Annotated in this window: 66 protein-coding genes, 4 tRNA genes, 1 rRNA gene and 1 riboswitch (1 of these 72 only partly in view); of the genes, 9 read left to right on the top strand and 62 right to left on the bottom strand. The window is 62.3% G+C overall.

The genetic code is table 11. From position 1 onward, the window contains the following. From JQX08_RS18800 to nrdR, 8 genes are all read right to left on the bottom strand, one after another. A protein-coding gene (locus JQX08_RS18800) for a phosphatidylglycerophosphatase A family protein (protein WP_205349950.1) crosses the window boundary here: on the bottom strand, nucleotides 1–14 show its 5' portion. The gene continues 505 nt to the left of window position 1, outside the view; the window shows 14 of its 519 coding nt (coding positions 1–14); it begins with the start codon at nucleotides 12–14; its stop codon lies off the left edge, out of view. A 16-nt stretch (nucleotides 15–30) separates the two neighbouring features. After that, nucleotides 31–990: a thiamine-phosphate kinase gene (gene thiL / locus JQX08_RS18795; protein WP_205349949.1), complete on the bottom strand. Its 960-nt coding sequence runs from the start codon at nucleotides 988–990 to the stop codon at nucleotides 31–33. Nucleotides 991–1,072: 82 nt separating this feature from the next. Beyond that, nucleotides 1,073–1,570 carry a transcription antitermination factor NusB gene (gene nusB / locus JQX08_RS18790; protein ID WP_205349948.1) on the bottom strand — a complete coding sequence of 166 codons (498 nt, stop codon included), beginning with the start codon at nucleotides 1,568–1,570 and terminating at the stop codon, nucleotides 1,073–1,075. Beyond that, a complete protein-coding gene (gene ribH, locus JQX08_RS18785) occupies nucleotides 1,567–2,043 on the bottom strand; it encodes a 6,7-dimethyl-8-ribityllumazine synthase (RefSeq protein ID WP_205349947.1) in 477 nt (158 codons plus the stop codon). Before ribH ends, nusB begins: the two co-directional genes overlap by 4 nt. Before the next feature lie 92 nt (nucleotides 2,044–2,135). Then, on the bottom strand, nucleotides 2,136–3,215 hold the full coding sequence (gene ribBA, locus JQX08_RS18780) for a bifunctional 3,4-dihydroxy-2-butanone-4-phosphate synthase/GTP cyclohydrolase II (RefSeq protein WP_205349946.1): 1,080 nt from the start codon (nucleotides 3,213–3,215) through the stop codon (nucleotides 2,136–2,138). A gap of 11 nt (nucleotides 3,216–3,226) precedes the next feature. Next, nucleotides 3,227–3,889 carry a riboflavin synthase gene (locus tag JQX08_RS18775; protein WP_205349945.1) on the bottom strand — a complete coding sequence of 221 codons (663 nt, stop codon included), beginning with the start codon at nucleotides 3,887–3,889 and terminating at the stop codon, nucleotides 3,227–3,229. 118 nt (nucleotides 3,890–4,007) lie between these two features. After that, nucleotides 4,008–4,154, bottom strand: a riboswitch (FMN riboswitch). Nucleotides 4,155–4,235: 81 nt separating this feature from the next. Beyond that, the gene (gene ribD, locus JQX08_RS18770) at nucleotides 4,236–5,369 is read right to left on the bottom strand and encodes a bifunctional diaminohydroxyphosphoribosylaminopyrimidine deaminase/5-amino-6-(5-phosphoribosylamino)uracil reductase RibD (protein WP_205349944.1); all 1,134 of its coding nucleotides are present in this window, start codon (nucleotides 5,367–5,369) and stop codon (nucleotides 4,236–4,238) included. Then, nucleotides 5,366–5,830 (bottom strand): transcriptional regulator NrdR, encoded by a 465-nt coding sequence (gene nrdR, locus JQX08_RS18765; RefSeq protein ID WP_205349943.1) that lies wholly within the window; start codon nucleotides 5,828–5,830, stop codon nucleotides 5,366–5,368. Before nrdR ends, ribD begins: the two co-directional genes overlap by 4 nt. 115 nt (nucleotides 5,831–5,945) lie before the next feature. On the opposite strand from nrdR, the gene JQX08_RS18760 reads away from it, so the two are divergent. The 3 genes from JQX08_RS18760 to trxA all read left to right on the top strand — a co-directional run bounded on the left by JQX08_RS18760 (nucleotide 5,946) and on the right by trxA (nucleotide 7,980). Continuing rightward, nucleotides 5,946–6,386, top strand: a complete 441-nt coding sequence (locus JQX08_RS18760) for a YbaY family lipoprotein (protein WP_205349942.1) — start codon at nucleotides 5,946–5,948, stop codon at nucleotides 6,384–6,386. Continuing rightward, nucleotides 6,383–7,039, top strand: a complete 657-nt coding sequence (locus tag JQX08_RS18755; RefSeq protein ID WP_205349941.1) for a 50S ribosomal protein L11 methyltransferase — start codon at nucleotides 6,383–6,385, stop codon at nucleotides 7,037–7,039. The genes JQX08_RS18760 and JQX08_RS18755 overlap by 4 nt, the downstream gene beginning before the upstream one ends. Nucleotides 7,040–7,107: 68 nt before the next feature. Then, entirely contained in the window at nucleotides 7,108–7,980 is an 873-nt protein-coding gene (gene trxA, locus JQX08_RS18750; protein ID WP_205349940.1) for a thioredoxin, read from the top strand. Here the strand turns inward: trxA and JQX08_RS18745 are convergent. Next, nucleotides 7,977–8,315, bottom strand: coding sequence for a hypothetical protein (locus tag JQX08_RS18745; protein WP_205349939.1), 339 nt, complete (start codon nucleotides 8,313–8,315; stop codon nucleotides 7,977–7,979). The genes trxA and JQX08_RS18745 overlap by 4 nt on opposite strands. 114 nt (nucleotides 8,316–8,429) lie before the next feature. Between JQX08_RS18745 and JQX08_RS18740 the strand changes: the two genes are divergently transcribed. From JQX08_RS18740 to JQX08_RS18720, 5 genes are all read left to right on the top strand, one after another. After that, a complete protein-coding gene (locus tag JQX08_RS18740; protein ID WP_205349938.1) occupies nucleotides 8,430–8,981 on the top strand; it encodes a DUF2796 domain-containing protein in 552 nt (183 codons plus the stop codon). A gap of 55 nt (nucleotides 8,982–9,036) precedes the next feature. Then, nucleotides 9,037–9,744 (top strand): ABC transporter ATP-binding protein, encoded by a 708-nt coding sequence (locus JQX08_RS18735; protein ID WP_205349937.1) that lies wholly within the window; start codon nucleotides 9,037–9,039, stop codon nucleotides 9,742–9,744. Between the two features lie 2 nt (nucleotides 9,745–9,746). Then, entirely contained in the window at nucleotides 9,747–11,012 is a 1,266-nt protein-coding gene (locus tag JQX08_RS18730) for an ABC transporter permease (RefSeq protein ID WP_205349936.1), read from the top strand. A gap of 11 nt (nucleotides 11,013–11,023) precedes the next feature. Beyond that, entirely contained in the window at nucleotides 11,024–11,542 is a 519-nt protein-coding gene (locus JQX08_RS18725) for a DUF3299 domain-containing protein (protein ID WP_205349935.1), read from the top strand. A 129-nt stretch (nucleotides 11,543–11,671) separates the two neighbouring features. After that, nucleotides 11,672–12,334 carry an OmpW family outer membrane protein gene (locus JQX08_RS18720; RefSeq protein ID WP_205349934.1) on the top strand — a complete coding sequence of 221 codons (663 nt, stop codon included), beginning with the start codon at nucleotides 11,672–11,674 and terminating at the stop codon, nucleotides 12,332–12,334. Between the two features lie 43 nt (nucleotides 12,335–12,377). Here JQX08_RS18720 and JQX08_RS18715 read toward each other — a convergent pair whose 3' ends face one another. Genes JQX08_RS18715 through JQX08_RS18700 form a run of 4 tightly spaced genes read right to left on the bottom strand, consistent with a single transcriptional unit; the run spans nucleotide 12,378 to nucleotide 16,087 of the window. Continuing rightward, complete coding sequence (locus tag JQX08_RS18715) at nucleotides 12,378–13,307, bottom strand: NAD-dependent epimerase/dehydratase family protein (RefSeq protein ID WP_205349933.1); 930 nt, start codon at nucleotides 13,305–13,307, stop codon at nucleotides 12,378–12,380. Continuing rightward, nucleotides 13,300–14,184, bottom strand: a complete 885-nt coding sequence (locus tag JQX08_RS18710) for a sugar nucleotide-binding protein (RefSeq protein WP_205349932.1) — start codon at nucleotides 14,182–14,184, stop codon at nucleotides 13,300–13,302. The genes JQX08_RS18715 and JQX08_RS18710 overlap by 8 nt, the downstream gene beginning before the upstream one ends. 15 nt (nucleotides 14,185–14,199) lie before the next feature. Beyond that, nucleotides 14,200–14,685 (bottom strand): single-stranded DNA-binding protein, encoded by a 486-nt coding sequence (locus tag JQX08_RS18705; RefSeq protein ID WP_205349931.1) that lies wholly within the window; start codon nucleotides 14,683–14,685, stop codon nucleotides 14,200–14,202. A 16-nt stretch (nucleotides 14,686–14,701) separates the two neighbouring features. Further along, nucleotides 14,702–16,087: an MFS transporter gene (locus tag JQX08_RS18700; RefSeq protein WP_205349930.1), complete on the bottom strand. Its 1,386-nt coding sequence runs from the start codon at nucleotides 16,085–16,087 to the stop codon at nucleotides 14,702–14,704. 132 nt (nucleotides 16,088–16,219) lie between these two features. Here JQX08_RS18700 and uvrA point away from each other — a divergent pair, with 132 nt between their 5' ends. Further along, nucleotides 16,220–19,054: an excinuclease ABC subunit UvrA gene (gene uvrA / locus JQX08_RS18695; RefSeq protein ID WP_205349929.1), complete on the top strand. Its 2,835-nt coding sequence runs from the start codon at nucleotides 16,220–16,222 to the stop codon at nucleotides 19,052–19,054. Between the two features lie 65 nt (nucleotides 19,055–19,119). Here uvrA and bfr read toward each other — a convergent pair whose 3' ends face one another. The 49 genes from bfr to rrf all read right to left on the bottom strand — a co-directional run. Further along, on the bottom strand, nucleotides 19,120–19,587 hold the full coding sequence (bfr, locus tag JQX08_RS18690; RefSeq protein WP_205349928.1) for a bacterioferritin: 468 nt from the start codon (nucleotides 19,585–19,587) through the stop codon (nucleotides 19,120–19,122). Nucleotides 19,588–19,780: 193 nt separating this feature from the next. Beyond that, the gene (gene rplQ / locus JQX08_RS18685) at nucleotides 19,781–20,167 is read right to left on the bottom strand and encodes a 50S ribosomal protein L17 (protein ID WP_205349927.1); all 387 of its coding nucleotides are present in this window, start codon (nucleotides 20,165–20,167) and stop codon (nucleotides 19,781–19,783) included. A 42-nt stretch (nucleotides 20,168–20,209) separates the two neighbouring features. Beyond that, complete coding sequence (locus JQX08_RS18680; protein ID WP_205349926.1) at nucleotides 20,210–21,211, bottom strand: DNA-directed RNA polymerase subunit alpha; 1,002 nt, start codon at nucleotides 21,209–21,211, stop codon at nucleotides 20,210–20,212. A gap of 22 nt (nucleotides 21,212–21,233) precedes the next feature. Continuing rightward, complete coding sequence (rpsD, locus tag JQX08_RS18675) at nucleotides 21,234–21,854, bottom strand: 30S ribosomal protein S4 (RefSeq protein WP_205349925.1); 621 nt, start codon at nucleotides 21,852–21,854, stop codon at nucleotides 21,234–21,236. A gap of 17 nt (nucleotides 21,855–21,871) precedes the next feature. After that, complete coding sequence (gene rpsK / locus JQX08_RS18670) at nucleotides 21,872–22,261, bottom strand: 30S ribosomal protein S11 (RefSeq protein ID WP_039806105.1); 390 nt, start codon at nucleotides 22,259–22,261, stop codon at nucleotides 21,872–21,874. A gap of 30 nt (nucleotides 22,262–22,291) precedes the next feature. Further along, nucleotides 22,292–22,648, bottom strand: coding sequence for a 30S ribosomal protein S13 (gene rpsM / locus JQX08_RS18665; protein WP_205349924.1), 357 nt, complete (start codon nucleotides 22,646–22,648; stop codon nucleotides 22,292–22,294). Nucleotides 22,649–22,778: 130 nt separating this feature from the next. Continuing rightward, entirely contained in the window at nucleotides 22,779–22,895 is a 117-nt protein-coding gene (gene rpmJ, locus JQX08_RS18660; RefSeq protein ID WP_002555468.1) for a 50S ribosomal protein L36, read from the bottom strand. A gap of 28 nt (nucleotides 22,896–22,923) precedes the next feature. Then, nucleotides 22,924–24,252, bottom strand: coding sequence for a preprotein translocase subunit SecY (gene secY / locus JQX08_RS18655; RefSeq protein WP_205349923.1), 1,329 nt, complete (start codon nucleotides 24,250–24,252; stop codon nucleotides 22,924–22,926). Continuing rightward, nucleotides 24,253–24,687 carry a 50S ribosomal protein L15 gene (gene rplO / locus JQX08_RS18650; protein ID WP_205349922.1) on the bottom strand — a complete coding sequence of 145 codons (435 nt, stop codon included), beginning with the start codon at nucleotides 24,685–24,687 and terminating at the stop codon, nucleotides 24,253–24,255. A 3-nt stretch (nucleotides 24,688–24,690) separates the two neighbouring features. Further along, the gene (gene rpmD / locus JQX08_RS18645) at nucleotides 24,691–24,873 is read right to left on the bottom strand and encodes a 50S ribosomal protein L30 (RefSeq protein ID WP_205349921.1); all 183 of its coding nucleotides are present in this window, start codon (nucleotides 24,871–24,873) and stop codon (nucleotides 24,691–24,693) included. A gap of 2 nt (nucleotides 24,874–24,875) precedes the next feature. Then, complete coding sequence (rpsE, locus tag JQX08_RS18640) at nucleotides 24,876–25,376, bottom strand: 30S ribosomal protein S5 (RefSeq protein ID WP_205349920.1); 501 nt, start codon at nucleotides 25,374–25,376, stop codon at nucleotides 24,876–24,878. A 3-nt stretch (nucleotides 25,377–25,379) separates the two neighbouring features. After that, a complete protein-coding gene (rplR, locus tag JQX08_RS18635) occupies nucleotides 25,380–25,730 on the bottom strand; it encodes a 50S ribosomal protein L18 (RefSeq protein ID WP_205349919.1) in 351 nt (116 codons plus the stop codon). A 10-nt stretch (nucleotides 25,731–25,740) separates the two neighbouring features. Then, nucleotides 25,741–26,274 (bottom strand): 50S ribosomal protein L6, encoded by a 534-nt coding sequence (gene rplF / locus JQX08_RS18630; RefSeq protein WP_205349918.1) that lies wholly within the window; start codon nucleotides 26,272–26,274, stop codon nucleotides 25,741–25,743. A 12-nt stretch (nucleotides 26,275–26,286) separates the two neighbouring features. Further along, a complete protein-coding gene (gene rpsH, locus JQX08_RS18625) occupies nucleotides 26,287–26,679 on the bottom strand; it encodes a 30S ribosomal protein S8 (RefSeq protein WP_205349917.1) in 393 nt (130 codons plus the stop codon). A gap of 189 nt (nucleotides 26,680–26,868) precedes the next feature. Continuing rightward, on the bottom strand, nucleotides 26,869–27,174 hold the full coding sequence (gene rpsN / locus JQX08_RS18620; protein WP_205349916.1) for a 30S ribosomal protein S14: 306 nt from the start codon (nucleotides 27,172–27,174) through the stop codon (nucleotides 26,869–26,871). A 13-nt stretch (nucleotides 27,175–27,187) separates the two neighbouring features. After that, nucleotides 27,188–27,727, bottom strand: a complete 540-nt coding sequence (gene rplE, locus JQX08_RS18615) for a 50S ribosomal protein L5 (protein WP_205349915.1) — start codon at nucleotides 27,725–27,727, stop codon at nucleotides 27,188–27,190. A 19-nt stretch (nucleotides 27,728–27,746) separates the two neighbouring features. Further along, nucleotides 27,747–28,061, bottom strand: coding sequence for a 50S ribosomal protein L24 (gene rplX / locus JQX08_RS18610; protein ID WP_205349914.1), 315 nt, complete (start codon nucleotides 28,059–28,061; stop codon nucleotides 27,747–27,749). A gap of 11 nt (nucleotides 28,062–28,072) precedes the next feature. Next, nucleotides 28,073–28,441: a 50S ribosomal protein L14 gene (rplN, locus tag JQX08_RS18605; RefSeq protein WP_003289207.1), complete on the bottom strand. Its 369-nt coding sequence runs from the start codon at nucleotides 28,439–28,441 to the stop codon at nucleotides 28,073–28,075. A gap of 23 nt (nucleotides 28,442–28,464) precedes the next feature. Then, a complete protein-coding gene (rpsQ, locus tag JQX08_RS18600) occupies nucleotides 28,465–28,731 on the bottom strand; it encodes a 30S ribosomal protein S17 (RefSeq protein ID WP_205349913.1) in 267 nt (88 codons plus the stop codon). A gap of 2 nt (nucleotides 28,732–28,733) precedes the next feature. Further along, nucleotides 28,734–28,925: a 50S ribosomal protein L29 gene (rpmC, locus tag JQX08_RS18595; protein WP_205349912.1), complete on the bottom strand. Its 192-nt coding sequence runs from the start codon at nucleotides 28,923–28,925 to the stop codon at nucleotides 28,734–28,736. Continuing rightward, nucleotides 28,925–29,338 carry a 50S ribosomal protein L16 gene (gene rplP, locus JQX08_RS18590; RefSeq protein ID WP_205349911.1) on the bottom strand — a complete coding sequence of 138 codons (414 nt, stop codon included), beginning with the start codon at nucleotides 29,336–29,338 and terminating at the stop codon, nucleotides 28,925–28,927. The genes rpmC and rplP overlap by 1 nt, the downstream gene beginning before the upstream one ends. A gap of 12 nt (nucleotides 29,339–29,350) precedes the next feature. Beyond that, nucleotides 29,351–30,037, bottom strand: coding sequence for a 30S ribosomal protein S3 (gene rpsC, locus JQX08_RS18585; protein ID WP_205349910.1), 687 nt, complete (start codon nucleotides 30,035–30,037; stop codon nucleotides 29,351–29,353). A gap of 13 nt (nucleotides 30,038–30,050) precedes the next feature. Next, the gene (gene rplV / locus JQX08_RS18580) at nucleotides 30,051–30,383 is read right to left on the bottom strand and encodes a 50S ribosomal protein L22 (RefSeq protein ID WP_003103908.1); all 333 of its coding nucleotides are present in this window, start codon (nucleotides 30,381–30,383) and stop codon (nucleotides 30,051–30,053) included. Nucleotides 30,384–30,396: 13 nt separating this feature from the next. Beyond that, nucleotides 30,397–30,672, bottom strand: coding sequence for a 30S ribosomal protein S19 (rpsS, locus tag JQX08_RS18575; protein ID WP_190422803.1), 276 nt, complete (start codon nucleotides 30,670–30,672; stop codon nucleotides 30,397–30,399). A gap of 16 nt (nucleotides 30,673–30,688) precedes the next feature. Further along, nucleotides 30,689–31,510 (bottom strand): 50S ribosomal protein L2, encoded by an 822-nt coding sequence (rplB, locus tag JQX08_RS18570; protein ID WP_205349909.1) that lies wholly within the window; start codon nucleotides 31,508–31,510, stop codon nucleotides 30,689–30,691. Nucleotides 31,511–31,524: 14 nt separating this feature from the next. After that, nucleotides 31,525–31,824, bottom strand: a complete 300-nt coding sequence (gene rplW, locus JQX08_RS18565; protein WP_205349908.1) for a 50S ribosomal protein L23 — start codon at nucleotides 31,822–31,824, stop codon at nucleotides 31,525–31,527. Further along, nucleotides 31,821–32,423 carry a 50S ribosomal protein L4 gene (rplD, locus tag JQX08_RS18560; protein WP_205349907.1) on the bottom strand — a complete coding sequence of 201 codons (603 nt, stop codon included), beginning with the start codon at nucleotides 32,421–32,423 and terminating at the stop codon, nucleotides 31,821–31,823. Before rplD ends, rplW begins: the two co-directional genes overlap by 4 nt. 12 nt (nucleotides 32,424–32,435) lie before the next feature. Next, entirely contained in the window at nucleotides 32,436–33,071 is a 636-nt protein-coding gene (gene rplC / locus JQX08_RS18555) for a 50S ribosomal protein L3 (RefSeq protein WP_205349906.1), read from the bottom strand. Nucleotides 33,072–33,154: 83 nt separating this feature from the next. Beyond that, nucleotides 33,155–33,466: a 30S ribosomal protein S10 gene (gene rpsJ, locus JQX08_RS18550; RefSeq protein ID WP_003186070.1), complete on the bottom strand. Its 312-nt coding sequence runs from the start codon at nucleotides 33,464–33,466 to the stop codon at nucleotides 33,155–33,157. Between the two features lie 149 nt (nucleotides 33,467–33,615). Further along, nucleotides 33,616–34,809, bottom strand: a complete 1,194-nt coding sequence (tuf, locus tag JQX08_RS18545; protein ID WP_205349905.1) for an elongation factor Tu — start codon at nucleotides 34,807–34,809, stop codon at nucleotides 33,616–33,618. A 30-nt stretch (nucleotides 34,810–34,839) separates the two neighbouring features. Next, on the bottom strand, nucleotides 34,840–36,969 hold the full coding sequence (fusA, locus tag JQX08_RS18540; RefSeq protein WP_205349904.1) for an elongation factor G: 2,130 nt from the start codon (nucleotides 36,967–36,969) through the stop codon (nucleotides 34,840–34,842). A gap of 30 nt (nucleotides 36,970–36,999) precedes the next feature. Then, nucleotides 37,000–37,470, bottom strand: coding sequence for a 30S ribosomal protein S7 (rpsG, locus tag JQX08_RS18535; protein WP_205349903.1), 471 nt, complete (start codon nucleotides 37,468–37,470; stop codon nucleotides 37,000–37,002). A 105-nt stretch (nucleotides 37,471–37,575) separates the two neighbouring features. Beyond that, nucleotides 37,576–37,947, bottom strand: coding sequence for a 30S ribosomal protein S12 (gene rpsL, locus JQX08_RS18530; RefSeq protein WP_110683332.1), 372 nt, complete (start codon nucleotides 37,945–37,947; stop codon nucleotides 37,576–37,578). A gap of 160 nt (nucleotides 37,948–38,107) precedes the next feature. Further along, on the bottom strand, nucleotides 38,108–42,301 hold the full coding sequence (rpoC, locus tag JQX08_RS18525; RefSeq protein ID WP_205349902.1) for a DNA-directed RNA polymerase subunit beta': 4,194 nt from the start codon (nucleotides 42,299–42,301) through the stop codon (nucleotides 38,108–38,110). 61 nt (nucleotides 42,302–42,362) lie between these two features. Next, entirely contained in the window at nucleotides 42,363–46,436 is a 4,074-nt protein-coding gene (rpoB, locus tag JQX08_RS18520) for a DNA-directed RNA polymerase subunit beta (RefSeq protein ID WP_205349901.1), read from the bottom strand. 216 nt (nucleotides 46,437–46,652) lie between these two features. Continuing rightward, entirely contained in the window at nucleotides 46,653–47,021 is a 369-nt protein-coding gene (gene rplL / locus JQX08_RS18515) for a 50S ribosomal protein L7/L12 (RefSeq protein ID WP_205349900.1), read from the bottom strand. A 79-nt stretch (nucleotides 47,022–47,100) separates the two neighbouring features. Continuing rightward, nucleotides 47,101–47,601: a 50S ribosomal protein L10 gene (gene rplJ, locus JQX08_RS18510; protein ID WP_205349899.1), complete on the bottom strand. Its 501-nt coding sequence runs from the start codon at nucleotides 47,599–47,601 to the stop codon at nucleotides 47,101–47,103. A gap of 199 nt (nucleotides 47,602–47,800) precedes the next feature. After that, nucleotides 47,801–48,496, bottom strand: a complete 696-nt coding sequence (gene rplA / locus JQX08_RS18505) for a 50S ribosomal protein L1 (protein ID WP_205349898.1) — start codon at nucleotides 48,494–48,496, stop codon at nucleotides 47,801–47,803. Then, nucleotides 48,496–48,927 (bottom strand): 50S ribosomal protein L11, encoded by a 432-nt coding sequence (gene rplK / locus JQX08_RS18500; RefSeq protein ID WP_205349897.1) that lies wholly within the window; start codon nucleotides 48,925–48,927, stop codon nucleotides 48,496–48,498. Before rplK ends, rplA begins: the two co-directional genes overlap by 1 nt. Nucleotides 48,928–49,043: 116 nt before the next feature. Then, nucleotides 49,044–49,577: a transcription termination/antitermination protein NusG gene (nusG, locus tag JQX08_RS18495; RefSeq protein WP_205349896.1), complete on the bottom strand. Its 534-nt coding sequence runs from the start codon at nucleotides 49,575–49,577 to the stop codon at nucleotides 49,044–49,046. 9 nt (nucleotides 49,578–49,586) lie between these two features. Then, complete coding sequence (gene secE / locus JQX08_RS18490; protein WP_205349895.1) at nucleotides 49,587–49,955, bottom strand: preprotein translocase subunit SecE; 369 nt, start codon at nucleotides 49,953–49,955, stop codon at nucleotides 49,587–49,589. Nucleotides 49,956–49,997: 42 nt separating this feature from the next. Continuing rightward, nucleotides 49,998–50,073 (bottom strand) — tRNA-Trp (locus JQX08_RS18485). Nucleotides 50,074–50,305: 232 nt separating this feature from the next. Continuing rightward, nucleotides 50,306–50,381, bottom strand: a tRNA-Thr gene (locus tag JQX08_RS18480). A 26-nt stretch (nucleotides 50,382–50,407) separates the two neighbouring features. Further along, a tRNA-Gly gene (locus tag JQX08_RS18475) sits at nucleotides 50,408–50,481 on the bottom strand. Nucleotides 50,482–50,505: 24 nt separating this feature from the next. After that, nucleotides 50,506–50,590: transfer RNA gene (locus tag JQX08_RS18470), tRNA-Tyr, on the bottom strand. 144 nt (nucleotides 50,591–50,734) lie between these two features. Then, nucleotides 50,735–51,421 (bottom strand): SPOR domain-containing protein, encoded by a 687-nt coding sequence (locus JQX08_RS18465; RefSeq protein ID WP_205349894.1) that lies wholly within the window; start codon nucleotides 51,419–51,421, stop codon nucleotides 50,735–50,737. Nucleotides 51,422–51,432: 11 nt separating this feature from the next. Next, entirely contained in the window at nucleotides 51,433–52,182 is a 750-nt protein-coding gene (locus tag JQX08_RS18460) for a pantothenate kinase (protein WP_205349893.1), read from the bottom strand. Further along, nucleotides 52,172–53,134, bottom strand: a complete 963-nt coding sequence (gene birA / locus JQX08_RS18455; RefSeq protein WP_205349892.1) for a bifunctional biotin--[acetyl-CoA-carboxylase] ligase/biotin operon repressor BirA — start codon at nucleotides 53,132–53,134, stop codon at nucleotides 52,172–52,174. The genes JQX08_RS18460 and birA overlap by 11 nt, the downstream gene beginning before the upstream one ends. Nucleotides 53,135–53,263: 129 nt before the next feature. After that, nucleotides 53,264–53,343 (bottom strand): 5S ribosomal RNA (gene rrf / locus JQX08_RS22450); the annotation flags it as partial.

Here is a 53,343-nt window from a genome sequence, read left to right as displayed (position 1 = left end):
GGATGTTCGGGCACGAGGCGGTCCTGAAGACTAGGGCTGAAAATGTTGGTAGCCGGCGACCGGCATGGCCAGTGGCTGGCCGTTGGCGTCGAGCAACTGGACCCCGTGGCCGGCGGCGATACGCCCAATCACCGTCAGCTCCGGCCAGGCGGCCTGCACTTCGGCGAGCTGCGCCGGCGGCAGGCAGCAGACCAGACGGTAGTCGTCGCCACCGGACAAGGCCTGCGCCAGCGCGGCGTCCCGCCCGTAGAGAGCGAGCAGCGCCGGCGACAGCGGCAGACGCTCGCGCTCGACCAGCACGGCAACGCCGGAGGCCTGGGCGATATGCCCGCAGTCGGCGAGCAACCCGTCGGAGATATCCAGCGCCGCCGTGGCCCGACCGCGCAGCACCTGGCCGAGCACGAACTGCGGCTGCGGCGCCCAGTAGCGCGCCAGCAGCGCTGCGGCGAGCTCCGCCGAGGCGGTCTGCTGGCCGAGCACCAGCGGAAGCGCACCGGCACCGTCGCCGAGCGAGCCGCCGACACAGAGCAGATCGCCGACCTGGGCACCGCCGCGGGTCAGCGCCTGGCCGGCCGGTAGGCGACCGAACACGGTCAGGGTCAGGCTCAGCGGGCCGCGCGTGGTATCCCCGCCGACCAGGGCCAGGCCGCATTGCCGGGCCATCTGGTCGAGGCCCTCGGCGAAACCCTGCAGCCAGGCCGGTTCGGCCGTCGGCAGGGTCAGCGCCAGGGTGAAGGCCAGCGGCGCAGCGCCCATCGCCGCCAGGTCGCTGGCGGCCACGGCGAGCGCGCGCTGGCCGAGCAGGCGGGGATCACAGGATTCGGGAAAGTGCACCCCGGCAACCAGGGTGTCGGTGGACACCGCCAGCTGTTCGCCGGCGGACACCTGCAGCAGGGCGCAATCGTCACCGATACCGAGTGCGACACCGGCGGCCGGCTGGGCGCTGGCCGCGGCGGCGAAGTAGCGGCGGATCAGTTCGAATTCACCCACATGAGACTCCAGCGGTGGGCTCAACCTGGGCCGCGACAGCGACCGCGTCGCGGCCGCGGGCCGCGCCCACAGAGCCCCGCACTCAGCGCTTGGCCGCGTTCACTTCGGCGGCGCGCAGCTTGGGCGCCAGCTTGTCGAGCACGCCGTTGACGAACTTGTGTCCGTCGGTGGCGCCGAACACCTTGGCCAGCTCGATGCCCTCGTTGATCGCCACGCGGTACGGCACGTCGACACGTTTGAGCAGTTCCCAGGTGGACAGGCGCAGGATGGCCAGTTCCACCGGGTCGAGGTCGGCCAGCGGACGGTCGAGCAGGCCTTCGAAGGCCTCGTCGATCTCGCTCTTGTTGGTCGCCACGCCGTGCAGGATTTCGTGGAAATAGGCGCCGTCGACTTCGCTGAAATCGTTGTCGACGCGGAACTGCGCTTCGATCTCGTTAAGCGAGTGACCGGCCATCTGCCACTGATACAACGCCTGCATGGCCAGGCTGCGCGCCTGACGACGCGCAGCGATCTTGCCGGTGGGGGCGTTCGGCCGCTTCTCCGCGGGCGGGTTGAAGCGGTCGCTATCGTCGCGGCTCACTTGGCCTCCAGCTGCGCCAGCAGACTGATCATTTCCAGCGCGGACAGGGCGGCTTCGGCACCCTTGTTGCCAGCCTTGGTGCCGGAGCGCTCGATGGCTTGCTCGATGGAATCGACGGTCAGCACGCCGAAGGCCACCGGTACGCCGAACTCCAGGGACACTTGGGCCAGGCCCTTGGTGCATTCGCCGGCGACGTATTCGAAGTGCGGGGTGCCGCCACGGATCACGGCGCCGAGGGCGATGATCGCGTCGTATTCGCCACGCTGGGCGACTTTCTGCGCCACCAGCGGAATCTCGAAGGCGCCCGGGGCACGGATCACGGTGATGTCGCTCTCGCTGACGCCGTGGCGCACCAGCGCGTCGACCGCGCCGCTGACCAGGCTTTCAACCACAAAGCTGTTGAAGCGGCCGACCACCAGGGCATAGCGGCCTTTGGGGGCGATAAAGGTACCTTCGATGGTCTTCAGGGTCATGGAGCGTTCTCGTCAGTAAAGAGCAGATTCAGGGAGTAAAGATGAAAAAGGGGCGCAACGTGGCGCCCCGTGGGCCGCAGCGGCTGCGGGCCTTATTCAGAGGGGAGGTATTCTACAACCTCCAGGTCGAAACCGGATATCGCGTTGAACTTCATCGGCGAGCTCATCAGGCGCATCTGGCGCACACCGAGGTCGCGGAGGATCTGCGAACCGGCGCCGACCGTGCTGTAGGTCGCCGGGCTCGGCGGCTGCTGGCGACCGAGGTGGGCGAGCAGCTCCGGACCGGTCAGCGGGTTGCCGAGCAGCAGCACCACGCCGCTGCCGGCGTCGGCCACCTTGGCCATCGCCGCGCGCAGGCTCCAGCGCCCCGGCTGGTTGACCATGAACAGGTCACGCAGCGGTTCCATGTTGTGCACGCGCACCAGGGTCGGTTCCTCGGGGCAGATGCGGCCGAGGGTCAGCGCCATGTGCACGGTGTCTTCCACCGCGTCGCGGTAGGTGACCAGGTTGAACTGGCCGACTTCGGTGTCCAGCGGTTGCTCGCTGATGCGCTCGACGGTGCGCTCGTGGATCAGCCGGTAGTGGATCAGGTCGGCGATGGTGCCGATCTTGATGCCGTGCAGCTCGGCGAAGGCCTCCAGCTCCGGGCGGCGGGCCATGGTGCCGTCGTCGTTCATGATCTCGCAGATCACCCCGGACGGCTCGAAACCGCCCATGCGCGCCAGGTCGCAGGCCGCCTCGGTGTGTCCGGCACGGGCCAGCACGCCGCCGGGCTGGGCCATCAGCGGGAAAATATGCCCCGGGCTGACGATATCGGCGGCCACTGCCCCCTTGGCCACTGCGGCCTGCACGGTGCGCGCGCGGTCGGCGGCGGAGATGCCGGTGGTCACCCCTTCGGCAGCCTCGATGGAGACGGTGAACTTGGTGCCGAAGCCGGAACCGTTGCGCGGCGCCATCAGCGGCAGCTGCAGGGTCTCGCAGCGCTCGCGGGTCATCGGCATGCAGATCAGGCCACGGGCGAAGCGGGCCATGAAGTTGATGTGCTCGGCGGTGACGCATTCGGAGGCGATGATGATGTCGCCTTCGTTCTCGCGGTCCTCGTCATCCATGAGGATGACCATCTTGCCGGCGCGGATGTCTTCGATCAGTTCTTCAGCGGTGTTGAGCGCCATCGGGCGTCTCCTTACTTGTTCAGGTAGCCGTGTTCGGCCAGGAAGCCTTCGGTGATGCCGGACGCGCTGGGCTCGGCGGCCTTGTCGCCGAGCAGCAGGCGCTCGAGGTAGCGCGCCAGCAGGTCGACCTCGAGGTTGACCAGGCGGCCCGGGCGGTAGTCGACCATGATGGTCTCGGCCAGGGTGTGCGGCACGATGGTCAGCTCGAACTCGGCGCCGTTCACCGCGTTGACGGTCAGGCTGGTGCCGTCGACGGTGATCGAACCCTTGAGGGCGATGTACTTGGCCAGTTCGCGCGGCGCGCGGATGCGGAATTGCACGGCACGGGCATTGTCCTCGCGGGACACGATCTCGCCGACGCCGTCGACGTGACCGCTGACCAGGTGGCCGCCGAGGCGGGTGGTCGGGGTCAGGGCCTTTTCCAGGTTGACTCGGCTGCCGGGCTTGAGGTCGATGAACGCGGTGCGCGCCAGGGTCTCGCGGCTGACGTCGGCCCAGAAGCCGTCGCCAGGCAGTTCGACGGCGGTCAGGCACACGCCGTTGACGGCGATGCTGTCGCCGAGCTTGACGTCGCTGAGGTCGAGCTTGCCGGTGGCGACCTGGACACGCACGTCACCGCCTTTCGGGGTCAGGGCGCGGATGCTGCCGATGGCTTCGATTATGCCGGTGAACATAGGTCCTCCGGGGCGCGCAGCGGGGTGAGACGGAACATCATGAACAACTCCTGTTTTTCAGCAAAACAGGGCTATCGATCGAAGGGGAGCAAGCACGGGCACACGGCCCGCGAGGCAATCCCGTTCTCTCTTTATCCGGACTATGACCGTCGGCCCCGGAATCACACCGGGTCTGCTGTCCCTTTCAGCGAAAGGCGCTCGCGGGCTAGACGCGTTGCGCGCCATTACCGCCGGTGGGGAATTGCACCCCGCCCTGAGAACGTATTCGTCACTCGCGTGACAGCGCGCTTTTTACCACATAACGCCGCCGCTTGGCACCCGCATGACCGCCGTGCATGGCGCACCATCAGTACGGGCGCTGGGGCACCGCGGTGATCTGCCAGTCGTCGCCGACCGCACGGATGTCGCAAATGCGCAGGTCCTGCGCCTCGGCCATGCGCGCCAGCGGCAGCTCGAGCAGCGGTCGCGCGCTGGAACCAAGCAGTTTGGGGGCGACAAACAGACGGTACTCGTCGACCAGCCCGAGTCGCGCAAAGGCCCCGGCCAGACGCGGTCCGGCCTCGACCAGAACCTCGTTGGCGCCGCGTGCGGCCAGTTCGGCGAGCAGCTTACGCAGGTCGACATGGCCGTTGCTGCCGGGCACGGCGAGCAGCTCGTGGCCTTCCTCGAGGAAGCGATCGCGCGCCGCGGCGGCCGCACAGGTCGCCACCAGGGCGGCGCCGGCCTGGTAGAACGGCGCGTCGAGCGGTACCCGCAGGCGCCCGTCGACCAGCACGCGCAGCGGCGGACGGGTCACCGCCAGGGCGGTCAGCTCGGCATTCAGGCCCAGCTCGTCGGGGCGCACGGTGAGCCGTGCGGCATCGGCCAGCACCGTATCGGCACCGCTCAGCACCACGCTGGAGCGCGCGCGCAGGCGCTGCACTTCGGCGCGCGCGGCCGGTCCGGTGATCCACTGGCTTTCGCCGCTGGCCATCGCCGTGCGCCCGTCCAGGCTCATCGCCAGCTTGATCCGCACCAACGGCAGGCCGTGCTCCATGCGCTTGATGAAGCCAGCGTTGAGCTCGCGCGCCTCGGCCTCGAGCACGCCGCTGTGCACGGCGATGCCGGCTTCGGCGAGCAGCAGCAGGCCGCGCCCGGCGACCTGCGGATTGGGGTCCTGCATCGCCGCGACCACCCGCGCCAGGCCGGCGCCGACCAGCGCCTCGGCGCACGGCGGGGTGCGCCCGTGGTGGCTGCAGGGTTCCAGGGTGACGTAGGCGGTGGCGCCGCGTGCCCGCTCGCCGGCCTGGCGCAGCGCGTGCACCTCGGCGTGCGGCTCGCCGGCGCGGGCGTGCCAGCCTTCCCCGACGACCTGCCCGTCACGCACGATCACGCAGCCGACGCGCGGGTTGGGGTGGGTCGAATACAGGCCCTTGCGCGCCAGCTCCAGGGCGCGCGCCATGTAGCGCACGTCCACTGCGTCCTGCGCAGCCAGGCTCATTCTTTCGCCGGCTCGCGGGCCAGGCGGTCGATTTCCTCGCGGAACTCGTTGAGGTCCTGGAAGCGCCGGTACACCGAGGCGAAGCGGATGTAAGCAACTTCATCGAGCTTCTGCAGCTCGGCCATCACCAGTTCGCCGAGGACCCGCGACTTGATCTCGCGCTCGCCGGTGGCGCGCAGCTGGTGCTTGATATAGCCGATCGCCGCGTCGAGCCGCTCGAGGCTCACCGGGCGCTTCTCCAGCGCGCGCTGCATGCCGGCACGCAGCTTGTCTTCGTCGAACGGCTGCCGCGCGCCGTCCTGCTTGATCAGGCGCGGCATCACCAGTTCGGCGGTCTCGAAGGTGGTGAAGCGCTCGCCGCAGGCTAGGCATTCGCGGCGGCGGCGTACCTGCTCGCCTTCGGCGACCAGGCGTGAGTCGATCACTTTGGTGTCATTGGCGGAGCAGAATGGGCAATGCATAGAAAGTCGGGCACGGCGGGATGGAGCGGCCATGGTAGCGCATCGCGACGGCAAGACAAGGCAGGCGCTTTGCGGTATACAGGCGCCCGCCCGTCCATTTCGCCATAGGACTGCCATGCCGCCACGCCCGCTTTTCGCCTGCCTCGCCACCCTGCTGCTGGTCGCCTGCGCCAGCGAGCCGACGCCCGCACCGCCACCCGCCGCCCCGGCCAAGCCGGCGATCGCCGCCGAGCCTGCGCTGCCGGCGCATTTACGCGAACTGCGCGGCAGCCTGCGCACCCCGCCGGCCGGCAGCCAGGTGGAAATAGCCCTGCTGGTGATCGACGAGCGCGACCGCCCGCAACAGCTGCTCGGCAGCCTGGAGCTGACCGGAAACGGCCAGGCCCTGCCATTCCGCCTGACCTTCAACCCCGAATCCTTCCCCGCCGGCGCGCGCATCGAACTGCGCGCGCGGGTCAGCCAGTCCGGCCAACTGATCCTGCACCTGCCGCCGCAGCGCATCGTTCAGGCGCAGAACCAGAGCCTCGGCGAACTGCCCTTGGTGACCGCGCCGTGACCGCCCCGGCCCGCCTGCAGGCCGAGCTGCAGCAGCTGCTCGGTGACGCCCGCCTGGTCGCCAGCCCGCTGCCGGGTACCGACCTGCGCCTGTGGCTGATCGACGAACAGAACATGGACCGCGCGTTCAGCCCGGAAGAAACCCGGCTGATCCTCGAGGAGCCGCCGTACTGGTGCTTCTGCTGGGCCAGCGGCCTGGTCCTGGCGCGCTGGCTGGCCGAGCGCCCGGAGTGGGTGCGCGGCAAGCGCGTACTGGATTTCGGCGCCGGCTCCGGGGTAGCGGCGATCGCCGCGGCCAAGGCCGGCGCGGCGGAAGTGGTGGCCTGCGACCTCGACCCGGTGGCGCTCGAAGCGTGCCGCGCCAACGCCGCGCTGAACGACGTGACGCTGAGCTATTCGGCGGACTTCTTCGCCGAAGCCGACCGTTTCGATTTGATCATCGTCGCCGACGTGCTCTACGACCGCGCCAACCTGCCGCTGCTCGACCAGTTCCTCAGCCGGGGCCGCGAGGCGCTGGTCGCCGATTCGCGGGTGCGCGACTTCCAGCACCCGCTGTACCAATGCCTCGCCGTGCTCGACGCCTGTACCTGGCCGGACCTCGCCGAGCCGGCGGAATTCCGCCGAGTCAGCCTGTACCACGCGCGGCGCGCCTGACGCCTTGTATCCGTGAGCCGGCGCCCGCATTTATAGTCGCATCCATCGCGCCCCATTCGAGACCAACCATGAGCGACAGCCCGTACATCTTCGATATCGCCGGAGCCGCCAGCTTCGATCAGCTAGTGATCCAGAACTCCTTCCACAAGCCGGTGCTGGTCGACTTCTGGGCCGACTGGTGTGCGCCGTGCAAGGCACTGATGCCGCTGCTGGCGAAGATCACCGAGGAGTACCGCGGCGAGCTGCTGCTGGCCAAGGTCAACTGCGACATCGAGCAGGACATCGTCGCCCGCTTCGGCATCCGCAGCCTGCCCACCGTGGTGCTGTTCAAGGATGGCCAGCCGGTCGACGGTTTTGCCGGCGCGCAGCCGGAATCGGCGATCCGCACGCTGCTCGAGCCGCACGTCCAGCTGCCGGCGCCGGAGGCCGGCGATCCGCTGGTGGCTGCCCAGGAACTGTTCGCCGCCGGGCGCTTCGCCGAGGCGGAGAACCTGCTCAAGCAACTGCTCGGCGAGGACAACAGCAACGCCGCGGCGTTGATTCTCTACGCGCGCTGCCTGGCCGAGCGCGGTGAGCTGGGCGAAGCCGCCACCGTGCTGGACGCGGTGAAAGGTGACGAACACAAGCAGGCGCTGGCAGCTGCCAAGGCGCAATTGACCTTCCTGCGCCAGGTTGCCGACCTGCCGGATGCCGCCGAGCTGAAGAGCCGCCTGGCGCAGAACGCTGGCGACGACGAAGCCAGCTACCAGCTGGCCATCCACCAGCTCGCTCTGCAGCAATACGAGGCGGCCCTCGACGCGTTGCTCAAGCTGTTCGTGCGCAACCGCAGCTACGCCGATGGCCTGCCGCACAAGACCCTGCTGCAGGTGTTCGACCTGCTCGGCAGCGATCACCCGCTGGTGATCGCCTACCGCCGCAAGCTGTACCAGGCGCTGTACTAACCGACCCAGCGATACAGCGGCGTATCCGCGCCGCTTTCGATCTGCACCTGCGGGCAGTGGCGCAGCCGCACCAGCAGGCGCTTGCCCGCCGCGGCGTTGCCGGTCAGCGCTTCCAGCGCCTCGAGCAGCGCGGTGCCCTCCATCTCCCCAGCCTGGCGCAGCAGGTCCAGTGCCGTCTGCCACAGCGCATCGCTGGCCGGCGCCGAGGCCACCCGCGGTAACGCCTCGCTCACCGCGGCCGGCAGCTGCGCCGCCAGGTCACGCCAGTCGGCCTCGTCCATCTCCACACTGAGATCCACCGGCCAGTCGCCGATCGTTCCTCGAATCCGCAGCATCGTCTGCCCTCCACGCATTTGCCGCGCATGCTCCCACGCGGCCGCTGGCAGGGCTAGCCGTCGGCAAAAACTTGTTATAACGTAACAAAACAAATTCGTTGCCGGAGATTCTCCATGCGCCGCCTGCTGCTTGCCCTGCCCTTCACCCTGCTACCCCTAACCGCCGCGCTGGCGCATGACGACCATGACGAGCACGCCAGCCTGGGCAAGCACGAGCATGGCACCGCCACGCTGAACGTGGCCTTCGAAGGCGAGATGCTGGAACTGGCGCTGGAGAGCCCGGCGATCAATCTCGTCGGTTTCGAGCACGCCGCCAGCAGCGAGGCCGACCAGGCCAAGGTCGCTGCCGCCCGCACCTTGCTTGAGCACCCCCTTGGCCTGTTCGGCCTGGATAGCGCCGCAACTTGCCAAGTGCACGAGCAGCGCCTGGACAGCCCGCTGTTCGGCGCGGCACCCGCTGCTGACGAGCACACCGGCCACGCGCACAGCGACATCGACGCCAGCTACCAGCTGACTTGCGCCCAGCCACAGCAGCTCAAGGCGCTGGACCTCAGCGGCTTCTTCCGGCACTTTCCGGGCACCAGCAAGATCGCCGTGCAGCTGATCGGCCCGGCCGGCCAGCTGGGTGCCGAGCTGACCCCGAGCAATCCGCGCCTGACGTTCTGAGCGCACCGCGCTATTTCGGCACGTCCGCGCCGACGCGTCCCCTGCAGAGATCACCATGTCCTCAGCCTTGCTTGAAATCAGCGACCTCGGCTTCGCCTGGCCCGGCCAGGACGAGTTGCTGGACATCCCACAGTTCCGCCTCGAGCGCGGCGAAACCCTGTTCCTCAAGGGCCCCAGCGGCAGCGGCAAGACCACCCTGCTCGGCCTGCTCGGCGGCGTGCAGCGCGCCGGTCGCGGCAGCGTGCGGCTGCTCGGCACGGAGCTGGGGACCATGCGCGCGGGCGCGCGCGACCGTTTCCGGGTCGACCACACCGGCTACATCTTCCAGCAGTTCAACCTGCTGCCGTTTCTCTCGGTGCGCGACAACGTCGAGCTGCCCTGCCACTTCTCGCCGTTGCGGGCGGCGCGCGCGCGCCAGCGCCACGGCAGCGTCGACGCCGCGGCCGCCACGCTGCTCGAGCACCTCGGCCTCAGCACCGCGCTGCTCGAGCGGCGCGCCGATGCGCTGTCGATCGGCCAGCAGCAGCGCGTCGCCGCCGCCCGCGCGCTGATCGGCCAGCCGGAACTGGTGATCGCCGACGAACCGACCTCGGCGCTCGACAGCGACGCACGCGAGGCCTTCCTGCGCCTGCTCTTCGCCGAATGCCGCGAGGCCGGCGCCAGCCTGCTGTTCGTCAGCCACGATCAGGGCCTGGCACCGCTGTTCGACCGCAGCCTGTCGCTGGCCGAACTCAATCGCGCCGCGCGCCCGCTAGGAATCTGAGCATGTACCTGCTGCGTCTGGCCCTGGCGAGCCTGAACAATCGCCGCTTCACCGCCTGCCTCACGGTCTTCGCCATCGCCCTGTCGGTGTGCCTGCTGCTCGCCGTCGAGCGGGTGCGCACCGAGGCGCGAGCCAGTTTCGCCAGCACCATCAGCGGCACCGACTTGATCGTCGGCGCGCGCTCGGGCTCGGTGAACCTGCTGCTGTACTCGGTGTTCCGCATCGGCAATGCCACCAACAACATTCGCTGGAGCAGCTTCGAGCAGCTCGCCGCCAGTCCGCGGGTGAAGTGGGCGATTCCGCTCTCGCTCGGTGACTCGCACCGTGGTTACCGGGTGCTGGGCACCAGCGCCGCCTACTTCGAGCACTACCGCTACGGCCGCGGCCAGCCGCTGCAACTGCAGAGCGGACGCGCCTTCGCCAGCGATCCGTTCGAGGTGGTGCTCGGCGCCGAAGTGGCCGACGCGCTGCACTACCGGCTCGGCGACCAGGTAGTGCTGGCCCATGGCGTGGCCACGATCAGCCTGGTGCAGCACGACGACAAACCGTTCCGCGTGGTCGGCATCCTCGCCCGCACCGGCACGCCGGTCGATCGCACCCTGCACATCAGCCTGGCCGGCATGGAAGCGCTGCACATCGACTGGCAGAACGGTGTGCCGGCGCGCGGCGGCGGCAAGGTCAGCGCCGAGCAGGCGCGCCACCTGGACCTGACGCCCACGGCAATCACCGCGGTGCTGCTCGGTCTGAACAGCAAGATCGCCACCTTCGCCGTGCAACGCGAGATCAACGAGTACCGCGGCGAGCCGCTGCTGGCGATCCTGCCCGGGGTTGCCCTGCAGGAGCTGTGGAGCCTGATGGGCACCGCCGAGAAGGCGCTGTTCGTGGTCTCGCTGTTCGTCGTGCTAACCGGCTTGATCGGCATGCTCACCGCGATCCTCACCAGCCTCAACGAGCGGCGCCGCGAGATGGCCATCCTCCGCTCGGTCGGCGCGCGGCCCTGGCAGGTCGCCTGCCTGCTGGTCCTCGAGGCCTTCGCCCTGGCGCTGGCCGGCGTGCTGCTGGGCGTGGCGCTGCTGTACCTGGCAATCGCCGCCAGCCAGGGCTATGTGCAGGCACAGTACGGCCTGTACCTGCCGCTGGCACTGCCGAGCGCCTATGAGTGGACGCTGCTCGGCGCTATCCTGGCCGCCGCCCTGCTGATGGGCGTGGTGCCGGCCTGGCGCGCCTATCGCCAGTCGCTGGCCGACGGTCTGTCGATTCGCCTGTGAGGAGTCCTGCGATGTTGCGTTGCCTGCTGCTGGTCCCGTTGCTGCTCGGCACTGCCTGGGCGGCCGAGCCGCGCGAGCTGACCTGGTCGGAGATGATTCCGGCGGACGCGCCGCCGCAGGAGCAAGCGCCGGCACCGCTGCACGACCTGGCGCAACTCGGCGATGCGCTGGCCGCCGAGGCCGCGCCGGCAGCCAAGCAGCAGGCGCCGAGCGCACCGGTGGTGGCCGCGCTGGACGGCCAGCAGATCAAGCTGCCGGGCTACATCGTGCCGCTCGACGTCAGCGAGGAAGGTCGGGTGACCGACTTTCTCCTGGTGCCCTACTTCGGCGCCTGCATCCACGTGCCGCCACCGCCGTCGAACCAGATCGTCCATGTCAGCACCGAACTAGGCGTGCAGGTCGATGCGCTGTACCAGCCGTTCTGGGTCGAGGGGCCGCTGCGGGTCGAGGCCAGCAGCAGCGAGATCGCCGATGCCGGCTACCGCCTGGAGGCGAGCAAAATCTACCCCTACGAGCTGCCCGCCAACTGATCGCTTATACCGGCAGGCGCTAGATAGACCGCCCGCTTATTCGATGCACCCTTGAGCTGGGTCAATACTCGCCCCTGAGGCCTCCGGCAAATTGAACGCAACAACACGTTCAAGCCTTAGGAGCCTCCCATGCACAAGTCCCTCGTCACGGCCACCCTGACCGCCCTCGCCCTGGCCAGCCCGCTGGCGCAGGCGCACCAGGCGGGTGACATCATCGTCCGTGCTGGCGCGATCACCGTCGACCCGCACGAGAGCAGCGGCCCGGTGAAGATCGGCGGCGCCGCCGCGCCGGGCACCGCGGCCACCCTCGACAGCGACACCCAGCTCGGTCTGAACTTCGCCTACATGGCCACCGACCACGTCGGCATCGAGTTGCTCGCCGCCAGCCCGTTCGAGCACGACATCGGCACCAAGGGCCTCGGCGGCCTCAAGCTCGGTTCGGTCAAGCACCTGCCGCCGACCCTCAGCGTGGTCTACTACCCGCTGGACAAGGCTTCGGCCTTCCAGCCCTACGCCGGGGTGGGCATCAACTACACCTGGTTCTTCGACGACAAGCTAAGCAGCGAGGCAGAAAGTGCCGGCTTCCGCGGCCTCGACCTGGAAGACTCGTGGGGCATCGCCGGGCAGATCGGCGCCGACTACATGCTCACCGACAAGATCATGCTCAACGCCCAGGTGCGCTACATCGACATCGACACCAAGGGCACCACCTACGCCGGTGACACCAAGGTGGCGGTGGATGTCGACGTCGACCCGTGGGTGTACATGGTCGGCCTGGGCTACAAGTTCTGAGCCCACAGAAAGAAGAAAGCCGGCACTTGCCGGCTTTTTTGCGTCAGCGCCCGAGCAGGCGCGCCAGTCCCTCGGCCATCGGCGTCGGCTCGGCGAAGGCGAAGCGCTCCAGCAGGCGCAGGTTGTTGGCCCGCGAGTGCTTGATGTCACCCGCACGCGCGGCGCCGTAGCTCACCTCGGGCAGGCTGCCGGTGACCTGGCGAATCAGCGCCAGCAGCTGGTTCAGGCTGGTCGCCCGACTCAAGCCGACGTTCACCGGACCCACCGCCAGCGTGGGCAGCTCCAGGGCCTGCAGCAACACGTGCACCAGATCGCCGACATAGACGAAGTCGCGGGTCTGCTCGCCGTCACCGAACACGGTAATCGGCAGGCCAGCCTGGGCGCGCTCGGTGAAGATGCTGATCACCCCGGAGTATGGCGACGAGGGATCCTGGCGCGGGCCGAAGATATTGAAGAAGCGGAACACCGCCGGCTCCAGACCGTGTTGGCGGCGATAGAAATCCAGGTACTGCTCGCTGGCCAGCTTGTCCACCGCATAGGGCGTCAGTGGCGCCTTGGCGGTGTCCTCGTCGATCGCCGCACCTTCGCCGTTGTTGCCATACACCGCCGCACTGGAGGCGAACAGCACGCGCTTGACGCCCTGGGTACGCATCGCCTCGCAGACGTTTAGGGTGCCGACGAAGTTGCTCTGGTGGGTGGCCACCGGATCGTCCACCGACGCCTGCACCGAGGCCACCGCCGCCAGGTGGGCGACCGCGCGGCAGCCCTGCATGGCGCGCGCGACCAGCGCGGCGTCGGCGACGTCGCCCTCGAGCAGCGTCAGGCGCGGGTTATCCAGCGGCAGGTTGCTGCGCTTGCCGGTGGACAGGTTGTCCAGCACGCGCACCGCATGGCCCTGGGCGAGCAGCGCGTCGACCAGGTGCGAGCCGATGAAGCCGGCGCCGCCGGTGATCAGGATGGGAGCGTCAGACATGGCGATAGTAACGATCCAGTAAGGCCGGCAGACCGGCACGCCAGGCGCGCGGCTTGATGCCGAAGGTGTGGAAGATTTTCTTGCAGGCCAGCACCGCGTGCTGCGGCTCGTCGGCGGCATCCGGACGCGCCGCGTGCGCTTGCGGGGTGACGCTGTCGAGCAGCGTCGGACGGTAGACGCGAGCCTCGCCGAGCAGCGCCTGACCGAGCGCCAGGGTGGTGGTCGCTTCGTGGCCGCCGTAGTGGTAGGTGCCCCACAGCGGCGCCTGGCAATCGAGCTGCTTGAGCACGGCGATCAGCACCCGCGCGGCATCGTCGACCGGGGTCGGGTTGCCACGCCGGTCGTCGGCGGCGAACAGCGCATCGTCCTTCTCGGCGCGGCGCAGGAAGCGATCGAGCAGGCCGCCCGGGCTCTCGTCCATCAGCCAGCCGAACCGCAGCAGCACATGCCGCGGACACACCGCGCGCACGCTCTGCTCCATGCGCCACAGCGCCTGGCCGCGCAGGCCGAGCGGCACCTGCTCTTCCTTCTCGCTGTAGGCGGTGGCGCGCGAGCCGTCGAACACCCGGTAGCTGGAAGGCTGCAGCAGCAGCATCTGGTGGTGCTGGCAGAGCTCGGCGAGGCGCTCGACGGCGCGCTCCTGGCTGGCCAGGCGCTCGGTGCTGGTCTCTTCGGCCTGGAACCAGTCGAAGTAGTAGGCCAGGTTGATCACCGCGTCGGGGCGGGTGTCGTCGAGCAGCTGGGTCAGGCTGGGCACGTCCCAGCCCTGTTCCGGCGGGCGGGGGGCGAGGAAGCCGATGTCTTCCTCGGCACCGAGGCGGATCAGCGCCTGACCCAGGGCATTACCACCGCCCAGCAGCATCAGGCGCATTCGCATGGTTGACGCTTCCGCTTAGAACGGGATGTCGTCGTCGAAGCTGTCGTAGTCCGGCGCGGGTTGCGCGGCGGGCTGCTGCTGCGGCGCCGGACGCGATTCACGCGGAGCAGACTGCTGCGGCGCCGGGCGCGACTGGCGCGGCGCGCTGTCATCACCACCACGGCCGCCGAGCAGCTGCATCTGACCGTTCATGTCGACGACGATCTCAGTGGTGTAGCGCTTGACGCCGTCCTTCTCCCACTCGCGGGTCTGCAGACGCCCTTCGACGTAGACTTGCGAGCCCTTGCGCAGGTATTCACCGGCGATCTCCGCGAGTTTGCCGAAGAACACCACGCGGTGCCATTCGGTACGTTCCTGCTTCTGACCGGACTGCTTGTCGGTCCAGCTGTCGCTGGTGGCCAGGGTGATATTGGTTACCGCGTTGCCGTTGGGCAGATAACGGGTTTCCGGATCGCCACCGACGTTGCCGAGCAAAATGACTTTGTTAACCCCACGGGCCATAACGTTCTCCTAGGCTTCAGCACGCCGGCGCGGCATTGATTTCGCGCTCGATGGACGTGCGGTCCAATTGTTCAGAATCCACTTTGATATACAGGGCGGCCTCCTCGGCCACCACCATGGCGTCGGTCACGCCGGGCAACTGCGATATCCGCCCGGCCAACCCACCGTCCTGCGCCGCAGCGGGCGGCAAAGGCAGGCGCAGACTGGTCACATACGGCGGTTCACGCATGGTAACAGCAAATACCAGCCACAGTGCACAGAGCGCCGCACAGCCCAGGAACACGCTGTCGAGGCCGCCATGCTGCATCAGCCAGCCGCCGAGAATGCCGCCCAGCGCGGCGCCGAGGAACTGGCTGGTGGAGTACACGCCCATCGCCGTGCCCTTGCCGCCCGCCGGCGAGACCTTGCTGATCAGCGAGGGCAGCGAGGCTTCCAGCAGGTTGAAGGCGGTGAAGAACACCACGGTGCCGATCACCAGCGCATCCAGGCTGTTGCCGAAGCGCCAGAAGAACAGCTCGCAGAGCAGCAGCACGCTCACCGCGCCAAGCAGCACGCGCTTCATCTGACGCTTCTTCTCGCCGTAGATGATGAACGGCACCATGCCGAAGAAGCCGACCAACAGCGCGGTCAGGTACACCCACCAGTGCTGCTCCTTGGGCAGCCCGGCTTCCTGTACCAGGCTCAGCGGCAGGGCGACGAAGCTGGCCATGAGGATCGCGTGGAGCACGAAGATGCCCAGGTCCAGGCGCAGCAGGTCAGGATGGCGCAGGGTCGGCAGCAGCGCCTGGCGCGCCACCCCGGATTCGCGGTGCTGCAGGTGACTGGCGGCGCGCGGGACGAACGCGGCGACCACCAGCAAGCCGAGCAGAGCCATGCCGGCGGTGGCCCAGAACAGCCCGTGCAGGCCGAACGCGCGGGTCAACAGCGGGCCGACCACCATGGCCACGGCAAACGACACGCCGATGCTCATGCCGATCATGGCCATCGCCTTGGTGCGATGCTGCTCGCGGGTCAGGTCGGAGAGCAGCGCCATCACCGCCGCGGAAATTGCCCCGGCGCCCTGCAGCACGCGGCCGGCGATCACGCCCCAGATCGAGTCGGCCTGCGCCGCCAGCACTGCACCGGCGGCGAAGATCAGCAGGCCGACGTAGATCACCGGGCGCCGGCCGATACGGTCGGAAATCACCCCGAACGGAATCTGCAGCACCGCCTGGGTCAGGCCGTAGGCGCCGATGGCCAGGCCGATCAACGCCGGAGTTGCCCCGGCCAGGTCCATGCCGTAGGTCGCCAGCACCGGCAGAACCATGAACATGCCGAGCATGCGGAAAGCGAAGACCAGCGCCAGCCCGGAGGCCGCGCGGGTTTCGGCGCCGCTCATGCGATCACTGTGCAGTTCGTGCATTGCAGATGTCCCATCAAAACCAGCCGGCGATTCTACCAGCCGAACCGGTGCAGACACAGCAGCGTCGCTTTGCCGCACAGCCGGAGCGAGCCGTATACTCGGCGGTTTCCGCCCGCCACCTGCGAGGCTTTAGTGGACAAGATCCTGATCCGTGGGGCGCGTACCCACAACCTGAAGAACATCGACCTGACCCTGCCGCGCGACAAACTGATCGTGATCACCGGCCTGTCCGGTTCGGGCAAATCCTCGCTGGCCTTCGACACCCTGTATGCCGAGGGGCAGCGCCGCTACGTGGAATCGCTGTCGGCCTACGCCCGGCAGTTCCTGTCGATGATGGAGAAGCCCGACGTCGACACCATCGAAGGCCTGTCGCCGGCGATCTCCATCGAGCAGAAGTCCACCTCGCACAACCCGCGTTCGACGGTCGGCACCATCACCGAGATCTACGACTACCTGCGCCTGCTCTACGCCCGCGTCGGCATGCCGCGCTGCCCGGACCACGACGTGCCGCTGGAGGCGCAGACCGTCAGCCAGATGGTCGACCAGGTCATCGCCCTGCCCGAGGGCCGCAAGCTGATGCTGCTGGCCCCGGTGATCCGAGAGCGCAAGGGCGAGCACCTGGCGGTGTTCGACGAGCTGCGCGCCCAGGGCTTCGTGCGCGCCCGGGTCAACGGCAAGGTCTACGAACTCGACGAGCTGCCCAAGCTGGACAAGCAGAAGAAGCATTCGATCGACGTGGTGGTCGACCGCTTCAAGGTCCGCGACGACCTGCAGCAGCGCCTCGCCGAGTCCTTCGAGACCGCCATCAACCTCGCCGACGGCATCGCCCTGGTGGCACCGATGGATGACGAGGAAGGCGAAGAGATGATCTTCTCGGCGCGCTTCGCCTGCCCGATCTGCGGCCACTCGATCAGCGAGCTGGAACCCAAGCTGTTCTCCTTCAACAACCCGGCCGGCGCCTGCCCGACCTGCGACGGCCTCGGCGTGAAGCAGTTCTTCGACGCGCGGCGGGTGGTCAACGGCGAGCTGACCCTGGCCGAGGGCGCGATCCGCGGCTGGGATCGGCGCAACGTCTACTACTTCCAGATGCTCGGCTCGCTGGCCGCGCATTATGGCTTCAGCCTGGAAGTGCCGTTCGACGAGCTCAGTGCCGAACACCAGAAAGCCGTGCTGTTCGGCAGCGGCAAGGACAGCGTGGACTTCCGCTACCTCAACGACCGCGGCGACATCGTCAAGCGCGCGCACCCGTTCGAGGGCATCCTGCCCAATCTGGAGCGCCGCTACCGGGAAACCGAATCGACCACGGTGCGCGAGGAACTGGCCAAGTTCCTCAGCACCCAGCCCTGCCCGGACTGCCACGGCACGCGCCTGCGTCGCGAGGCGCGGCACGTGTGGGTCGGCGACAAGACATTGCCGGCGGTCACCGCCCTGCCGATCGGCGCCGCCTGCGAATACGCCGCCGGACTGACCCTCACCGGCCGGCGCGGCGAGATCGCCGCGAAGATCCTCAAGGAAATCCGCGAGCGCCTGCAGTTCCTGGTCAACGTCGGCCTAGACTACCTGACCCTCGACCGCAGCGCCGACACCCTGTCCGGCGGCGAGGCGCAGCGCATTCGCCTGGCCAGCCAGATCGGCGCCGGCCTGGTCGGGGTGATGTACATCCTCGACGAGCCGTCGATCGGCCTACACCAGCGTGACAACGAGCGCCTGCTCGGCACCCTCACCCACCTGCGCAACCTCGGCAACACGGTGATCGTGGTCGAGCACGACGAGGACGCCATCCGCCTCGCCGACTACGTGGTCGACATCGGCCCCGGCGCCGGCGTGCATGGCGGGCAGATTGTCGCCGAGGGCACGCCGGCCGAGGTGATGAGCCACCCCGACTCGCTGACCGGCAAGTACCTGTCCGGGCGTAAGAAAATCGCCGTGCCGGCCGCGCGCACCCCGCGCGACAAGAAGAAGCTGCTCAAGCTCAAGGGCGCGCGCGGCAACAACCTGCAGGACGTCAACCTGGAAATCCCGGTCGGCCTACTGACCTGCGTTACCGGTGTGTCCGGCTCGGGCAAATCGACGCTGATCAACAACACCCTGTTCCCGATCACCGCCACTGCGCTGAACGGCGCGACCACTCTGGAAACCGCGCCGCACGAATCCTTCGATGGCCTACAGCACCTCGACAAGGTGGTCGACATCGACCAGAGTCCGATTGGCCGCACGCCGCGCTCCAACCCGGCAACCTACACCGGGCTGTTCACGCCGATCCGAGAGCTGTTCGCCGGCGTACCGGAAGCCCGTTCGCGCGGTTACGGCCCGGGGCGCTTCTCCTTCAACGTCAAAGGCGGGCGTTGCGAGGCGTGCCAAGGCGACGGCGTGATCAAGGTGGAAATGCACTTCCTGCCGGACATCTACGTGCCGTGCGACGTGTGCAAGGGCAAGCGCTACAACCGCGAGACCCTGGAGATCCGCTACAAGGGCAAGACCATTCACGAAGTGCTGGAGATGACCATCGAGGACGCGCGCGGCTTCTTCGATGCGGTGCCGGCACTGGCGCGCAAGCTGCAGACGCTGATCGACGTCGGCCTCAGCTACATCAAGCTCGGCCAGAGCGCGACCACCCTCTCCGGCGGCGAGGCGCAGCGGGTCAAGCTGTCCCGCGAGCTGTCCAAGCGCGACACCGGCAAGACTCTGTACATCCTCGACGAGCCAACCACCGGGCTGCACTTCGCCGACATCCAGCAACTGCTCGACGTGCTGCACCGCCTGCGCGACCACGGCAACACCGTGGTGGTCATCGAGCACAACCTGGATGTGATCAAGACCGCCGACTGGCTGGTCGATCTCGGCCCCGAGGGTGGCTCGAAAGGCGGCCAGATCATCGCCAGCGGCACCCCGGAGCAGGTCGCCGAACTGCCGCAATCCTTCACCGGGCACTTCCTCAAACCGCTGCTGGAACGCGACCGCGCCTGACCAGCCGGGCATGAGAAAGCCCCGGCACCACTGATGGTGGCCGGGGCCTTTTTATTGCCGCCGCCTCAGAACGCCTGCGACTGCAGGTAGTTCTCCAGGCCGACGGTCTTGATCAGGCCAAGTTGCTGTTCCAACCAGTAGGCGTGGTCTTCCTCGGTATCCGCCAGCTGCAGCTTGAGGATGTCGCGGCTGACGTAATCCTTGTGCCGCTCGCACAGCTCGATGCCCTTGCACAACGCGGCGCGCACCTTGTACTCCAGACGCAGGTCGTTCTCCAGCATCTCCGGCACCGTGCGGCCGACCTCGAGATCGTCCGCACGCATGCGCGGCGTGCCCTCGAGCATCAGGATACGACGGACCAGCGCGTCGGCGTGCTGGGTCTCTTCTTCCATTTCGTGGTTGAGGCGTTCGTAGAGCTTGGTGAAACCCCAGTCCTCGTACATCCGCGAATGGATGAAGTACTGATCGCGCGCCGCGAGCTCGCCGACCAGCAGCGAATTGAGATAGTCGATTACTTCCGTCTGCCCTTGCATCCCGGCATTCCTGTTACTGCGGTGAAGGTGATTAGTGTGAACGATGCCCGGGCAACGGTCACGTCAGTGCACGAAAAAAGCCGCTAGGGCCCAACTATCGCGCACCTACCCAGCACGCGCGGACCACCGGCCACGTTGCTTCCGCGCATAAAAAAACCGGGCCAGGCCCGGTTTTTTGGGGTACTGCTACAGCTTACTCAGCCGCTTCGACCGCGCCGGTAACCGGACGATCAACCAGCTCGACGTAAGCCATCGGTGCGTTGTCGCCTGCGCGATAACCGCACTTCAGGATACGCAGGTAGCCGCCCTGACGAGTGGCGTAGCGCTTGCCCAGGTCGTTGAACAGTTTGCCGACCGCTTCTTTCGAGCGAGTACGGTCAAACGCCAGACGACGGTTGGCAACGCTGTCTTCCTTGGCCAGGGTGATCAGCGGCTCAGCAACGCGACGCAGCTCTTTCGCTTTCGGCAGAGTGGTTTTGATCAGCTCGTGCTCGAACAGGGAAACCGCCATGTTCTGGAACATGGCCTTGCGGTGCGCGCTGGTGCGGTTCAGGTGACGCCCACTTTTACGATGACGCATGGTTCAATTCCTTACCAAACTCACGTTCGGTGATTACGACGATCAGGCAGTCGCCTTGTCGTCCTTCTTAAGACTTGCCGGCGGCCAGTTGTCGAGGCGCATGCCGAGGGACAGACCACGGGAGGCCAGGACGTCCTTGATCTCGGTCAGGGACTTCTTGCCGAGGTTGGGAGTCTTCAACAGTTCTACTTCGGTGCGCTGAATCAGGTCGCCGATGTAGTAAATGTTCTCCGCCTTCAGGCAGTTGGCCGAACGTACGGTCAGTTCCAGATCATCAACCGGGCGCAGCAGGATCGGATCGATCTCGTCTTCCTGCTCGATCACCACAGGCTCGCTGTCACCTTTGAGGTCGACGAACGCGGCCAACTGCTGCTGCAGAATGGTCGCAGCCCGGCGGATAGCCTCTTCCGGATCCAGGGTGCCGTTGGTTTCCAGGTCAATGACCAGCTTGTCGAGGTTGGTACGCTGCTCAACGCGAGCGTTCTCAACCACGTACGCCACACGACGCACCGGGCTGAAGGACGCATCCAACTGCAGACGACCAATGCTCCGGCTTTCGTCTTCATCACTCTGGCGAGCATCTGCCGGCTCGTATCCGCGACCACGAGCTACAGTCAGCTTCATGTTCAGCGAGCCATTGGAGGCCAGATTGGCAATGACATGGTCACCGTTGACGATTTCGACATCGTGATCCAGTTGAATGTCAGCCGCGGTAACAACGCCCGCGCCTTTCTTCGCCAGAACCAGAGTCACTTCGTCACGGCCGTGCAGCTTGATAGCCAGACCTTTCAGGTTGAGCAGGATCTCGATGACATCTTCCTGCACGCCTTCGATGGCGCTGTACTCGTGGAGTACACCGTCAATTTCGGCCTCGACTACTGCACAGCCAGGCATGGAGGACAACAGGATGCGACGCAACGCGTTGCCCAAGGTATGGCCGAAACCACGCTCGAGCGGCTCGAGCGTGATCTTGGCACGGGTCGGACTGACCACCTGCACATCGATGTGACGGGGGGTCAGAAACTCATTTACCGAAATCTGCATGGATGCACCTATTTTCTAGCCCTTACTTGGAGTAGAGCTCGACAATCAGGCTCTCGTTGATGTCGGCGGACAGATCACTGCGAGCCGGCACGCTTTTGAACACGCCAGATTTCTTCTCAGTGTCAACGTCCACCCACTCGACGCCGCCGCGCTGGGCGGACAGCTCAAGAGCTTGAGTGATGCGCAGCTGGTTCTTCGACTTCTCACGCACCGCAACCACGTCACCAGCACGAACCTGGAACGACGGGATGTTCACGGTCTGACCGTTCACGGTGATGGATTTGTGCGAAACCAGTTGGCGCGATTCAGCACGGGTAGCACCGAAGCCCATGCGGTAAACCACGTTATCCAGACGGCACTCCAGCAGTTGCAGCAGGTTCTCGCCGGTAGCGCCCTTCTTGCGGGCGGCTTCCTTGTAGTAGCTGCTGAACTGACGCTCGAGCACGCCATAGATACGACGAACTTTTTGCTTCTCACGAAGCTGAGTGCCGTAATCGGACTGACGGCCACGGCGCGCGCCGTGCTGGCCAGGAGCCGATTCAATGTTGCACTTGGATTCAAGCGCGCGAGCACCACTCTTCAGGAAGAGATCGGTGCCTTCACGACGAGACAGTTTGCACTTCGGACCAATATAACGAGCCATATCTCACTGTCTCCCAATTACACGCGGCGCTTCTTCGGCGGACGGCACCCGTTGTGCGGGATTGGCGTCACGTCGGTGATGCTGGCGATTTTGTAGCCGCAGGCGTTCAACGCACGCACGGCAGATTCACGACCCGGACCTGGACCCTTGACGTTCACGTCGAGGTTCTTCAGACCGTACTCCAGAGCAGCCTGACCGGCGCGTTCAGCGGCGACCTGAGCAGCAAAGGGGGTGCTTTTACGGGAGCCACGGAAACCGGAGCCGCCGGAGGTAGCCCAGGACAGGGCGTTACCTTGACGATCGGTGATGGTCACGATGGTGTTGTTGAAAGACGCGTGGATATGGGCGATGCCATCAACCACTGTCTTTTTGATTTTCTTACGAGGACGAGCAGCAGGTTTTGCCATGACTATATTCCTGTCGATTCGCGTATGCGATTACTTGCGGATCGGCTTGCGCGGGCCCTTACGGGTGCGGGCGTTGGTCTTGGTGCGCTGACCACGAACCGGCAGACCGCGACGGTGGCGCAGGCCACGGTAGCAACCCAGGTCCATCAGACGCTTGATCTTCATGTTGATTTCGCGGCGCAGGTCACCTTCAGTGGTGAGCTTGGCGACTTCGCCACGCAACACTTCAATCTGCTCATCGCTCAGATCTTTGATTTTTGCTGCCGGATTTACGCCGGCCGCCGCGCAGATGCTCTGCGCAGTGGTGCGACCAACACCGTAGATGTAGGTCAGCGAGATAACAGTGTGTTTGTTATCTGGAATGTTTACGCCTGCAATACGGGCCATTCAGTGGAACTCCAATTGACAGCTACCTACGCCCCGGAAGCCAAGAAAAGGGCGCGAGATATTAGCGCTGTAGAAACAAAGAATCAACCCGGCAGCGCACTAGCTGCCGGGCTCTGGCGCTTGATCACACTCAGCCTTGGCGCTGCTTGTGACGCGGTTCCGCGCTGCAGATCACTCGCACGACACCTTCGCGGCGAATAATCTTGCAGTTGCGGCACAGCTTTTTCACCGATGCACGAACTTTCATCACCAACTCCTCGAACCTTACGGGCACATCAGCGGAGCATGCCGCTGCCGTAACCCTTCAGGTTGGCTTTCTTCATCAGGGATTCGTACTGGTGCGACACGAGGTGCGATTGCACTTGCGACATAAAGTCCATCACAACCACGACCACGATCAGCAACGAGGTCCCGCCAAGGTAAAACGGTACGTTGGCCGCCACCACCAGGAACTGGGGCAGCAGACAAACAGCCGTCATGTACAGGGCACCGAACAGAGTCAAGCGGGTCAGCACACCATCAATGTAACGTGCCGATTGCTCGCCAGGACGGATACCCGGAATAAAGGCGCCGGACTTTTTCAGGTTCTCAGCTACGTCTTTCGGATTGAACATCAGCGCCGTGTAGAAGAAGCAGAAGAACACGATCCCTGCACTAAACAGCAAGATATTCAACGGCTGACCGGGCGCAATGGCTTGCGAGACATCCTGCAGCCAGCCCAGACCTTCGGACTGACCGAACCAGGCCCCTAGAGAGGCCGGGAACAGCAGGAGACTGCTGGCGAAGATGGCCGGGATAACCCCCGCCATATTGACCTTCAGCGGCAAGTGGCTGGTCTGCGCAGCGAAGACCTTGCGGCCTTGCTGACGCTTGGCATAGTGCACCGCGATGCGGCGCTGACCACGCTCAATGAACACCACAAAACCGATGATCGCCACTGCCAACAGGCCGATCGCCACCAGAGCGAAGATATTGATATCGCCCTGACGCGCAGACTCGAAAGACTGCCCGATCGCCCGCGGCAAGCCCGCGACAATCCCGGAGAAGATCAGCATCGAGATGCCGTTGCCGACACCGCGCTCGGTGATCTGCTCACCGAGCCACATCATGAACATCGCCCCTGCCACGAAGGTAGTGACGGCCACGAAGTGGAAACCGAACCCGACCGAAAACGCCACACCCTGACCCGCGAGACCAATGGACATGCCAGTGGCCTGCACCAACGCCAGGATCAGCGTACCGTAGCGAGTGTACTGACTGATCTTGCGACGACCAGCCTCACCCTCTTTCTTCAACTGCTCCAGCTGCGGGCTGACCGCGGTCATGAGCTGCATGATGATCGATGCCGAGATGTACGGCATGATCCCCAATGCAAAGATGCTCATCCGCTCCAGCGCGCCGCCGGAAAACATGTTGAACAGGCTAAGAATAGTCCCCTCGTTCTGCCGGAACAGGTCAGCGAGCCGGTCTGGATTGATCCCGGGCACCGGAATGTGCGCACCTATCCGATAGACGATGATCGCCATAAACAGGAAGCGCAGCCGAGCCCAGAGCTCGGATAACCCACCATTGCTGAGCGCTGAGAGAGCACCTTGCTTAGCCATTTAGTCCTCGAACTTACCGCCAGCTGCTTCGATGGCCGCACGCGCACCCTTGGTGGCGGCGATGCCTTTCAGGGTCACCGCGCGAGCAACATCACCGGACAACACGATTTTCACGCGCTGCACGTTGCGGTTGATCACGTTGGCATCCTTGAGGGCCTGCACGGTGACCACATCACCTTCGACCTTGGCCAGCTCGGAAGTACGAACTTCCGCGCGATCCATAGCCTTCAGCGAGACGAAGCCAAATTTCGGCAGACGACGATGCAGCGGCTGTTGACCACCCTCGAAGCCCGGAGCAATGGTGCCACCGGAACGCGAGGTCTGACCTTTGTGGCCACGGCCACCGGTTTTACCCAGGCCACTACCAATGCCGCGACCGACACGTTGCTTCTCGCGACGGGCACCCGGAGCGGAACGCAGATCGTTCAATTGCATGTCTTAACCCTCCACACGCAGAAGGTAATAGGCCTTGTTGATCATGCCGCGGTTTTCCGGAGTATCCAGAACCTCTACGGTGTGACCGATACGACGCAGGCCGAGACCTTTGACGCAAGCCTTGTGATTAGCCAGGCGGCCGCTCACGCTCTTGATCAGCGTGACCTTAACAGTTGCGTTAGCCATGGTTAGAGAATCTCCTCGACGCTCTTACCACGCTTAGCAGCCACGGAATCCGGGGACTGCATGCCCTTCAGAGCTTTGAAGGTCGCATGAACCACGTTGACCGGATTGGTCGAGCCGTAGCACTTAGCCAGCACGTTCTGTACGCCAGCGACTTCCAGCACCGCACGCATCGCGCCACCAGCGATGATGCCGGTACCGTCGGATGCAGGCTGCATGTAGACCTTCGAAGCGCCGTGGGCGGACTTCATGGCGTACTGCAGAGTGGTGCCTTTCAGATCAACCTGGATCATGTTGCGACGCGCAGCTTCCATCGCTTTCTGGATGGCTGCCGGCACTTCGCGGGACTTGCCACGGCCAAAGCCAACACGGCCCTTGCCATCACCCACCACGGTCAACGCAGTGAAGGTGAAGATGCGACCGCCTTTGACGGTCTTGGCAACGCGGTTAACCTGGACCAGCTTCTCGATGTAGCCTTCGTCGCGTTTTTGGTCGTTATTTGCCATAACTTAGAACTCCAGTCCGCCTTCACGAGCAGCATCAGCCAGCGCCTTGACGCGACCGTGATACTTGAAGCCCGAACGATCGAAAGCCACCTTGGTTACGCCAGCGGCTTTCGCGCGCTCAGCGACCAGCTGGCCAACTTTCTTGGCCGCGTCAACGTTGCCGGTGGCGCCGTCACGCAGTGCATTGTCCAAGGTCGAGGCGCTGGCCAGGACCTTGCCGCCGTCGGCCGAAATGACCTGGGCGTAGATGTGCTGGGAAGAGCGGTACACGCAGAGGCGTACGGATTCCAGCTCGCGCATTTTCAGGCGTGCCTTGCGAGCGCGACGCAGACGAGTTTCTTTCTTTACGCTCATTTGCTATGCCCTACTTCTTCTTAGCTTCTTTACGATGAACGACTTCATCGGAATAACGCACGCCCTTGCCTTTGTAAGGCTCTGGCGGACGGAAGTCGCGGATCTCAGCAGCCACCTGACCAACCAGCTGCTTGTCGATACCCTTGATCAGGATGTCGGTCTGGCTGGGGGTTTCAGCGGAAACGCCCTGCGGCAGCTCATAGTCCACCGGGTGGGAGAAGCCGAGAGCCAGCGACAGCACTTGACCCTTGGCCTGAGCCTTGTAGCCAACGCCGACCAGCTGGAGCTTGCGCTCGAAGCCCTGGCTTACACCGATGACCATGTTGTTGACCAGTGCACGAGTAGTGCCGGCCATGGCGCGGTTCTGTTGATCGCCATTGCGCGCAGCAAAACGCAGTTCACCTGCTTCCTGCTGGACTTCAACGGACGGGTGTACATTCAGCTCAAGAGCGCCCTTGGCACCCTTAACCGAAAGCTGCTGACCAGCAATCTTGACCTCAACGCCAGCGGGCAGCTTGACGGGGTTCTTAGCAACGCGAGACATGCTTATCCCCCCTTAGAACACAGTGCAGAGCACTTCGCCGCCAACGCCAGCAGCGCGAGCAGCCCGATCAGTCATCACACCCTTGTTGGTGGAGACAATCGAGACGCCCAGGCCGCCGCGCACTTTCGGCAGCTGGTCTACGGACTTGTACTGGCGCAGGCCAGGACGGCTTACACGCTTCAGCTCTTCAATGACTGGACGGCCTTCGAAGTACTTCAGCTCAATGGACAGCAGCGGCTTGGCGTCGCTGCTGATTTGGTATCCGCTGATATAGCCTTCGCTCTTCAGAACGTTGGCCACGGCCACCTTCAGCTTGGAAGACGGCATGCTTACGACAGACTTTTCAGCCATCTGGGCATTACGGATACGAGTTAGCATGTCCGCTAACGGGTCCTGCATACTCATGGGCTAGATGCTCCTGATACAAAAAGGACTAGTCTTGCGACTACTAATACCGCCCAAAACCCCAGGCAAAAAAGAGGCCTGGCTCGGGCGAGCCGGTCATTCTAGAGACCGTTCAAAAATGAATCAAGCCCCAAGAGGGGCTGGATTCATTAACAGCGTGGAAAGTGCCAGACGGCACTCCCAGCGATGTTACCAGCTGGCTTTCACCAGACCCGGCACGTCACCACGCATTGCCGCTTCCCGCAGCTTGTTACGGCCAAGGCCGAACTTGCGGTACACGCCATGCGGACGACCGGTCAGACGGCAGCGGTTACGCAGGCGACTGGCGCTGGCGTCACGCGGCTGCTTCTGCAGGGCTACCTGGGCTTCCCAACGAGCTTCCGGAGTGGAGTTCGGGTTGACGATGGTAGCTTTCAGCTCGGCACGCTTCTTAGCGAACTTGGCAACCGTCTGCTGACGCTTCAGCTCGCGGTTCTTCATGCTCTGTTTAGCCATGTTCCTACTCCGATCAGTTGCGGAACGGGAAGCTGAAAGCACGCAGCAGGGCGCGACCTTCATCATCCGTACGGGCAGTAGTGGTCAGGGTGATATCGAGACCACGCAGCGCATCGATCTTGTCGTAATCGATTTCCGGGAAAATGATCTGCTCTTTCACGCCCATGCTGTAGTTGCCGCGACCGTCGAAGGACTTGGCATTCAGGCCGCGGAAGTCACGCACGCGCGGCAGGGAGATGGAGATCAGGCGATCCAGAAATTCGTACATACGATCACGGCGCAGCGTCACCTTGACGCCGATCGGCCAACCTTCACGAACCTTGAAGCCTGCAATCGACTTGCGGGCGTAGGTCACGATCGGCTTTTGACCGGTGATTTTTTCCAGGTCAGCGACAGCATTCTCGATGACTTTCTTGTCACCGATAGCTTCGCCCAGGCCCATGTTGAGGGTGATTTTGGTGATGCGCGGAACTTCCATCACGTTCGCCAGCTGCAGTTGTTCCTTCAGCTTGGGCGCGATGTCTTTCCGGTAAATCTCTTTTAGTCGTGCCATGGTATCTACCTAGCAGTGCTCAAGCGTCGACCGGCTTTTGGTTCGACTTGAAGACACGAATTTTCTTGCCTTCTTCTACTTTGAAGCCAACGCGATCAGCTTTGTTGGTTTCAGCATTGAAGATGGCGACGTTGGAAGCGTGCAGAGGCGCTTCTTTTTCGACGATACCGCCCTGAACGCCCGACATCGGGTTCGGCTTGGTATGACGCTTGACCAGGTTGATCCCGCCAACGACCAGACGGTCGTCAGCGAGCACCTTCAGCACCTTACCGCGCTTACCCTTGTCCTTGCCGGCGATCACGATGATCTCGTCGTCACGACGAATCTTTTGCATGTCGGATCTCCTTACAGAACTTCAGGGGCGAGCGAGACGATCTTCATGAACTTCTCAGAACGAAGCTCGCGAGTCACCGGCCCAAAAATACGGGTGCCGATCGGCTCTTGCTTGTTGTTCAGCAGAACAGCAGCGTTACCGTCGAAGCGAATGATCGAGCCATCCGGGCGACGCACACCGTGACGGGTGCGGACCACGACAGCGGTCATCACCTGACCCTTCTTCACTTTGCCGCGCGGAATTGCTTCCTTCACGGTCACCTTGATGATGTCACCAATGCCGGCGTAACGGCGGTGCGAACCGCCGAGCACCTTGATGCACATAACACGACGCGCGCCACTGTTATCAGCCACATCGAGCATGGATTGAGTCTGAATCATAAAATTTCTCCGACCCCTAGCTCTTAGACTTCGACTGCGCGTTCGACGATCTCAACCAGCGCCCAAGATTTGGTCTTGGCCAGCGGACGCGTCTCGCGAATCGAGACGGTGTCGCCGATGCGGCACTGGTTGGTTTCGTCGTGAGCGTGCAGCTTGGTCGAACGCTTGACGTACTTACCGTAGATCGGGTGCTTTACGCGACGCTCGACCAGAACGGTGATGGTCTTGTCCATTTTGTCGCTGACTACGCGGCCGGTCAGCGTGCGGACGGTTTTCTGAGCTTCAGCCATGATTACTTACCTGCCTGCTGAGTGAGCACAGTCTTCACACGAGCGATATCGCGCTTGACTTGCGAGAGCAGGTGCGACTGCCCCAACTGGCCAGTCGCTTTCTGCATACGCAGATTGAACTGGTCGCGCAGCAGACCAAGCAATTGCTCGTTCAGTTGCTGAGCGGATTTTTCACGAAGTTCATTCGCTTTCATTACATCACCGTCCGCTTAACGAAGGAGGTAGCCAACGGCAGCTTTGCAGCAGCCAGGGCGAAAGCCTCACGGGCCAATTCCTCGGAAACGCCTTCGATTTCGTAGAGGACCTTGCCCGGCTGAATCTGGGCTACCCAGTATTCAACGCTACCCTTCCCTTTACCCATCCGCACTTCCAGGGGCTTCTTGGTAACCGGCTTGTCCGGGAACACACGGATCCAGATCTTGCCACCACGCTTGACGTGACGGGTCAGCGCACGACGCGCGGACTCGATTTGACGAGCGGTGAGGCGACCGCGAGCAACAGACTTCAGCGCGAACTCGCCGAAGCTGACTTTGCTACCGCGATGAGCCAGACCACGGTTGTGGCCGGTCATCTGCTTGCGGAATTTTGTACGCTTAGGTTGCAGCATTTGGCGTACCCCTTACTTAGCAGCTTTTTTGCGAGGCGCAGGAGCCATAGGCTTCAGCTCTTCTTGGCGACCACCAATCACTTCGCCTTTGAAGATCCAAACCTTGACACCGATCACACCGTAAGTGGTGTGCGCTTCGTAGGTGGCATAGTCGATATCGGCACGCAGGGTGTGCAGAGGCACACGACCTTCGCGGTACCACTCGGTACGCGCGATTTCAGCACCGCCCAAACGACCACTCACTTGGATTTTGATGCCCTTGGCACCAATGCGCATGGCGTTCTGTACAGCGCGCTTCATGGCGCGACGGAACATCACACGACGCTCCAGCTGCTGAGCTACGCTCTGCGCAACCAGCATACCGTCGAGCTCCGGCTTGCGGATCTCTTCGATATTGATGTGCACCGGCACACCCATTTGCTTGGTCAGGTCCTGACGCAGCTTCTCAACATCTTCACCTTTCTTGCCGATCACGATGCCGGGACGAGCGGTGTGGATGGTGATGCGTGCGGTTTGAGCCGGGCGATGGATATCGATGCGGCTTACGGACGCGCTTTTTAGTTTGTCTTGGAGATACTCACGGACTTTCAGATCCGCGAACAGGTAGTCCGCGTAAGTCCGGCCGTCTGCGTACCAGACGGAGGTATGATCCTTGACGATTCCCAGGCGGATGCCTACGGGATGTACTTTCTGACCCATCTCATCGACTCCGTTACTTGTCCGCAACCTTGACAGTGATATGGCAAGACCGCTTGACGATGCGATCAGCGCGGCCTTTGGCACGCGGCATGATGCGCTTAAGCGAACGCCCTTCGTTGACGAAAACGGTGGAGACCTTCAGGTCGTCCACGTCCGCGCCCTCGTTGTGCTCGGCGTTGGCAACGGCCGACTCCAGCACTTTCTTCATGATCTCGGCGGCTTTCTTGCTACTGAAAGCCAGCAGGTTGAGCGCTTCGCCCACCTTCTTCCCGCGGATCTGGTCGGCGACCAAGCGGGCTTTCTGGGCGGAGATGCGAGCGCCCGACAACTTAGCGGCTACTTCCATCGTTCCTTACCCCTTAACGCTTGGCTTTCTTGTCAGCCGCGTGCCCACGATAAGTGCGGGTAGCAGCGAACTCGCCGAGTTTGTGGCCGACCATGTCTTCGCTCACGAGGACCGGGACATGTTGACGACCGTTATGCACAGCGATGGTCAGACCGACCATCTGCGGCAGGATCATCGAGCGACGCGACCAGGTTTTAACCGGTTTGCGATCGTTCTTTTCCGCCGCCACTTCGACCTTCTTCAACAGGTGAAGATCGATAAAAGGACCTTTTTTCAGAGAACGTGGCACTGTCGTATCCCTCTATTTACTTGCGACGACGGACGATCATGTTATCGGTGCGCTTGTTACCACGAGTCTTCGCGCCCTTAGTCGGGAAGCCCCACGGCGACACCGGATGACGACCACCAGAGGTACGACCTTCACCACCACCATGCGGGTGATCGACCGGGTTCATGGCCACACCACGAACAGTCGGGCGAACGCCACGCCAGCGCGTAGCACCGGCTTTACCCAGCGAGCGCAGGCTGTGCTCGGAGTTCGAGACTTCGCCCAGGGTCGCACGGCACTCAGCCAGTACTTTGCGCATCTCGCCGGAGCGCAGACGCAGGGTCACATAGGCACCTTCTCGCGCAACCAGCTGAGCCGAAGCACCAGCGGAACGAGCGATCTGTGCACCTTTACCCGGTTTCAGCTCGATACCGTGAACGGTCGAACCCACCGGAATGTTGCGCAGCTGCAGGGTGTTACCCGGCTTGATCGGCGCCATGGAGCCGGAGATCAGCTGATCGCCAGCGCTCACGCCTTTCGGAGCGATGATGTAGCGACGCTCGCCGTCGGCGTACTTCAGCAGAGCGATGTGCGCAGTACGGTTCGGATCGTATTCGATGCGCTCAACGGTGGCCGGGATGCCATCCTTGTTGCGACGAAAATCGACCAGACGATAGTGCTGCTTGTGACCACCGCCAATGTGGCGAGTGGTGATGCGGCCGTTGTTGTTACGACCGCCAGACTTCGACTTCTTCTCCAGCAGCGGAGCATAAGGAGCGCCTTTGTGCAGCTCCGAATTGACCACTTTGACCACGAAACGGCGGCCAGCGGAAGTCGGTTTGCATTTAACAATTGCCATGATGCACCCCTTCCTTACTCAGCACTGCTGGTGAAATCGAGATCTTGGCCCGGCTGAAGGGAGATGATCGCCTTCTTCCAGTCGTTGCGCTTGCCCAGACCGCGAGCGGTACGCTTGCTCTTACCCAGAACGTTCTGAGTCGTCACGCGCTCCACTTTCACGCTGAACAGGCTTTCGACGGCCTTCTTGATTTCCAGCTTGGTTGCGTCAGTTGCAACCTTGAAAACGAACTGGCCTTGCTTGTCAGCCAGAACAGTGGCCTTCTCGGAGACGTGCGGGCCAAGCAGCACTTTGAATACGCGTTCCTGGTTCATCCCAGCAGCTCCTCGAACTTTTTCACTGCCGACACGGTGATCAACACCTTGTCGAAAGCGATCAGGCTGACCGGATCGGAACCTTGAACATCACGCACATCAACGTGCGGCAGGTTGCGAGCCGCCAGATACAGATTCTCGTCGACCGAATCAGCAACGATCAGCACGTCAGTCAGACCCAGGCCGTTCAGCTTGTTCAGCAGAACCTTGGTCTTCGGCGTGTCGACGGCGAAATCCGATACCACGATCAGACGATCGCTACGCACCAGCTCGGCGAGGATGGAGCGCATTGCGGCGCGGTACATCTTCTTGTTGAGCTTCTGCGAGTGATCCTGCGGACGAGCAGCGAAGGTCACGCCACCGCCACGCCAGATCGGACCACGAGTGGTACCAGCACGAGCACGGCCAGTACCCTTCTGACGCCACGGACGCTTACCGCCACCGGAGACATCAGAACGAGTTTTTTGCTGCTTGCTGCCTTGACGGCCAGCAGCCATGTAGGCCACGACAGCCTGATGCACCAGAGTTTCGTTGAACTCACCACCGAAGGTTTGCTCAGAAACCTCGATCGCTTGTGCGCCATTAACATTCAATTGCATGTCAGCTTCCCCTTAACCGCGAGCCTTGGCTGCCGGACGCACAATCACGTCGCCGCCCGGAGCGCCCGGAATGGCACCCTTGACCAGCAACAGATTACGTTCAGCATCCACGCGAACCACTTCCAGGGACTGCACGGTCACGCGCTCAGCGCCCATATGACCGGACATTTTTTTGCCCTTGAATACTCGACCAGGAGTCTGGCACTGGCCGATGGAACCGGGAGCGCGGTGGGAAACGGAGTTACCGTGGGTGTTGTCTTGACCACGGAAATTCCAGCGCTTGATGGTACCGGCGTAGCCCTTACCTTTGGATTGACCGGTCACGTCGACCAGTTGACCCGCTTGGAAGGTCTCGGCGCTGATCAGATCACCAGCTTGGTACTCACCGTCTTCGAGACGGAATTCCCAAACACCGCGACCAGCAGCAACGCTCGCCTTGGCGAAGTGACCTGCCTGGGCCTTGGTCACGCGAGAAGCACGACGCTCACCCACGGTAACCTGCACAGCGCGATAGCCATCGCTTTCTTCAGTTTTGAATTGGGTCACTCGATTCGGCTCAATCTCAATGACTGTAACCGGAATGGAGACACCTTCTTCGGTGAAAACGCGGGTCATGCCGCATTTACGACCGACTACACCAATAGTCATGTTGTAACCTCATGAGTGTACGGGGCTCTCACCCGCTATGGCCGCCCATTTCAGAGCGTTACACGACTAAAAACCGACGGTTTTTAGCCGAGGCTGATCTGCACTTCCACGCCTGCAGCAAGGTCGAGCTTCATCAGCGCGTCGACGGTTTTGTCCGTCGGCTGAACGATGTCCAGCACACGCTTATGAGTGCGAATCTCGTACTGGTCACGCGCGTCTTTGTTGACGTGCGGGGAGACCAACACAGTGAAACGCTCCTTGCGAGTAGGCAGAGGAATCGGACCACGCACCTGAGCACCAGTACGTTTCGCGGTTTCCACGATTTCCTGGGTGGATTGATCGATCAGGCGATGGTCAAAAGCCTTCAACCGAATACGGATTTGTTGGTTTTGCATTTTGACCTCAGACTCCAAGTTGCCATCCCCACCAGGCGCAATACGCCCGATAAAAGGAGGCGCAATTGTACGGATGCGTCTTGGGGGTGTCAATAAATGATCAACAAACAGAAAAGGCCCCGATTGGGGCCTTTTCTGCGCATCATCGATTACTCGATGACTTTGGCAACCACGCCGGCACCAACGGTACGGCCGCCTTCGCGAATTGCGAAGCGCAGGCCGTCTTCCATGGCAATCGGCTTGATCAGGGTGACAACCATTTTGATGTTGTCGCCCGGCATTACCATCTCAACGCCTTCCGGCAGCTCGCAGTTACCGGTCACGTCAGTGGTACGGAAGTAGAACTGCGGACGGTAGCCTTTGAAGAACGGGGTGTGACGACCACCTTCTTCTTTGCTCAGCACGTACACTTCAGCTTCGAACTTGGTATGCGGCTTGATGGTGCCTGGCTTGGCCAGAACCTGACCACGCTCCACGTCGTCACGCTTGGTGCCGCGCAGCAGGATACCGCAGTTCTCGCCAGCACGACCTTCGTCGAGCAGCTTGCGGAACATTTCCACGCCGGTGCAGGTGGTCTTGGTGGTGTCACGCAGACCAACGATCTCGATTTCTTCCTGGATCTTGACGATACCGCGCTCAACACGACCGGTAACCACGGTGCCGCGGCCGGAGATGGAGAACACGTCTTCGATCGGCATCAGGAACGGCTTGTCGATGGCACGAACCGGCTCCGGAATGTAGCTATCCAGAGTTTCAACCAGCTTCTTAACAGCGCTGGTGCCCATTTCGTTGTCGTCTTGACCGTTCAGAGCCATCAGCGCGGAGCCGATGATGATCGGAGTGTCGTCGCCCGGGAAGTCGTAGGTGGACAGCAGGTCACGGACCTCCATCTCAACCAGCTCGAGCAGCTCAGCGTCGTCAACCATGTCGGCCTTGTTCAGGAACACGACGATGTACGGAACGCCAACCTGACGGGACAGCAGGATGTGCTCGCGAGTCTGCGGCATCGGACCGTCGGCAGCCGAGCAAACCAGGATCGCGCCGTCCATCTGGGCAGCACCGGTGATCATGTTCTTCACATAGTCAGCGTGACCCGGGCAGTCAACGTGCGCGTAGTGACGTACGGACGAGTCGTACTCAACGTGAGCGGTGTTGATGGTGATACCACGAGCCTTTTCTTCCGGGGCGCTATCGATCTTGTCGAAATCGACACGGGCGCTACCGAAAACTTCGGAGCAGACGCGGGTCAGAGCAGCGGTCAGAGTAGTTTTACCGTGGTCGACGTGACCGATGGTGCCTACGTTGACGTGCGGTTTGTTACGTTCGAATTTTTCTTTAGCCACGACAGTGAACCTCTTGCCTAAAGGGCTGAATCAGCCTTGTTTTTTAACCAGTGCTTCGACGATGTTCGACGGAGCCTCGGAGTACTTGGAGAATTCCATGGAGTAGCTTGCGCGACCCTGGGACATGGAGCGGACGTCGGTCGCATAACCGAACATCTCACCCAGCGGAACCTCGGCACGGATAACTTTACCGGAAACCGAGTCTTCCATACCCTGGATCAGACCACGCCGACGGTTCAGGTCACCCATCACGTCACCCATGTAGTCCTCAGGGGTTACCACCTCAACCTTCATGATCGGCTCAAGCACAACACCACCGCCCTTCTGAGCGAGTTGCTTGGTCGCCATGGAGGCCGCCACCTTGAACGCCATCTCGTTGGAGTCGACGTCGTGGTAGGAACCATCGAACACGGTCGCCTTCAGACCGATAAGCGGATAGCCGGCGACAACGCCGTTCTTCATCTGCTCTTCGATGCCCTTCTGGATCGCCGGGATGTATTCCTTCGGAACCACACCACCGACAACTTCGTTAACGAACACCAGACCTTCCTGACCTTCGTCAGCCGGCGCGAAGCGAATCCAGCAGTGACCGAACTGGCCACGACCACCGGACTGGCGTACGAACTTGCCTTCGATCTCGCAGTTCTTGGTGATCTTCTCGCGGTAGGAAACCTGCGGCTTACCGATATTGGCCTCGACGTTGAATTCGCGGCGCATACGGTCAACCAGGATGTCCAGGTGCAGCTCACCCATACCGGAGATGATGGTCTGGCCGGTCTCTTCGTCAGTCTTGACGCGGAACGACGGGTCTTCCTGAGCGAGCTTGCCCAGTGCGATACCCATCTTCTCCTGGTCAGCCTTGGTTTTCGGCTCAACAGCCACCGAAATTACCGGCTCCGGGAAGTCCATACGCTCGAGGATGATCGGCTGGTCGGCATTGCACAGGGTGTCACCAGTAGTGACGTCCTTCATGCCGATCAGCGCGGCGATATCACCCGCGCGCACTTCCTTGATCTCGTCACGCTGGTTGGCGTGCATCTGCACCATACGACCAACGCGCTCTTTCTTACCCTTGACCGAGTTGATCACGGAGTCGCCAGAGCTGAGGAAGCCCGAATAGACACGAACGAAGGTCAGAGTACCAACGAACGGATCGGTGGCAATCTTGAACGCCAGGGCCGAGAACGGCTCGCTGTCGTCAGCATGACGCTCGTCGTAGTCGCTGTCGGTGAGCTCTTCTTTCGGCTTCTCGATGAGGTCCGGGTGGATACCCTTGATCGCCGGGATTTCGGTCGGAGCAGGCAGGAAGTCGATGACAGCGTCGAGAACCAGGGGAACGCCCTTGTTCTTGAACGAAGAACCGCAGACGGCCGGAACGATCTCGCTGGCCAGGGTGCGCGCGCGCAGGCCGGCCTTGATCTCGGCGACGGTCAGCTCGCCCTCTTCGAGGTACTTGTTCATCAGCTCTTCGTTGGCTTCGGCGGCTGCCTCAACCATGTTCGAGCGCCACTCGGTAGCGAGATCCAGCAGCTCAGCCGGAATCTCTTCCTCGCGATAGGTGGTGCCCTTGTCGTCATCGTTCCAGTAGATCGCCTTCATCTTGATCAGATCGATCTGACCTTCGAAGTTCTCTTCTGCACCAATGGCCAACTGGATCGGCACCGGAGTATGACCCAGACGGCTCTTGATCTGACCGACGACGCGCAGGAAGTTGGCACCAGCACGGTCCATCTTGTTCACGTAGACAACACGTGGAACGCCGTACTTGTTGGCCTGACGCCATACGGTTTCGGACTGCGGCTCAACACCGGAGGTGCCGCAGAACACCACGACCGCGCCGTCAAGCACGCGCAGCGAACGCTCTACTTCAATGGTGAAGTCAACGTGGCCGGGGGTGTCGATGACGTTTACGCGATAGTTGTCGTACTGACCAACGGAACCTTTCCAGAAGGTGGTAACGGCAGCGGAGGTAATGGTGATACCACGCTCCTGCTCCTGCACCATCCAGTCGGTGGTAGCAGCGCCGTCGTGCACTTCACCCATCTTGTGGCTGAGGCCTGTGTAAAACAAGATCCGCTCGGTAGTAGTGGTCTTGCCCGCGTCAACGTGGGCGCAGATACCAATATTACGGTAGCGGTTAATCGGGGTAGTACGAGCCATAAAGCCCTCGCAAATTTAGAAGCGCGAAAATTAGAAGCGGTAGTGCGAGAACGCTTTGTTGGCTTCGGCCATGCGATGCACGTCTTCACGCTTCTTAACTGCAGCACCTTTGCCTTCTGCAGCATCCAGCAGCTCGCCAGCAAGGCGCAGAGCCATGGACTTCTCGCCACGCTTGCGGGCGTAATCCACCAGCCAGCGCATGGCCAGAGCGTTACGACGGGACGGACGAACTTCGACCGGAACCTGGTAAGTCGCACCGCCTACACGGCGGGACTTCACTTCGACCAGCGGAGCGATGGCGTCGAGAGCTTTCTCGAAGATCTCCAGGGGATCGCTGTTCTTGCGCGCTTTGACAGTGTCCAGAGCGCCGTAAACGATGCGCTCAGCGACAGCTTTCTTGCCGCTTTCCATCACGTGGTTCATGAATTTGGCGAGAATCAGGCTTCCGTATTTCGGATCGTCCAGAATCTCACGCTTAGCTGCTACACGACGTCTTGGCATGATAAGCCCTCAAAACGGTCTTCAGGTTAGCCCGGGACCATAACCAGAAAGTTACGCCCGACCTTACTCTTATCGACTCAACAAAAAGAAAAATGGCGAACCGAATTACTTCGGACGCTTGGTACCGTACTTGGAACGACCCTGCTTACGGTCTTTGACGCCGGTGGTATCCAGCGAACCGCGCACGGTGTGATAACGCACACCCGGCAAGTCTTTGACACGACCGCCACGGATCAGCACAACGCTGTGCTCCTGGAGGTTGTGACCCTCACCACCGATGTAGGAGGTGACTTCAAAGCCGTTGGTCAAACGAACACGGCACACTTTACGCAGTGCGGAGTTCGGTTTCTTCGGCGTGGTGGTGTACACGCGAGTGCACACGCCACGGCGCTGCGGGCAGTTCTGCAGCGCAGGCACGTCGCTCTTCTCGACGAGGCGCTTGCGCGGCTGGCGTACCAGCTGGTTGATAGTTGCCATCTACTAGCTCCACTGTTGTCTTTCGACGCTATTTACTACAACAAAAGCAAAATGGCAGAGCGAGGCGCCCTGCCAAATTTAGGGGTGCATGAGTCTAAAGAGCTTCCCGCACCCCGTCAAGGCGACCCCAGAGCCAAACCGGCTCCGAGGCCACACTCAATTACAGATTGTTGAGCGCTTCCGACAGCTGGGCTTCCGCCTCGCTGGCGCTGACCTGAACCGGCTTGCCTGCATCACGCTTGCGCTTGCGCTCGGAGTGATAGGCCAGACCGGTACCGGCCGGAATCAAGCGACCAACCACGACGTTTTCCTTCAGGCCGCGCAGGAAGTCGCGCTTGCCGGTAACCGCCGCCTCGGTGAGGACGCGGGTGGTTTCCTGGAAGGAGGCTGCCGAGATGAACGACTCGGTGGACAACGAGGCCTTGGTGATACCGAGCAGCACGCGCTCGTACTTCGCCGGGAAGCGATCGTCCGAACCGAGTTTCTCGTTCTCTTCCAGCACCTGAGTCAGCTCGACCTGGTCGCCCTTGATGAAGCTGGAATCACCGGACTCCGCCACTTCGACCTTGCGCAGCATCTGCCGCAGGATGGTCTCGATGTGCTTGTCGTTGATCTTCACACCTTGCAGGCGGTACACGTCCTGGATCTCGTTGACGATGTACTTGGCCAGCGCGCTGACACCCAGCAGGCGCAGGATGTCGTGCGGGTTGCTCGGACCGTCGGAGATGACTTCACCGCGGTTCACTTGCTCGCCTTCGAAGACGTTCAGGTGACGCCACTTCGGAATCAGCTCTTCGTACGGATCGCTGCCATCGGTCGGGGTGATGACCAGACGACGCTTGCCTTTGGTTTCCTTGCCGAAGGAGATCGTGCCGCTGATTTCCGCCAGGATCGACGGCTCTTTCGGACGACGCGCTTCGAACAGGTCGGCAACGCGCGGCAGACCACCGGTGATGTCGCGGGTCTTCGAGGTTTCCTGCGGGATACGGGCGATTACGTCACCCACACCCACCTGGGCACCGTCAGCCACGCCGACCAGGGCGTTGGCTGGCAGGAAGTACTGCGCCGGCACGTCGGTGCCCGGCAGCAGCAGCTCCTTGCCGCTGGCATCGACCAGCTTGACCGCCGGACGAATGTCCTTGCCGGCCGCCGGACGATCCTTCGGATCCATGATTTCGATGTTGGTCAGACCGGTCAGTTCGTCGGTCTGACGCTTGACCGTGATGCCCTCTTCCATGCCCACGAAGGTCACGGTACCGGCCATCTCGGTGACGATCGGGTGGGTGTGCGGATCCCACTTGGCGACGATCGCGCCAGCGTCGACCTTGTCACCTTCCTTGACCGAAATCACCGCACCGTACGGCAGCTTGTAACGCTCGCGCTCGCGACCGAAGTCATCGGCAATCGCCAGCTCGCCGGAGCGGGAGACCGCCACCAGGTTGCCGTCGAGGCGCTCGACGTGCTTCAGGTTGTGCAGACGCACGGTGCCGCCGTTCTTCACCTGGACGCTGTCGGCGGCCGAAGTCCGGCTCGCCGCACCACCGATGTGGAAGGTCCGCATGGTCAGCTGGGTACCCGGCTCACCGATCGACTGCGCGGCGATAACGCCGACCGCCTCGCCGATGTTGACCTGATGCCCGCGAGCCAGATCGCGGCCGTAGCACTTGGCGCAGATGCCGTAACGGGTTTCGCAGCTGATCGGCGAACGCACGATCACTTCGTCGATGCTGGCACGCTCGATGAACTCGACCCATTGCTCGTCGACCAGGGTACCGGCCGGCACGATGACTTCATCGGTGCCCGGCTTGAACACGTCACGCGCAATCACGCGACCGAGGACGCGCTCGCCCAACGGCTCGACGACGTCGCCGCCTTCGATGTGCGGCGTCATCAGCAGACCGTGTTCGGTGCCGCAATCGACTTCGGTCACCACCAGGTCCTGGGCGACGTCGACCAGACGACGGGTCAGGTAACCGGAGTTCGCGGTTTTCAACGCGGTATCCGCAAGACCCTTACGGGCACCGTGGGTGGAAATGAAGTACTGCAGAACCGACAGACCTTCGCGGAAGTTCGCGGTGATCGGCGTCTCGATGATCGAGCCGTCCGGCTTGGCCATCAGGCCCCGCATACCAGCGAGCTGGCGAATCTGCGCAGCCGAACCCCGGGCACCGGAGTCAGCCATCATGTACATGGAGTTGAAGGACTCCTGGTCGACTTCCTTGCCTTCGCGGTCGATGACCTTCTCCTTCGAGAGGTTGGCCATCATCGCCTTGGACACTTCGTCGTTGGCCTTCGACCACAGGTCGATCACCTTGTTGTACTTCTCGCCCTGGGTCACCAGGCCGGAGGCGTACTGGCTCTCGATCTCCTTCACTTCCTCGGTGGCGGCGTCGATGATGCGCGCCTTCTCGTCCGGAATGACGAAGTCGTTGACGCCGATCGACACACCGGAAATGGTCGAGTAGGCGAAGCCGGTGTACATCAACTGGTCAGCGAAGATCACGGTGTCTTTCAGGCCGACCGTGCGGTAGCACTGGTTGATCAGCTTGGAGATCGCCTTCTTCTTCATCGACTGGTTGACCACGTCGAACGGCAGGCCAGCAGGCACCACTTGGAACAGCAGCGCACGGCCGACGGTGGTGTCGACGATACGGGTGTTCTTGACGATGCTGCCGTCCTTCTGCTTGACGGTCTCGTTGATGCGCACCTTGACCTTGGCGTGCAGCGAAGCCTCGCCGGCGCGGAATACCCGGTCGACTTCCTGCAGGTCGGCGAACACGCGGCCTTCGCCCTTGGCGTTGATCGCTTCGCGGGTCATGTAGTACAGACCCAAGACCACGTCCTGCGACGGCACGATGATCGGCTCGCCGTTGGCTGGCGAGAGGATGTTGTTGGTCGACATCATCAGCGCGCGCGCCTCCAGCTGAGCCTCGAGGGTCAGCGGGACGTGCACAGCCATCTGGTCACCGTCGAAGTCGGCGTTGTACGCCGCGCAGACCAGCGGGTGCAGCTGGATCGCCTTACCTTCGATGAGGACCGGCTCGAACGCCTGGATACCCAGACGGTGCAGAGTCGGTGCACGGTTGAGCAGCACGGGGTGTTCGCGGATGACTTCGGCGAGCACGTCCCACACTTCCGGCAGCTCGCGCTCGACCATCTTCTTCGCGGCTTTGATGGTGGTGGCCAGGCCACGCATTTCCAGCTTGCCGAAAATGAATGGCTTGAACAGCTCGAGGGCCATCTTCTTCGGCAGACCGCACTGGTGCAGACGCAGGGTCGGGCCCACGGTAATTACCGAACGACCGGAGTAGTCCACGCGCTTACCGAGCAGGTTCTGACGGAAGCGACCTTGCTTACCTTTGATCATGTCGGCCAGCGACTTCAGCGGACGCTTGTTCGAGCCGGTGATGGCGCGACCGCGACGGCCGTTGTCGAGCAGGGCGTCGACCGCCTCCTGCAGCATGCGCTTTTCGTTGCGCACGATGATATCCGGCGCAGCCAGATCGAGCAGGCGCTTCAGACGGTTGTTACGGTTGATCACCCGGCGATACAGGTCGTTCAGGTCGGAAGTCGCGAAACGACCGCCGTCCAGCGGTACCAGCGGACGCAGGTCCGGCGGCAGAACCGGCAGCACGGTCAGGACCATCCACTCCGGACGGTTGCCGGAGTCCTTGAAGGCTTCCATCAGCTTCAGGCGCTTGGACAGCTTCTTGATCTTGGTTTCCGAGTTGGTCTGCGGAATCTCTTCGCGCAGGCGACCGATCTCGTGGTCCAGGTCGATGGCGTTGAGCAGTTCGCGCACTGCTTCGGCACCCATGCGGGCGTCGAAATCGTCACCGAACTCTTCGATGGCTTCGAAGTACTGCTCGTCGTTGAGCAGCTGACCTTTTTCCAGGGTGGTCATGCCCGGATCGATCACCACGTAGCTCTCGAAATAGAGCACGCGTTCGATGTCACGCAGGGTCATGTCCAGCAGCAGGCCGATACGCGACGGCAGCGACTTGAGGAACCAGATGTGGGCGACCGGCGAAGCCAGCTCGATGTGCGCCATGCGCTCACGACGGACCTTGGCCAGGGCGACTTCCACGCCGCACTTCTCGCAGATCACGCCGCGGTGCTTGAGGCGCTTGTACTTGCCGCACAGGCACTCGTAGTCCTTCACCGGGCCAAAGATCTTGGCGCAGAACAGGCCATCACGCTCCGGCTTGAAGGTGCGGTAGTTGATGGTCTCCGGCTTCTTCACTTCACCGAACGACCACGAGCGGATCATCTCAGGCGACGCCAACCCGATGCGGATAGCGTCGAACTCTTCGATTTGACCCTGGTTTTTCAACAAATTCAGTAGGTCTTTCAAGGCCTTTCCTCCTGACGGAGCAGGGAGCGAGGCAACCCCCACTCCCAATACGCGTCACGTGTTATTCGGTTTCCAGATCGATGTCGATACCGAGCGAACGGATCTCTTTGATCAGCACGTTGAAGGACTCGGGCATGCCCGGCTCCATGCGGTGATCGCCGTCCACGATGTTTTTGTACATCTTGGTCCGGCCGTTCACGTCGTCCGACTTCACGGTCAGCATTTCCTGCAGGGTGTAGGCGGCGCCATAGGCTTCCAGCGCCCAGACCTCCATCTCCCCGAAACGCTGACCACCGAACTGCGCCTTACCACCCAGCGGCTGCTGGGTAACCAGGCTGTAGGAGCCAGTGGAACGCGCGTGCATCTTGTCGTCGACCAGGTGGTTCAGCTTGAGCATGTACATGTAGCCGACGGTGGTCGGGCGCTCGAACTGGTTACCGGTACGACCGTCGAACAGGCGCATCTGACCGCTTTCCGGCAGGTCAGCGAGCTTGAGCATCTTCTTGATCTCGCTCTCTTTCGCGCCATCGAACACAGCAGTCGCCATCGGCACGCCACCACGCAGGTTGTTGGCAAGCTTCTGGATTTCCAGATCGCTCAGCTCGTCCAGATTCTCCTGGCGGCCACCCACCTCGTTGTAGATCTCGTGCAGGAACTTGCGCAGCTCGGCGATCTTACGCTGCTCTTCGAGCATGCGATTGATCTTCTCGCCCAGGCCCTTGGCCGCGAGGCCCAGGTGGGTTTCGAGAATCTGCCCAACGTTCATACGCGACGGTACGCCCAGCGGGTTGAGGACGATGTCGACCGGGGTGCCATTGGCATCGTGCGGCATGTCTTCAACCGGCATGATCACCGAGACCACACCCTTGTTACCGTGACGACCGGCCATCTTGTCGCCCGGCTGGATGCGGCGGCGAATCGCCAGGTACACCTTGACGATCTTCAGCACGCCCGGCGCCAGGTCATCGCCCTGTTGCAGCTTGCGCTTCTTGTCTTCGAACTTGTCGTCGAGCAGCTGGCGGCGGTCGGAGATGTAGGCCTGGGCCTTCTCCAACTGCTCGTTCAGCGCGTCTTCGGCCATGCGCAGCTTGAACCACTGACCACGCTCGAGACCGTCGAGGAACTCGTCGGTGATCTCCGCGCCTTTCTTCAGGCCGGCACCGCCTTCGGCTTTCTTGCCGACCAGGGCGGAACGCAGACGCTCGAAGGTCGCACCTTCGACGATGCGGAACTCCTCGTTGAGGTCCTTGCGGATCTCGTCGAGTTGCATCTTCTCGATGGCCAGCGCACGCGAATCGCGCTCCACGCCGTCACGGGTGAAGACCTGGACGTCGATCACCGTGCCCTTGGTGCCGGTAGGCACGCGCAGGGAGGTGTCTTTCACGTCGCTGGCCTTCTCACCGAAGATCGCGCGCAGCAGCTTCTCTTCCGGGGTCAGCTGGGTTTCGCCCTTCGGCGTGACCTTGCCGACCAGGATGTCGCCCGGGCCGACTTCGGCGCCGACGTAGACGATACCGGCCTCGTCCAGCTTGTTCAGTGCGGCTTCACCGACGTTCGGGATGTCCGAGGTGATTTCCTCTGGGCCGAGCTTGGTGTCACGCGCCACACAGGTCAGTTCCTGAATGTGGATCGTGGTGAAGCGATCTTCCTGGACCACACGCTCCGAAAGGAGGATGGAGTCTTCGAAGTTGTAACCGTTCCACGGCATGAACGCGACGCGCATGTTCTGGCCGAGGGCCAGCTCACCCATGTCGGTGGACGGACCGTCGGCAAGAATGTCGCTGCGTGCAACCTTGTCACCTTTCTGTACCAGCGGACGCTGGTTGATGCAGGTGTTCTGGTTGGAGCGGGTGTACTTGGTCAGGTTGTAGATGTCGACACCGGCTTCACCGGTTTCCACTTCATCGTCGTTGACGCGGACCACGATACGGCTGGCGTCAACCGAGTCGATCACCCCGCCACGACGGGCCACGACGCAGACGCCGGAGTCACGGGCGACGTTGCGCTCCATGCCGGTACCGACCAACGGCTTGTCGGAACGCAGGGTCGGCACCGCCTGACGCTGCATGTTCGAGCCCATGAGTGCGCGGTTGGCGTCGTCGTGCTCGAGGAACGGGATCAGCGACGCGGCGACGGAAACCACCTGCTTCGGCGACACGTCCATCAGGGTCACGTCTTCCGGCGCCTTGACGGTGAACTCGTTGAGGTGACGCACGGCCACCAGCTCGTCGACCAGCTGGCCCTTGTCGTTCATCGCCGCGGAGGCCTGGGCGATCACGTGATCGGCCTCTTCGATGGCGGAGAGGAACACGATTTCGTCGGTGACCAGGGTGTCCTTGACCACCCGGTACGGGCTTTCCAGGAAGCCGTACTGGTTGGTGCGGGCGTAGGCGGCCAGCGAGTTGATCAGACCGATGTTCGGACCTTCCGGGGTTTCGATCGGGCAGACGCGACCATAGTGGGTCGGGTGCACGTCACGCACTTCGAAGCCGGCACGCTCACGGGTCAGACCGCCCGGGCCAAGCGCGGAGACGCGGCGCTTGTGGGTGATCTCGGAGAGCGGGTTGTTCTGGTCCATGAACTGCGACAGCTGGCTGGAACCGAAGAACTCCTTCACCGCCGCCGCGACCGGCTTGGCGTTGATCAGATCCTGCGGCATCAGGCCTTCGCTTTCGGCCATCGACAGACGTTCCTTGACCGCGCGCTCGACGCGCACCAGGCCCACGCGGAACTGGTTCTCGGCCATCTCGCCGACGCAACGGACGCGACGGTTACCCAGGTGGTCGATGTCGTCGACGATGCCCTTGCCGTTACGGATGTCGACCAGGGTCTTCAGCACGTCGACGATGTCTTCGCGGCTGAGCACGCCCGAGCCTTCGATCTCGCTGCGACCGATGCGACGGTTGAACTTCATGCGGCCGACGGCAGACAGGTCGTAACGCTCGGCACTGAAGAACAGGTTGTTGAACAGGGTCTCGGCAGCGTCCTTGGTTGGCGGCTCGCCGGGACGCATCATGCGGTAGATCTCGACCAGCGCGTCCAGCTGATTGGCGGTGGAGTCGATCTTCAGCGTGTCGGAGATGAACGGACCGCAATCGATGTCGTTGGTGTACAGCGTCTCGATGCGCACGACCTGCGCCTTGGCGATCTTCACCAGCAGGTCGGTGGTCAGCTCGACGTTGCACTCGGCGATGATTTCGCCGGTAGCCGGGTGCACGATGGCCTTGGCCGTGGTGCGACCGACGACGTAGTCGAGCGGAACTTCCAGCTCCTTGATACCGGCCTTGTCGAGCTGATTGATGTGACGCGCAGTGATGCGGCGACCCTGCTCGACGATGACCTTGCCTTTCTCGTCCTTGATATCGAGGACAGCGACTTCACCGCGCAGACGCTGCGGCACCAGTTCCAGACTGAGCGACTCGCCCGTCACATGGAACACGTTGGTGGCGTAGAAGCTGTCGAGGATTTCCTCGGTGCTGTAGCCCAGGGCGCGCAGCAGCACGCTGGCCGGCAGCTTGCGGCGACGGTCGATACGGACGAACACGGCGTCCTTCGGATCGAACTCGAAGTCCAGCCAGGAACCGCGGTACGGAATGATCCGCGCGGAGTACAGCAGCTTGCCGGAGCTGTGGGTCTTGCCACGGTCGTGGTCGAAGAACACGCCCGGGGAGCGGTGCAGCTGAGACACGATGACGCGCTCGGTACCGTTGATGATGAAGGTACCGTTCTCGGTCATCAGGGGGATTTCCCCCATGTAGACTTCTTGCTCTTTGATGTCCTTGATCGCTTTGTTCGACGATTCTTTGTCGAAAATGATCAGGCGCACTTTGACCCGCAGCGGTACGGCGAAGGTCACGCCACGCAGCACGCACTCTTTGACGTCGAACGCCGGCTCGCCCAGGCGATAGCCGACGTACTCGAGAGCGGCGTTGCCGGAATAGCTGATGATCGGGAATACGGACTTGAAGGCCGCATGCAGGCCAACGTCGCGGAGATGCTCCTTGCCCGCCCCTTGCTGCAGGAATTCGCGATACGAATCCAGCTGGATGGCCAGGAGGTACGGCACATCCATCACGTCCGGCAACTTGCTAAAGTCCTTGCGGATACGTTTTTTCTCAGTGTATGAGTAAGCCATCAGCGTTCCCCAGCTTGGTCACCTGCTTGTTTGGCCACACCCGGCGGGTGCAGCCAGAAAATCGTGCAAACTCGCGGTTTGCGCCGCCTTGAGGCGGAGTTTCCCGCTATGGAGCAGCCACTCAGAGGCCGCCCATAACGGAAAAAGGCCGGTGGCAAATGCCACCAGCCGCCAGCCTTTTGCTTAACGCGCGGGCTGTTGACGCAAGATCGTCGCTTACTTGAGCTCGACCTTGGCGCCAGCTTCTTCCAGAGCCTTTTTGGCTGCTTCGGCTTCGTCTTTCGACGCGCCTTCTTTGACCGGGCCCGGAGCGCCGTCAACCACAGCCTTGGCTTCTTTCAGGCCCAGACCGGTCAGTTCACGAACGACCTTGATCACGTTCACTTTCTTGTCGCCAGCTTCGGCCAGGAAAATGGTGAACTCGGTTTGCTCTTCGACAGCGGCAGCGGCAACAGCCGGGCCAGCAGCAACAGCAGCGGCGGCGGTAACGCCGAACTTCTCTTCCATCGCCTTGATCAGTTCAACGACCTGCATGACGGACATTTCGGAAACGGCGTTGATGATATCTTCGTTGGTCAGAGCCATGACTCTAATTCCTGTATTGAGCGACAGCCTTCGCGGCCATCAAATTGAATATTTAATGTGAAGTTGCAGTGCGCCTGGATTAGGCAGCAGCCGCTTCCTTCTGATCGCGAATAGCCGCCAGAGTACGAGCCAGCTTGCTGGTAGCGCCTTGGATCACGCTCATCAGCTGCGAAATGGCTTCGTCGTAGGTCGGCAGGGTTGCCAGTACGTCGATCTGATTGGCTGCGATGAACTTGCCTTCGAACGCAGCTGCCTTGATCTCGAACTTGTCCTGACCCTTGGCGAACTCCTTGAAGATACGGGCAGCAGCGCCCGGATGTTCGTTGGAGAAGGCAATCAGGGTCGGGCCTTTGAACACGTCGCCGAGCACTTCGAAACTAGTGCCTTCGACGGCGCGACGAGCCAGGGTGTTACGTACGACTTTGACGTACACACCAGCCTCGCGGGCCTCTTTACGGAGTCCGGTCATAGCGCCCACAGTCACGCCACGGGCATCAGCCACGACAGCAGACAGGGCAGCCTTGGCAGCCTCGTTGACTTCAGCGACGATGGCCTTCTTGTCTTCGAGTTTAATTGCCACGGGATTTCTCCTGGTTATTACCGTTTCACCCAACCGGGGCCGGGTGTCGTTTTGGTGTCTGATTCGGTAAGGAATCGGGAGCACCATCTGCGTAGGCTGGTGGTTTAAGGCTTGCGCCACCTACGGTCTTGGATAGCCCCCGCCAGGCAGGGACCCCAATTTTGGCAGCTGACGGAGCGAGCCCCGCCAGCCTTAACACTTATGCGTCGAGCGAAGCCTGATCGATCAGCAGACCCGGGCCCATGGTGGTGCTCAGGGTCACGCGCTTGACGTAGATGCCTTTGGCCGAAGCCGGCTTCAGACGCTTCAGGTCGTTCAGCAGCGCTTCAACGTTTTCCTTCAGCTTGACGGCCTCGAAGCCGACTTTGCCGACGGAGGCGTGAATGATGCCGTTCTTGTCGGTGCGATAGCGGATCTGACCGGCTTTGGCGTTTTTCACCGCAGTGGCCACGTCCGGAGTCACGGTACCGACTTTCGGGTTCGGCATCAGGCCGCGCGGGCCGAGAACCTGACCCAGCTGACCCACGACGCGCATGGCGTCCGGGGAAGCGATGACCACGTCATAGTTCAGGTCGCCGCCTTTCATTTCGGCAGCCAGATCATCCATACCTACGCGATCGGCGCCGGCAGCCAGAGCGGCTTCAGCAGCCGGACCCTGGGTAAACACGGCTACGCGCACGGTCTTACCGGTGCCGTGCGGCAGCACGGTGGCGCTACGCACGACCTGGTCGGATTTACGCGGGTCCACACCCAGGTTCACGGCGATGTCGAACGACTCGGTGAACTTGACGGCGGACAGCTCGGCCAGCAGGCCAGCCGCTTCTTCGAAGCCATATGCCTTGCCAGCTTCGATCTTGGCCGCAAAGGCCTTTTGGCGCTTGGTCAACTTAGCCATTACACACCCTCCACGTTCAGGCCCATGCTGCGAGCGGAGCCGGCGATCGTACGCACGGCGGCATCCAGGTCAGCAGCAGTCAGGTCGGCATTCTTGGCCTTCGCGATATCTTCCAGCTGAGCACGGGTAACGGTGCCCACTTTCTGGGTATTCGGACGGCTCGAGCCGCTCTGAATACCGGCTGCTTTCTTCAGCAGAACCGAAGCCGGGGTGCTTTTGGTTTCAAAAGTGAAGCTGCGGTCGCTGTAAACGGTGATGATCACCGGAGTCGGCAGACCAGGCTCCATGCCTTGAGTCTTGGCGTTGAACGCCTTGCAGAACTCCATAATGTTCACGCCGTGCTGACCCAGCGCCGGGCCGACGGGTGGCGACGGGTTGGCCTGACCGGCCTTCACTTGCAGCTTGATATAAGCTTGAATCTTCTTAGCCATGAGCTACTCCAATATCGGGTGCTAGCGCCTGACGGCTCCCCGGTTGACATCTAATTATCCCAGCGACGACAAAACCCCGCAGCCATCAGCTGCGGGGTGTGGGATTCGTTTTTCAGTTACGCCTTTTCGACCTGACTGAACTCCAACTCGACCGGCGTTGAACGACCAAAGATCGTTACCGCCACCTGGATGCGACTCTTCTCGTAGTTGACTTCTTCAACCACGCCGCTGAAATCGGCAAACGGCCCATCGATAACCCGGACCATTTCGCCCGGCTCAAACAGCGTCTTCGGCTTAGGCTTGTCGCCACTGTCGGCCACACGACGCAGAATCGCATCAGCCTCTTTGTCAGTGATCGGCGCCGGCTTGTCGGCGGTACCACCAATGAAGCCCATGACACGCGGGGTATCCTTGACCAAGTGCCAAGTTGCCTCGCTCATTTCCATCTGAACCAGCACATAGCCCGGGAAGAACTTGCGTTCGCTTTTGCGCTTCTGGCCGTTACGCATCTCCACCACTTCTTCGGTGGGAACCAGAATTTCGCCGAACACATCCTCCATGCCAGCCAGCTTCACGCGCTCGATAAGCGAGCGCATCACATGCTTCTCGTAGCCCGAGTAAGCATGCACAACGTACCAACGCTTAGCCACGAGACACCTTTAACCTACGATCGAAGAAACTAGCCAGCCGAGCAGGGAGTCAACCCCCCACAACAGCAGCGACATCACCAGAACAACGGCAACGACAATCAACGTCGTCTGCATTGTCTCTTGACGGCTCGGCCAAACAACTTTGCGAATCTCGGTGCGCGCCTCTTTCACCAAAGCGAAAAAGAGCCGCCCCCTGGCCGTCTGCAGCGCAATGAATGCAGCCACGACAGCAAGCACGAGCAGACCGAGAACACGATAGAGGATGGGCTCGCCCGAGAAATACTGATTACCTACCACCCCAACCACCACCAAAGCAGCGGCAGCGAGCCACTTCAGCAGATCGAGGCGAGAATCTTTGGCCTCAGCCTTAGCATTCATCTACGAGCATCCTGTAAAGAAAGCCAGCCCCAAGAGGGAATCTGGCAGGTCAGGAGGGAATCGAACCCCCAACCTACGGTTTTGGAGACCGTCGCTCTGCCAATTGAGCTACTGACCTATAACAAAAATCAGGCCGGGCATTATGCCGACCCGAAAGAACGAGATCAACCAATTACTCGATGATCCTGGCAACCACGCCCAAGCCAGCAGCACGACCACCCTCACGAATCACAAGACACGAAGCATCTCTCATGGCGACCGGCACAACCACCTCAGTGATTCACCCCATACAGGCCGACCGTATCGCCATTAAAACAAAGGCAGATATCAAGATATCTGCCTTTGTTAAGTGGAGCTCATGAGCGGATTTGAACCGCTGACCTCACCCTTACCAAGGGTGTGCTCTACCAGCTGAGCTACATGAGCGAAACACATCGCATAAACCACAAACCTGGAGCGGGTAGCGGGAATCGAACCCGCATCATCAGCTTGGAAGGCTGAGGTTCTACCACTGAACTATACCCGCGGCGCCCGCAGTTCACGCTAAATCTGGTGGAGGGAGAAGGATTCGAACCTTCGAAGTCTATGACGTCAGATTTACAGTCTGATCCCTTTGGCCACTCGGGAATCCCTCCAATCGGGAGGCGGCATTTTCATTGCCAGCCCACCCACTGTCAAGCATTTTCTCATTAAAAAACCTGAGGTTAGCAACGCCGACAGCATGCTCGCAGACCTTTCAAACCAGGCCAGCCTGCGAAGCGGGCGCCATTCTATGCAAACTACGGAGCGGTTGCAACGCTTTCGCACGGCATAAGTTGATGCTGCAGACCGGCGAAATCGGCGGATAGCATCAGCAGCATGGGATTGTCGACCAGACGCCGGCTCTCCGGCGCCACACGCACCCAGTAGCTGCGATGTGCACGCGCGAGCTCGCGCATCAGCGGCTCATAACCAGCCTCGCGTAGACGCTGCATGACGCTCTCTGCCGACTCGCTACGCGGAAACATCCCCAGCGAGATACCGTCGGTCAAATCGCCCTGGGTAATGATGTAGCTATCGATCTTGCGCGCCTGCAACTCCTTCAGCTGCCGCAAGGACGCCTGTCGCGAGGCAAGCGGTGCGAGGTACACCCAGTAGTCGACACCCGACGGAGCATCGACGCTACGCAGTTCAGCGTCGACATCCAAGCTGGTCATCCGCTGCAACACTGCCCTGGCGGCATCCTCCCCTTCGAAGCCCCCCAGGAAGAGGCATGCCTCCGGCTCAGCGGCAGCACTTGGCCGAACTTCGCTGCCGGGATGGCGCACCTGTGGCTTTTCCGCCTCGCTCAGTAAGCGAATACCTTGACGGACGTCCTGATGCAGGGAGAGCGGTGCCACCTCCTTTACACGAAGCGGCGTCTGCTGCTGATGCCAGACGTAGTAAAAAAGATTCAAAACCAGCAGCAGCAAAAATAGCCAACGCATAGAGCTCAACCTCAAGGCAGCGGGCAGGCGACCGCCAGGCCAGAAAATATCAAGTCAGGCGCTAAGCGGGCGCGCGGCAGCATCTGCGCAAGCAATTTGGCATCGCCGCCCGTCAAGTAAGTTTCAAACCCATCACCCCAGTAGCCTCGCGCAATCTCAAGCTGGGCCTGTACAAAACCTTTCAGCATCAGCACGCAACCACGCTCGACCGCCTCAACCGTGGAGCGGCCCGGCTCCAACGAGACCAACGCCTCCAGTGCGGCGGCATCGTCATAACGAATCCTCCGGGTGTGGGTCCTCAGCTGATTGCGCATCAAGGGCATACCTGGGCAAATGAACCCGCCCAGGTGCTGACCATCTGGCGCCACGAAGTCCGACGTCACGGCCGTGCCGAGGTCAAGCACCAGACAGGCGCCTGGAGACTGCTGATAAGCACCCAGGATGGCCAACCAGCGATCCAGCCCCAGGCGCGCAAAATCCTCGTAGCCGTTGCGGACACCACCGCGCGACAGCTCCGGCCGCGCGCAGCACGCATCGATGCCGAAATGCCCGGCAATAAATGCAACCAGCTCCGCCGTCTCCTCATCGCTACGCACACTGACCAGCCGCGCGTGCGCCAGTGCAAGCGCCGGAATGGCCTGCAGCGCCCGCTCAAGCTCCTCCATTACTCCCACCGAACCGAACGCGACGATCCCCGTCTGCGCCGGCGACAGCACGCGCCACTTGATGAAGCTGTTGCCGCAATCAAGCTCAAGAATCATTGCGCAGCCTCAAGCTGAGCTCACCGCCACTGTAGTGGCGCTCACCGTCGTTTGTTTCCAACCGCAAGGCCCCCTGATTATCGATCCCCAACACCCGACCTTCGATGCACTGAGCGCCAGAGGTCAAAACCGCCGAGCACCCCTGCCAAAGGTGATTCGCCTCCCACTCAGCGCGCAAAGCGGAGAAACCTTTTTCGCGATGCAGCCGGAGGCACTCCCCCAGGCGTCGATTCAACACCGTCACCAAGGCAGTCCGATCGCACAACGCGCCAAGCTCTAGCGCAACGGAGGTCCACGGCTGATCAATCGCCTCATCTGTGGCGCGCATATTGGCATTGATCCCAATGCCAACCACCACGTGACAGACATCCGCCGGATCGCCGGTTAACTCAAGCAAAATGCCGGCGATTTTCTTGCCGTTGACCAGGATGTCGTTGGGCCATTTCAACCCTGCCGACGATACGCCAAGCTCGCGCAAAGATTGCAGGACCGCCAGGCCAACCACCAGACTCAACCCTTCCAGCTGCGCAGCGCCATTCTCCAGCCTAAAAACCAGGCTGTAGTAGAGATTCTCCGCAAACGGGCTAACCCAATCGCGTCCGCGACGTCCGCGACCCGCAGTTTGGCTTTCCGCCAGCACAACCACCGGCGATTGAGTGCCGCCACTCAGACTACGTAGCGCTTCGGCATTGGTGGAGTCCACGCGCTCATGGAGACGCAGCTCCCACCCCTCATCAGCACAGCTAGAAACTAGCTGCCCCGCATTCAGCAGCGAGATTGGATTTTCCAACCGGTAACCCCGACCACGGACTCGGTGAATTGTTACACCCAGCTCGGACTCCATGATCTGCAGCTGCTTCCAGACCGCACTGCGACTAACCCCGAGCGCAGTCCCCAAGACCGAGCCCGAATGAAACGAGCCGTCCTGCAAAAGTTCCAGTAACGTATTCATGATCGGACCGAACTCCCAGCAAGGCGGGCATCATAGCCATGACGCGCGCGATTGCCTAGAAAGGAGATTTTCCGCACTCCAAAGAAAAACCCCCGACCTGCTTACGCAGATCGGGGGTTCGGTATAGGTGCTTGACGATGACCTACTCTCACATGGGGAGACCCCACACTACCATCGGCGATGAGTCGTTTCACTACTGAGTTCGGGAA

Source organism: Zestomonas insulae (assembly GCF_016901015.1).
Classification (GTDB): domain Bacteria; phylum Pseudomonadota; class Gammaproteobacteria; order Pseudomonadales; family Pseudomonadaceae; genus Aquipseudomonas; species Aquipseudomonas insulae.
Note: the sequence above shows the minus strand (reverse complement) of the source record. Positions and strands in the feature narration are given on the sequence as shown.

What these genes read in the sequence shown, in the direction of transcription:
- ribH (WP_205349947.1), bottom strand. Translation starts at nt 2,043, where the DNA reads ATGACCCTGAAGACCATCGAAGGTACCTTTATCGCCCCCAAAGGCCGC.
- ribBA (WP_205349946.1), bottom strand. Translation starts at nt 3,215, where the DNA reads ATGGCGCTCAACACCGCTGAAGAACTGATCGAAGACATCCGCGCCGGC.
- JQX08_RS18775 (WP_205349945.1), bottom strand. Translation starts at nt 3,889, where the DNA reads ATGTTCACCGGCATAATCGAAGCCATCGGCAGCATCCGCGCCCTGACC.
- ribD (WP_205349944.1), bottom strand. Translation starts at nt 5,369, where the DNA reads ATGAGCCTGGCTGCGCAGGACGCAGTGGACGTGCGCTACATGGCGCGC.
- nrdR (WP_205349943.1), bottom strand. Translation starts at nt 5,830, where the DNA reads ATGCATTGCCCATTCTGCTCCGCCAATGACACCAAAGTGATCGACTCA.
- JQX08_RS18760 (WP_205349942.1), top strand. Translation starts at nt 5,946, where the DNA reads ATGCCGCCACGCCCGCTTTTCGCCTGCCTCGCCACCCTGCTGCTGGTC.
- trxA (WP_205349940.1), top strand. Translation starts at nt 7,108, where the DNA reads ATGAGCGACAGCCCGTACATCTTCGATATCGCCGGAGCCGCCAGCTTC.
- JQX08_RS18745 (WP_205349939.1), bottom strand. Translation starts at nt 8,315, where the DNA reads ATGCTGCGGATTCGAGGAACGATCGGCGACTGGCCGGTGGATCTCAGT.
- JQX08_RS18740 (WP_205349938.1), top strand. Translation starts at nt 8,430, where the DNA reads ATGCGCCGCCTGCTGCTTGCCCTGCCCTTCACCCTGCTACCCCTAACC.
- JQX08_RS18735 (WP_205349937.1), top strand. Translation starts at nt 9,037, where the DNA reads ATGTCCTCAGCCTTGCTTGAAATCAGCGACCTCGGCTTCGCCTGGCCC.
- JQX08_RS18730 (WP_205349936.1), top strand. Translation starts at nt 9,747, where the DNA reads ATGTACCTGCTGCGTCTGGCCCTGGCGAGCCTGAACAATCGCCGCTTC.
- JQX08_RS18725 (WP_205349935.1), top strand. Translation starts at nt 11,024, where the DNA reads ATGTTGCGTTGCCTGCTGCTGGTCCCGTTGCTGCTCGGCACTGCCTGG.
- JQX08_RS18720 (WP_205349934.1), top strand. Translation starts at nt 11,672, where the DNA reads ATGCACAAGTCCCTCGTCACGGCCACCCTGACCGCCCTCGCCCTGGCC.
- JQX08_RS18715 (WP_205349933.1), bottom strand. Translation starts at nt 13,307, where the DNA reads ATGTCTGACGCTCCCATCCTGATCACCGGCGGCGCCGGCTTCATCGGC.
- JQX08_RS18710 (WP_205349932.1), bottom strand. Translation starts at nt 14,184, where the DNA reads ATGCGAATGCGCCTGATGCTGCTGGGCGGTGGTAATGCCCTGGGTCAG.
- JQX08_RS18705 (WP_205349931.1), bottom strand. Translation starts at nt 14,685, where the DNA reads ATGGCCCGTGGGGTTAACAAAGTCATTTTGCTCGGCAACGTCGGTGGC.
- JQX08_RS18700 (WP_205349930.1), bottom strand. Translation starts at nt 16,087, where the DNA reads ATGCACGAACTGCACAGTGATCGCATGAGCGGCGCCGAAACCCGCGCG.
- bfr (WP_205349928.1), bottom strand. Translation starts at nt 19,587, where the DNA reads ATGCAAGGGCAGACGGAAGTAATCGACTATCTCAATTCGCTGCTGGTC.
- rplQ (WP_205349927.1), bottom strand. Translation starts at nt 20,167, where the DNA reads ATGCGTCATCGTAAAAGTGGGCGTCACCTGAACCGCACCAGCGCGCAC.
- JQX08_RS18680 (WP_205349926.1), bottom strand. Translation starts at nt 21,211, where the DNA reads ATGCAGATTTCGGTAAATGAGTTTCTGACCCCCCGTCACATCGATGTG.
- rpsD (WP_205349925.1), bottom strand. Translation starts at nt 21,854, where the DNA reads ATGGCTCGTTATATTGGTCCGAAGTGCAAACTGTCTCGTCGTGAAGGC.
- rpsK (WP_039806105.1), bottom strand. Translation starts at nt 22,261, where the DNA reads ATGGCAAAACCTGCTGCTCGTCCTCGTAAGAAAATCAAAAAGACAGTG.
- rpsM (WP_205349924.1), bottom strand. Translation starts at nt 22,648, where the DNA reads ATGGCCCGTATTGCAGGCGTAAACATTCCAGATAACAAACACACTGTT.
- rpmJ (WP_002555468.1), bottom strand. Translation starts at nt 22,895, where the DNA reads ATGAAAGTTCGTGCATCGGTGAAAAAGCTGTGCCGCAACTGCAAGATT.
- secY (WP_205349923.1), bottom strand. Translation starts at nt 24,252, where the DNA reads ATGGCTAAGCAAGGTGCTCTCTCAGCGCTCAGCAATGGTGGGTTATCC.
- rplO (WP_205349922.1), bottom strand. Translation starts at nt 24,687, where the DNA reads ATGCAATTGAACGATCTGCGTTCCGCTCCGGGTGCCCGTCGCGAGAAG.
- rpmD (WP_205349921.1), bottom strand. Translation starts at nt 24,873, where the DNA reads ATGGCTAACGCAACTGTTAAGGTCACGCTGATCAAGAGCGTGAGCGGC.
- rpsE (WP_205349920.1), bottom strand. Translation starts at nt 25,376, where the DNA reads ATGGCAAATAACGACCAAAAACGCGACGAAGGCTACATCGAGAAGCTG.
- rplR (WP_205349919.1), bottom strand. Translation starts at nt 25,730, where the DNA reads ATGAGCGTAAAGAAAGAAACTCGTCTGCGTCGCGCTCGCAAGGCACGC.
- rplF (WP_205349918.1), bottom strand. Translation starts at nt 26,274, where the DNA reads ATGTCTCGCGTTGCTAAGAACCCCGTCAAGCTGCCCGCTGGCGTTGAG.
- rpsH (WP_205349917.1), bottom strand. Translation starts at nt 26,679, where the DNA reads ATGAGTATGCAGGACCCGTTAGCGGACATGCTAACTCGTATCCGTAAT.
- rpsN (WP_205349916.1), bottom strand. Translation starts at nt 27,174, where the DNA reads ATGGCTAAACAGAGCATGAAGAACCGCGAGCTGAAGCGTCAGCAGACG.
- rplE (WP_205349915.1), bottom strand. Translation starts at nt 27,727, where the DNA reads ATGGCACGACTAAAAGAGATTTACCGGAAAGACATCGCGCCCAAGCTG.
- rplX (WP_205349914.1), bottom strand. Translation starts at nt 28,061, where the DNA reads ATGCAAAAGATTCGTCGTGACGACGAGATCATCGTGATCGCCGGCAAG.
- rplN (WP_003289207.1), bottom strand. Translation starts at nt 28,441, where the DNA reads ATGATTCAGACTCAATCCATGCTCGATGTGGCTGATAACAGTGGCGCG.
- rpsQ (WP_205349913.1), bottom strand. Translation starts at nt 28,731, where the DNA reads ATGGCTGAAGCTCAGAAAACCGTCCGCACGCTGACCGGCCGCGTAGTC.
- rpmC (WP_205349912.1), bottom strand. Translation starts at nt 28,925, where the DNA reads ATGAAAGCGAATGAACTTCGTGAAAAATCCGCTCAGCAACTGAACGAG.
- rplP (WP_205349911.1), bottom strand. Translation starts at nt 29,338, where the DNA reads ATGCTGCAACCTAAGCGTACAAAATTCCGCAAGCAGATGACCGGCCAC.
- rpsC (WP_205349910.1), bottom strand. Translation starts at nt 30,037, where the DNA reads ATGGGTCAGAAAGTACATCCCGTAGGCATCCGCCTGGGAATCGTCAAG.
- rplV (WP_003103908.1), bottom strand. Translation starts at nt 30,383, where the DNA reads ATGGAAGTAGCCGCTAAGTTGTCGGGCGCTCGCATCTCCGCCCAGAAA.
- rplB (WP_205349909.1), bottom strand. Translation starts at nt 31,510, where the DNA reads ATGGCAATTGTTAAATGCAAACCGACTTCCGCTGGCCGCCGTTTCGTG.
- rplW (WP_205349908.1), bottom strand. Translation starts at nt 31,824, where the DNA reads ATGAACCAGGAACGCGTATTCAAAGTGCTGCTTGGCCCGCACGTCTCC.
- rplD (WP_205349907.1), bottom strand. Translation starts at nt 32,423, where the DNA reads ATGCAATTGAATGTTAATGGCGCACAAGCGATCGAGGTTTCTGAGCAA.
- rplC (WP_205349906.1), bottom strand. Translation starts at nt 33,071, where the DNA reads ATGACTATTGGTGTAGTCGGTCGTAAATGCGGCATGACCCGCGTTTTC.
- rpsJ (WP_003186070.1), bottom strand. Translation starts at nt 33,466, where the DNA reads ATGCAAAACCAACAAATCCGTATTCGGTTGAAGGCTTTTGACCATCGC.
- fusA (WP_205349904.1), bottom strand. Translation starts at nt 36,969, where the DNA reads ATGGCTCGTACTACCCCGATTAACCGCTACCGTAATATTGGTATCTGC.
- rpsG (WP_205349903.1), bottom strand. Translation starts at nt 37,470, where the DNA reads ATGCCAAGACGTCGTGTAGCAGCTAAGCGTGAGATTCTGGACGATCCG.
- rpsL (WP_110683332.1), bottom strand. Translation starts at nt 37,947, where the DNA reads ATGGCAACTATCAACCAGCTGGTACGCCAGCCGCGCAAGCGCCTCGTC.
- rpoB (WP_205349901.1), bottom strand. Translation starts at nt 46,436, where the DNA reads ATGGCTTACTCATACACTGAGAAAAAACGTATCCGCAAGGACTTTAGC.
- rplL (WP_205349900.1), bottom strand. Translation starts at nt 47,021, where the DNA reads ATGGCTCTGACCAACGAAGATATCATCAACGCCGTTTCCGAAATGTCC.
- rplA (WP_205349898.1), bottom strand. Translation starts at nt 48,496, where the DNA reads ATGGCTAAGTTGACCAAGCGCCAAAAGGCCTTTGCGGCCAAGATCGAA.
- rplK (WP_205349897.1), bottom strand. Translation starts at nt 48,927, where the DNA reads ATGGCTAAGAAGATTCAAGCTTATATCAAGCTGCAAGTGAAGGCCGGT.
- secE (WP_205349895.1), bottom strand. Translation starts at nt 49,955, where the DNA reads ATGAATGCTAAGGCTGAGGCCAAAGATTCTCGCCTCGATCTGCTGAAG.
- JQX08_RS18465 (WP_205349894.1), bottom strand. Translation starts at nt 51,421, where the DNA reads ATGCGTTGGCTATTTTTGCTGCTGCTGGTTTTGAATCTTTTTTACTAC.
- JQX08_RS18460 (WP_205349893.1), bottom strand. Translation starts at nt 52,182, where the DNA reads ATGATTCTTGAGCTTGATTGCGGCAACAGCTTCATCAAGTGGCGCGTG.
- birA (WP_205349892.1), bottom strand. Translation starts at nt 53,134, where the DNA reads ATGAATACGTTACTGGAACTTTTGCAGGACGGCTCGTTTCATTCGGGC.